The organism is Pseudomonas sp. WC1 (assembly GCF_050586565.1).
GTDB lineage: Bacteria > Pseudomonadota > Gammaproteobacteria > Pseudomonadales > Pseudomonadaceae > Aquipseudomonas.
The window spans coordinates 1-54259 of sequence record NZ_JBOBDQ010000009.1; the positions used below are offsets into that span (position 1 = coordinate 1).

61 protein-coding genes (1 of these 61 cut by a window edge) are annotated in these 54259 nt (G+C 64.2%); 48 read left to right on the forward strand and 13 right to left on the reverse strand.

The window, feature by feature from the left end:
* The first annotated feature begins 76 nt into the window (after positions 1–76).
* Together recO and pdxJ are read left to right on the forward strand one after the other, a co-directional pair.
* The gene (gene recO, locus ACQ4OD_RS05965) at positions 77–760 is read left to right on the forward strand and encodes a DNA repair protein RecO (RefSeq protein ID WP_110697766.1); all 684 of its coding nucleotides are present in this window, start codon (positions 77–79) and stop codon (positions 758–760) included.
* A gap of 62 nt (positions 761–822) precedes the next feature.
* Complete coding sequence (gene pdxJ / locus ACQ4OD_RS05970; protein WP_219730207.1) at positions 823–1545, forward strand: pyridoxine 5'-phosphate synthase; 723 nt, start codon at positions 823–825, stop codon at positions 1543–1545.
* Between the two features lie 74 nt (positions 1546–1619).
* Here pdxJ and ACQ4OD_RS05975 read toward each other — a convergent pair whose 3' ends face one another.
* Entirely contained in the window at positions 1620–3005 is a 1386-nt protein-coding gene (locus tag ACQ4OD_RS05975; protein ID WP_139669533.1) for a heavy metal sensor histidine kinase, read from the reverse strand.
* A complete protein-coding gene (locus tag ACQ4OD_RS05980) occupies positions 3002–3676 on the reverse strand; it encodes a heavy metal response regulator transcription factor (RefSeq protein ID WP_102681616.1) in 675 nt (224 codons plus the stop codon). Before ACQ4OD_RS05980 ends, ACQ4OD_RS05975 begins: the two co-directional genes overlap by 4 nt.
* A gap of 276 nt (positions 3677–3952) precedes the next feature.
* Here ACQ4OD_RS05980 and ACQ4OD_RS05985 point away from each other — a divergent pair, with 276 nt between their 5' ends.
* Entirely contained in the window at positions 3953–4156 is a 204-nt protein-coding gene (locus tag ACQ4OD_RS05985; RefSeq protein WP_430944016.1) for a hypothetical protein, read from the forward strand.
* Positions 4157–4225: 69 nt separating this feature from the next.
* On the opposite strand, the gene cmoB is transcribed toward ACQ4OD_RS05985, so the two are convergent.
* From cmoB to ACQ4OD_RS06020, 7 genes are all read right to left on the reverse strand, one after another.
* Positions 4226–5182, reverse strand: coding sequence for a tRNA 5-methoxyuridine(34)/uridine 5-oxyacetic acid(34) synthase CmoB (gene cmoB / locus ACQ4OD_RS05990; RefSeq protein WP_102681618.1), 957 nt, complete (start codon positions 5180–5182; stop codon positions 4226–4228).
* Entirely contained in the window at positions 5179–5922 is a 744-nt protein-coding gene (cmoA, locus tag ACQ4OD_RS05995; protein WP_139669535.1) for a carboxy-S-adenosyl-L-methionine synthase CmoA, read from the reverse strand. The genes cmoB and cmoA overlap by 4 nt, the downstream gene beginning before the upstream one ends.
* An 89-nt stretch (positions 5923–6011) precedes the next feature.
* Positions 6012–6404: a protease inhibitor I42 family protein gene (locus ACQ4OD_RS06000; RefSeq protein ID WP_046856831.1), complete on the reverse strand. Its 393-nt coding sequence runs from the start codon at positions 6402–6404 to the stop codon at positions 6012–6014.
* Between the two features lie 168 nt (positions 6405–6572).
* Positions 6573–8993 carry an endopeptidase La gene (gene lon / locus ACQ4OD_RS06005; protein ID WP_198754674.1) on the reverse strand — a complete coding sequence of 807 codons (2421 nt, stop codon included), beginning with the start codon at positions 8991–8993 and terminating at the stop codon, positions 6573–6575.
* A gap of 154 nt (positions 8994–9147) precedes the next feature.
* The gene (locus ACQ4OD_RS06010) at positions 9148–11559 is read right to left on the reverse strand and encodes a glucose/quinate/shikimate family membrane-bound PQQ-dependent dehydrogenase (protein WP_198754673.1); all 2412 of its coding nucleotides are present in this window, start codon (positions 11557–11559) and stop codon (positions 9148–9150) included.
* A 31-nt stretch (positions 11560–11590) separates the two neighbouring features.
* On the reverse strand, positions 11591–12937 hold the full coding sequence (locus ACQ4OD_RS06015) for a carbohydrate porin (protein ID WP_198754672.1): 1347 nt from the start codon (positions 12935–12937) through the stop codon (positions 11591–11593).
* Between the two features lie 248 nt (positions 12938–13185).
* Positions 13186–15234 (reverse strand): TonB-dependent receptor, encoded by a 2049-nt coding sequence (locus ACQ4OD_RS06020; RefSeq protein ID WP_430944017.1) that lies wholly within the window; start codon positions 15232–15234, stop codon positions 13186–13188.
* 193 nt (positions 15235–15427) lie between these two features.
* Between ACQ4OD_RS06020 and ACQ4OD_RS06025 the strand changes: the two genes are divergently transcribed.
* Positions 15428–15649, forward strand: a complete 222-nt coding sequence (locus ACQ4OD_RS06025; RefSeq protein ID WP_102681624.1) for a VF530 family DNA-binding protein — start codon at positions 15428–15430, stop codon at positions 15647–15649.
* Positions 15649–16275 (forward strand): Pr6Pr family membrane protein, encoded by a 627-nt coding sequence (locus ACQ4OD_RS06030; protein ID WP_430944018.1) that lies wholly within the window; start codon positions 15649–15651, stop codon positions 16273–16275. The genes ACQ4OD_RS06025 and ACQ4OD_RS06030 overlap by 1 nt, the downstream gene beginning before the upstream one ends.
* A 430-nt stretch (positions 16276–16705) precedes the next feature.
* On the opposite strand, the gene fdxA is transcribed toward ACQ4OD_RS06030, so the two are convergent.
* The 3 genes from fdxA to ACQ4OD_RS06045 form a co-directional block, all read right to left on the reverse strand.
* The gene (gene fdxA, locus ACQ4OD_RS06035; RefSeq protein ID WP_023629582.1) at positions 16706–17029 is read right to left on the reverse strand and encodes a ferredoxin FdxA; all 324 of its coding nucleotides are present in this window, start codon (positions 17027–17029) and stop codon (positions 16706–16708) included.
* A gap of 139 nt (positions 17030–17168) precedes the next feature.
* Entirely contained in the window at positions 17169–19742 is a 2574-nt protein-coding gene (gene mutS / locus ACQ4OD_RS06040) for a DNA mismatch repair protein MutS (protein ID WP_139669544.1), read from the reverse strand.
* A 121-nt stretch (positions 19743–19863) separates the two neighbouring features.
* A complete protein-coding gene (locus tag ACQ4OD_RS06045) occupies positions 19864–20067 on the reverse strand; it encodes a hypothetical protein (protein WP_198754688.1) in 204 nt (67 codons plus the stop codon).
* 112 nt (positions 20068–20179) lie between these two features.
* Here ACQ4OD_RS06045 and ACQ4OD_RS06050 point away from each other — a divergent pair, with 112 nt between their 5' ends.
* The 43 genes from ACQ4OD_RS06050 to recX all read left to right on the forward strand — a co-directional run bounded on the left by ACQ4OD_RS06050 (position 20180) and on the right by recX (position 53715).
* Entirely contained in the window at positions 20180–20926 is a 747-nt protein-coding gene (locus ACQ4OD_RS06050; RefSeq protein WP_046856822.1) for a LexA family transcriptional regulator, read from the forward strand.
* Positions 20927–21394: 468 nt separating this feature from the next.
* Positions 21395–22048, forward strand: coding sequence for a hypothetical protein (locus ACQ4OD_RS06055; protein WP_430944019.1), 654 nt, complete (start codon positions 21395–21397; stop codon positions 22046–22048).
* Positions 22049–22384 (forward strand): hypothetical protein, encoded by a 336-nt coding sequence (locus ACQ4OD_RS06060; protein ID WP_198754669.1) that lies wholly within the window; start codon positions 22049–22051, stop codon positions 22382–22384.
* A gap of 29 nt (positions 22385–22413) precedes the next feature.
* A complete protein-coding gene (locus tag ACQ4OD_RS06065; protein ID WP_139669554.1) occupies positions 22414–22767 on the forward strand; it encodes a phage holin family protein in 354 nt (117 codons plus the stop codon).
* Positions 22768–22781: 14 nt separating this feature from the next.
* Positions 22782–22964, forward strand: coding sequence for a hypothetical protein (locus ACQ4OD_RS06070; RefSeq protein ID WP_139669556.1), 183 nt, complete (start codon positions 22782–22784; stop codon positions 22962–22964).
* Between the two features lie 84 nt (positions 22965–23048).
* Positions 23049–23540: a phage tail tube protein gene (locus ACQ4OD_RS06075; protein ID WP_139669557.1), complete on the forward strand. Its 492-nt coding sequence runs from the start codon at positions 23049–23051 to the stop codon at positions 23538–23540.
* Positions 23541–23554: 14 nt separating this feature from the next.
* The gene (locus tag ACQ4OD_RS06080; protein ID WP_139669559.1) at positions 23555–23905 is read left to right on the forward strand and encodes a phage tail assembly chaperone family protein, TAC; all 351 of its coding nucleotides are present in this window, start codon (positions 23555–23557) and stop codon (positions 23903–23905) included.
* Between the two features lie 29 nt (positions 23906–23934).
* Positions 23935–24189, forward strand: coding sequence for a hypothetical protein (locus ACQ4OD_RS06085; protein ID WP_139669561.1), 255 nt, complete (start codon positions 23935–23937; stop codon positions 24187–24189).
* Between the two features lie 65 nt (positions 24190–24254).
* Entirely contained in the window at positions 24255–25511 is a 1257-nt protein-coding gene (locus tag ACQ4OD_RS06090; protein ID WP_139669563.1) for a phage tail tape measure protein, read from the forward strand.
* Positions 25512–25526: 15 nt separating this feature from the next.
* Positions 25527–25859 (forward strand): phage tail protein, encoded by a 333-nt coding sequence (locus tag ACQ4OD_RS06095; RefSeq protein ID WP_139669565.1) that lies wholly within the window; start codon positions 25527–25529, stop codon positions 25857–25859.
* An 18-nt stretch (positions 25860–25877) separates the two neighbouring features.
* A complete protein-coding gene (locus ACQ4OD_RS06100) occupies positions 25878–26627 on the forward strand; it encodes a phage minor tail protein L (protein ID WP_139669567.1) in 750 nt (249 codons plus the stop codon).
* A gap of 3 nt (positions 26628–26630) precedes the next feature.
* A complete protein-coding gene (locus ACQ4OD_RS06105; protein ID WP_139669569.1) occupies positions 26631–27395 on the forward strand; it encodes a C40 family peptidase in 765 nt (254 codons plus the stop codon).
* Between the two features lie 63 nt (positions 27396–27458).
* Positions 27459–28073 (forward strand): tail assembly protein, encoded by a 615-nt coding sequence (locus ACQ4OD_RS06110; protein ID WP_139669571.1) that lies wholly within the window; start codon positions 27459–27461, stop codon positions 28071–28073.
* Between the two features lie 22 nt (positions 28074–28095).
* Positions 28096–29106 (forward strand): hypothetical protein, encoded by a 1011-nt coding sequence (locus ACQ4OD_RS06115; RefSeq protein ID WP_430944020.1) that lies wholly within the window; start codon positions 28096–28098, stop codon positions 29104–29106.
* Positions 29106–29438 carry a hypothetical protein gene (locus ACQ4OD_RS06120; RefSeq protein ID WP_198754666.1) on the forward strand — a complete coding sequence of 111 codons (333 nt, stop codon included), beginning with the start codon at positions 29106–29108 and terminating at the stop codon, positions 29436–29438. The genes ACQ4OD_RS06115 and ACQ4OD_RS06120 overlap by 1 nt, the downstream gene beginning before the upstream one ends.
* On the forward strand, positions 29428–29640 hold the full coding sequence (locus tag ACQ4OD_RS06125; protein WP_232968013.1) for a hypothetical protein: 213 nt from the start codon (positions 29428–29430) through the stop codon (positions 29638–29640). The genes ACQ4OD_RS06120 and ACQ4OD_RS06125 overlap by 11 nt, the downstream gene beginning before the upstream one ends.
* A 67-nt stretch (positions 29641–29707) precedes the next feature.
* Entirely contained in the window at positions 29708–33685 is a 3978-nt protein-coding gene (locus ACQ4OD_RS06130) for a phage tail protein (protein WP_198754665.1), read from the forward strand.
* Positions 33685–34068, forward strand: coding sequence for a hypothetical protein (locus tag ACQ4OD_RS06135; RefSeq protein ID WP_139669580.1), 384 nt, complete (start codon positions 33685–33687; stop codon positions 34066–34068). Before ACQ4OD_RS06130 ends, ACQ4OD_RS06135 begins: the two co-directional genes overlap by 1 nt.
* Positions 34052–34252 (forward strand): hypothetical protein, encoded by a 201-nt coding sequence (locus ACQ4OD_RS06140; protein WP_139669582.1) that lies wholly within the window; start codon positions 34052–34054, stop codon positions 34250–34252. Before ACQ4OD_RS06135 ends, ACQ4OD_RS06140 begins: the two co-directional genes overlap by 17 nt.
* Positions 34249–35238, forward strand: coding sequence for a hypothetical protein (locus tag ACQ4OD_RS06145; protein WP_139669584.1), 990 nt, complete (start codon positions 34249–34251; stop codon positions 35236–35238). The genes ACQ4OD_RS06140 and ACQ4OD_RS06145 overlap by 4 nt, the downstream gene beginning before the upstream one ends.
* Before the next feature lie 7 nt (positions 35239–35245).
* Positions 35246–35590 carry a hypothetical protein gene (locus ACQ4OD_RS06150; RefSeq protein ID WP_139669586.1) on the forward strand — a complete coding sequence of 115 codons (345 nt, stop codon included), beginning with the start codon at positions 35246–35248 and terminating at the stop codon, positions 35588–35590.
* Positions 35591–35760: 170 nt separating this feature from the next.
* Positions 35761–36258, forward strand: a complete 498-nt coding sequence (locus tag ACQ4OD_RS06155; protein WP_139669588.1) for a hypothetical protein — start codon at positions 35761–35763, stop codon at positions 36256–36258.
* Entirely contained in the window at positions 36255–36815 is a 561-nt protein-coding gene (locus tag ACQ4OD_RS06160) for a phage baseplate assembly protein V (RefSeq protein WP_139669590.1), read from the forward strand. Before ACQ4OD_RS06155 ends, ACQ4OD_RS06160 begins: the two co-directional genes overlap by 4 nt.
* Before the next feature lie 19 nt (positions 36816–36834).
* The gene (locus ACQ4OD_RS06165; RefSeq protein ID WP_139669591.1) at positions 36835–37479 is read left to right on the forward strand and encodes a hypothetical protein; all 645 of its coding nucleotides are present in this window, start codon (positions 36835–36837) and stop codon (positions 37477–37479) included.
* A 177-nt stretch (positions 37480–37656) separates the two neighbouring features.
* Complete coding sequence (locus tag ACQ4OD_RS06170) at positions 37657–37983, forward strand: GPW/gp25 family protein (protein WP_198754663.1); 327 nt, start codon at positions 37657–37659, stop codon at positions 37981–37983.
* Positions 37980–38861: a baseplate assembly protein gene (locus ACQ4OD_RS06175; RefSeq protein ID WP_430944021.1), complete on the forward strand. Its 882-nt coding sequence runs from the start codon at positions 37980–37982 to the stop codon at positions 38859–38861. The genes ACQ4OD_RS06170 and ACQ4OD_RS06175 overlap by 4 nt, the downstream gene beginning before the upstream one ends.
* A 1-nt stretch (position 38862) precedes the next feature.
* Complete coding sequence (locus tag ACQ4OD_RS06180) at positions 38863–39474, forward strand: phage tail protein I (protein WP_430944022.1); 612 nt, start codon at positions 38863–38865, stop codon at positions 39472–39474.
* On the forward strand, positions 39467–42139 hold the full coding sequence (locus tag ACQ4OD_RS06185) for a phage tail protein (protein ID WP_430944023.1): 2673 nt from the start codon (positions 39467–39469) through the stop codon (positions 42137–42139). Before ACQ4OD_RS06180 ends, ACQ4OD_RS06185 begins: the two co-directional genes overlap by 8 nt.
* 12 nt (positions 42140–42151) lie before the next feature.
* Positions 42152–42598 carry a phage tail assembly chaperone gene (locus ACQ4OD_RS06190; protein WP_214501114.1) on the forward strand — a complete coding sequence of 149 codons (447 nt, stop codon included), beginning with the start codon at positions 42152–42154 and terminating at the stop codon, positions 42596–42598.
* A complete protein-coding gene (locus tag ACQ4OD_RS06195) occupies positions 42585–43451 on the forward strand; it encodes a phage tail protein (RefSeq protein WP_214501115.1) in 867 nt (288 codons plus the stop codon). Before ACQ4OD_RS06190 ends, ACQ4OD_RS06195 begins: the two co-directional genes overlap by 14 nt.
* 141 nt (positions 43452–43592) lie before the next feature.
* Positions 43593–44759, forward strand: coding sequence for a phage tail sheath subtilisin-like domain-containing protein (locus ACQ4OD_RS06200; protein WP_430944024.1), 1167 nt, complete (start codon positions 43593–43595; stop codon positions 44757–44759).
* A gap of 13 nt (positions 44760–44772) precedes the next feature.
* Positions 44773–45282: a phage major tail tube protein gene (locus ACQ4OD_RS06205; RefSeq protein ID WP_023628885.1), complete on the forward strand. Its 510-nt coding sequence runs from the start codon at positions 44773–44775 to the stop codon at positions 45280–45282.
* A gap of 12 nt (positions 45283–45294) precedes the next feature.
* On the forward strand, positions 45295–45597 hold the full coding sequence (locus tag ACQ4OD_RS06210; protein WP_046856793.1) for a phage tail assembly protein: 303 nt from the start codon (positions 45295–45297) through the stop codon (positions 45595–45597).
* A gap of 125 nt (positions 45598–45722) precedes the next feature.
* Complete coding sequence (locus tag ACQ4OD_RS06215; protein WP_430944025.1) at positions 45723–48017, forward strand: hypothetical protein; 2295 nt, start codon at positions 45723–45725, stop codon at positions 48015–48017.
* Between the two features lie 9 nt (positions 48018–48026).
* Positions 48027–48872 carry a phage tail protein gene (locus ACQ4OD_RS06220; RefSeq protein WP_198754657.1) on the forward strand — a complete coding sequence of 282 codons (846 nt, stop codon included), beginning with the start codon at positions 48027–48029 and terminating at the stop codon, positions 48870–48872.
* A complete protein-coding gene (locus ACQ4OD_RS06225; RefSeq protein ID WP_102681658.1) occupies positions 48847–49053 on the forward strand; it encodes a tail protein X in 207 nt (68 codons plus the stop codon). The genes ACQ4OD_RS06220 and ACQ4OD_RS06225 overlap by 26 nt, the downstream gene beginning before the upstream one ends.
* 90 nt (positions 49054–49143) lie before the next feature.
* Positions 49144–50178, forward strand: coding sequence for a phage late control D family protein (locus tag ACQ4OD_RS06230; RefSeq protein WP_430944026.1), 1035 nt, complete (start codon positions 49144–49146; stop codon positions 50176–50178).
* 92 nt (positions 50179–50270) lie between these two features.
* Positions 50271–50480: a Com family DNA-binding transcriptional regulator gene (locus tag ACQ4OD_RS06235; RefSeq protein WP_198754655.1), complete on the forward strand. Its 210-nt coding sequence runs from the start codon at positions 50271–50273 to the stop codon at positions 50478–50480.
* Positions 50467–51018 (forward strand): glycoside hydrolase family 19 protein, encoded by a 552-nt coding sequence (locus ACQ4OD_RS06240; protein ID WP_139669611.1) that lies wholly within the window; start codon positions 50467–50469, stop codon positions 51016–51018. The genes ACQ4OD_RS06235 and ACQ4OD_RS06240 overlap by 14 nt, the downstream gene beginning before the upstream one ends.
* A 32-nt stretch (positions 51019–51050) precedes the next feature.
* A complete protein-coding gene (locus tag ACQ4OD_RS06245; RefSeq protein WP_139669634.1) occupies positions 51051–51512 on the forward strand; it encodes a lysis system i-spanin subunit Rz in 462 nt (153 codons plus the stop codon).
* Between the two features lie 59 nt (positions 51513–51571).
* On the forward strand, positions 51572–52054 hold the full coding sequence (locus ACQ4OD_RS06250; RefSeq protein ID WP_139669613.1) for a CinA family protein: 483 nt from the start codon (positions 51572–51574) through the stop codon (positions 52052–52054).
* Between the two features lie 104 nt (positions 52055–52158).
* Positions 52159–53235 (forward strand): recombinase RecA, encoded by a 1077-nt coding sequence (gene recA, locus ACQ4OD_RS06255; protein WP_028690616.1) that lies wholly within the window; start codon positions 52159–52161, stop codon positions 53233–53235.
* 9 nt (positions 53236–53244) lie between these two features.
* Positions 53245–53715, forward strand: a complete 471-nt coding sequence (recX, locus tag ACQ4OD_RS06260) for a recombination regulator RecX (protein ID WP_430944027.1) — start codon at positions 53245–53247, stop codon at positions 53713–53715.
* Between the two features lie 69 nt (positions 53716–53784).
* On the opposite strand, the gene ACQ4OD_RS06265 is transcribed toward recX, so the two are convergent.
* Positions 53785–54259, reverse strand: the 3' end of a protein-coding gene (locus ACQ4OD_RS06265; protein WP_094010100.1) for an LOG family protein. It continues 644 nt past the right edge of the window; 475 of the gene's 1119 nt are visible here — the last part of the coding sequence; its start codon lies beyond the right edge, outside the window; its stop codon occupies positions 53785–53787.

The following is a 54259-nucleotide window of genomic DNA, read 5'->3' on the forward strand; positions in this document are numbered from 1 at the left end:
GGAGGGGGAAAAAGGGGGAAAGTCCGGGCCCCTCAACGCCGCTCCCACAGTCATGTCCGATATCGAGTGGTCTGTGATGGAACAACCCACCCCCCAGCCGGCCTACGTGCTGCACAGCCGCGCCTACAAGGAAACCAGTGCGCTGGTGGACTTTCTTACCCCGCAAGGCAAGGTACGCGCCGTGCTGCGCCGGGCGCGGGGCAAGGGCGGTAGCCTGGTGCGGCCGTTCGTGCCGCTGGAGGTGGAGCTGCGCGGGCGCGGCGAGTTGAAGAACGTCGGCCGTCTGGATGCCGTCGGTATTGCCGCCTGGTTGCACGGCGACGCGCTGTTCAGCGGGTTGTACCTCAACGAACTGCTGATGCGCCTGCTGCCCGCCGAGGCGCCGCATCCGGCGCTGTTCGAGCACTACACCCTGACCTTGCAGGCCCTGGCCGCCGGGCGTGCGCTGGAGCCGCTGTTGCGCTCCTTCGAATGGCGTCTGCTGGATGAGCTGGGTTATGCCTTCACCCTGGACCATGACGTCAACGACAGCCCTGTGGTCGCCGAAGGCCTTTATCGCCTGCAGGTGGATGCGGGCCTTGAGCGGGTCGAACTGTTCCAGCCCGGTTTGTTCAAGGGCGGCGAACTGCTGGCCCTGGCCCAGGCCGACTGGGAGGCGCCTGGCGCCTTGCTTGCCGCCAAGCGCTTGATGCGCCAGGCACTGGCGGTCCACCTGGGGCCCAAGCCATTGGTCAGCCGGGAACTGTTTCGCAAGCGCTGAGCACGACGTATGCTGTGGCCCTCAACTTTCAGGAGTGCCCCTTCGTGACTCACAGCAACCGCATGCTTCTCGGCGTCAACATCGACCACGTGGCGACCCTGCGCCAGGCCCGGGGCACCCGCTATCCAGACCCGGTCAAGGCCGCCCTGGACGCCGAGGAAGCGGGTGCCGACGGCATCACCGTGCACCTGCGCGAAGACCGCCGGCACATTCAGGAGCGCGACGTGCTGCTGCTCAAGGACGTGCTGCAGACCCGCATGAACTTCGAGATGGGCGTCACCGAAGAGATGATGGCCTTCGCCGAGAAGATCCGCCCGGCGCATATCTGCCTGGTGCCGGAAACCCGCCAGGAACTGACCACCGAAGGCGGCCTCGATGTCGCCGGCCAAGAGGCGCGGATCAAGGCGGCTATCGAACGCCTGTCGCGCACCGGTGCCGAGGTGTCGCTGTTCATCGATGCCGACGAGCGGCAGATCCAGGCCTCGCGCCGTGTCGGCGCGCCGGCCATCGAGTTGCACACCGGCCGTTACGCTGATGCCGAGACACCGACCGAAGTGGCAGAGGAACTCAAGCGCATCGTCGATGGCGTGGCGTTTGGTGTTGGCCAGGGCCTGATCGTCAATGCCGGTCATGGCCTGCATTACCACAACGTCGAGGCGGTGGCCGCGATCAAGGGCATAAACGAGCTGAACATCGGCCATGCGCTGGTGGCCCATGCGCTGTTCGTCGGCTTCAAGGCCGCGGTGGCCGAGATGAAAGCGCTGATCGTCGCTGCTTCGCGCTGAGTCAATCGCGAGGTAAGCACCTCCCACAGGCTTTGCTGGAGCTCCTGTGGGAGCGAGCTTGCCCCGCGATAGCTTTACTCGGCCTTGAATACCAAGGTGAACCGCGTCGGCCCTTCGACCTGGCTCGTGACCTCGACCCGCCCCCCATGCAATTGCATGATCGACTTGACGATCGCCAACCCCAGCCCGGTTCCGCCCTCCAGCCGTGAACGCCCGGCTCCTGCCCGGTAAAAGCGTTCGAACAGGTGCGGCAGGTGCGTCTCGTCTATCCCCGTGCCCTGGTTCTGCACCCACACGGCAATCTCGTTGCCCAGCCGCTCGATACCTACGGCGACCGGCTTGCCCTCTGGTGCATGGCGAATCGCATTGCTCAACAGGTTCGACAGCGCCCGCTGGAACATCAACCGGTCCGCCAGGGCCGTGCCCCAGCCTTGCAGGTGCAGGGAGATACCCTTGAGCTCGGCACTGAAGGCGAACAGTTCACTCACCCGGGCCACTTCGTCCGCCAACGTCAGTGGCGCCAGGGCAACCTGGGTCTGCGGCTGGCTGACCTGGGCGAGGAACAGCATGTCGTTGATGATGCGGTTGAGGCGGGTCAGCTCCTCGACGCTGTCTTCGAGGGCTTCGCGGTACTTGTCGCCGTCACGCTCGCGGGCCAGGGTCACCTGGGCCTTGCCCATCAGGTTGCCGATGGGCGTGCGCAGCTCGTGGGCCAGGTCGTCGGAGAACTGCGATAGCTGGCGCACGCCTTGGTCGAGCCGGTCGAGCATGATGTTGATGGCGCGCGCGAGGTCGGCCAGCTCGCTGGGCAGGCCCTCATCGGGCAGCCGGTGAGTAAGGTCCTGGGCCGAAACCTGGCCGGCGATCCGGCGGAAGTGCCGCAACGGACGCAAGCCGCGCTGCACCAGTTTCCAGGCGGCGATGCCGATCAGCACCAGCAGCAGCGGCAGGGCCAGCAGGGTCGAGTGCAGGTAGGCTTGCAGCAGGCTGTTGTCATCGCTGCGGTTGAGTGACATCAACACTTTTACCGGGGTGTCGTCGCGCAGGCGCATCAAGCGGCTGGCGGTGAGGATCTGATTGTCGCCGTCGTCGCGCCAGGCATGGAAGGTCAGCCGGTCGTCCGCTTCGAGGTTCAGCAAGTGCTGGGACTGCATGGCCGGGCCAAGGCTGAGCAGCGCTGGATGGCGGCCATTGACGGCCAGCACGCTGAGGCTGAGGTTGTCATGGCCCATGACCAGGTCGAGCAGGGGGTGGGCCCGGGCGCTGAGGTCGTCGCTGCGCAGGTCCACCCGCAGGTTGTGCTCGACCTGCTGCATCTTGCGCGTCAGGTCCTTGCGTGCCCGGCTATCCAGTTCATGGTCGAGGGCGAATACCGCCAGGCACGCCAGCAGCAGCACCAGCGCCGCGCCCAGCAGGGTGACGCCCAGGCCCAGGCGCAACGACAGGCTGGGGCGCTTCACGCCCGCGCCTCGAGCACGTAGCCGACGCCGCGCAGGGTATGGATCAGCTTGTCGTCGAAGGGGTCGTCGATCTTCGCCCGCAGGCGGCGGATCGATACCTCCACCACGTTGGTGTCGCAGTCGAAGTTCATGTCCCACACCAGCGAGATGATCTGGGTACGTGACAGCACTTCGCCGCTCTGGCGCATCAACAGGTGCAGCAAGGCGAACTCCTTCGCCGTCAGATCGATACGCTGGCCGTTACGCCAGGCGCGGTGTCGGCCGGGGTCGAGCTCGAGGTCGGCGACCTTCAATGTGCTCGGCTGCAGGCGCTGGTCGTTGCGCCGGAGCAGGCTGCGGATACGCGCCAGCAGTTCGGGGAATTCGAACGGCTTTAGCAGGTAGTCGTCCGCGCCCAGGTCCAGCCCCTTGACCCGATCGGCGAGCCGGCCGTGGGCGGTGAGCATCATGATCCGCGTGGACGACTCGGCGCGCAGGCGCTGTAGTACGCCCCAGCCATCGAGCCCGGGCAGGTTGACGTCGAGGATCACCAGGTCGTAGGGCTGCTGGCGGGCCAGGTGCAGGCCGTCGGTGCCGGTGTAGGCGCAGTCGACCACATAGCCGTTTTCGCGCAGGCCTTGCTGCAGGTAGTCAGCGGTACGGGGTTCGTCCTCGATGATCAGTAGGCGCATGGTCGGGCTCTGTGTGGAAAGGGGGCGATTCTCGACCCTGTAGTGACATCAGGGTCAAGCGGCGAGGATGTTACTGGATGCGAATGGCGATAAGAGGAGGATTGCTGATTTGTAATCTGCAGGTCATATGGGCGACAGGCTTGTCGTCATCGCGGGGCAAGCCCACTGCCACGCGTTTCTGTGGGGATTTCAGGACTGTAATGTCCGCCTCACCTTGCTGTTAGCTGCGCCTTGCCATGATGGCCCTGTCGATACGGTTATCACGAGGCAAGCACGATGAACCTGACCAAGTACTTGCTGCTGGCGATCCTCGCCCTGGGCAGCACCAACGTTTTCGCCGAGGGTGGCGCGGAGCGTTCCAAGCAATTCTGGCAAGCCTTCCGCGAGGACCAGGCGCGTCTGCATGGCGACAAGCAGCAGGCCGTGGCCGAGCGTGAGCGCAAGGCCGAAGATAAGGCCCGCGAGCTGGCCAAGGATTGAGCACCACACGCCTGCGCCACGACAGCTCCTCGGCGCAGGTGAGCCTGGGCGCCCGAATGGGCGCCTTTTTTATTTACGCGCCAGCAATGTGGCGCGGCGTGGCGCCGGCAGGCCTTCAATGGTCTTGCCGTGGTCATTGGGGGCGAGGAAATCGCCAAGCGACTGGTAGCGCATCCACTCGGTGCTGCGTTGTTCCTCGACGCTGGTGACGCTGACATCGACGCAGCGCACATCGCTGAAGCCGGCGCGGCGCAGCCAGCGCTCCAGGGCTGGCACCGACGGCAGGAACCATACGTTGCGCATCTGCGCGTAGCGGTCCTCGGGCACCAGCACCTGGTTTTCGTCGCCCTCGATCACCAGGGTTTCCAGTACCAGCTCGCCACCCTTGACCAGGCAATCCTTGAGCGCCAGCAAATGCTCGATGGGCGAGCGGCGGTGGTAGAACACGCCCATGGAGAATACGGTGTCGAAACCTTCGAGGTTGGCCGGCAGTTCTTCGAGGGCGAACGGCAGGTGCCACGCCGGCAGGTCCGGCAGGTACTGCTGCACGGCCTGGAACTGGCAGAAGAACAACCAGTTGGGGTCGACGCCGATGACCATGTCGGCGCCGGCACCGAGCATGCGCCACTGGTAGTAGCCGTTACCGCAACCCACGTCGAGCACGCGTTTGCCCTTGAGATCCAGGTGCGGGCCGACCCGCGACCATTTCCAGTCCGAGCGCCATTCGGTATCGACATGCACGCCGAACAGGTCGAACGGGCCCTTGCGCCAGGGCGACAGGCCCATCAGCGCCTGGCGCATCTGCGCCCGGGTGGCGTCGTCGCAGGCGCAGTCCAGGCGCAGGCCGTCGACCAGGTCGATTTCGCTCGGGGTCAGCTGCGGCAGTGCGTCGAGGGCGCCGCGCCAGCGATCGAGGTCGCCGTGGCCCTTTTCCAGCTTGCTTTCGAGTTGTGCCTGCAGGCCTTGGGACCAGGTGGCAAGGGGCGTGCCGGCCAGGCGGCGGACGAGGGGGGACAGATCGATCATGGCAGGGCTATCAGCGAGGCGAAGTTGAGGCATTGGAACCAGGGCACGACCTTGGAGAAGCCGGCAGCGCGCAGGCGCGCTTCATGGGTTTCCAGGGTGTCGGGTTTCATCACGTTTTCGATGGCGCTGCGTTTCTGGGCGATTTCCAGTTCGCTGTAGCCATTGGCACGCTTGAAGTCCAGGTGCAGTTCGTTGAGCAGTTCCTGCTCCTGGGCGTCGGTGAAGCGCAGTTTCTCCGAGAGAATCAACGCGCCACCCGGCAAAAGTGCCTGGCGGATGCGGCCAAGCAGGTCCAGGCGCTGTTCGGGGGCGACGAACTGCAGGGTGAAGTTCATTGCCACGACCGAGGCCGGCTCGAAGGGCAGGGCCAGAATATCGGCCTCCAGTACCTGCGCCGGCAGCAACTCCTGGAACATCGAGTCCTGGGCTGTGAGGTACTGTCGGCAGCGCTCGACCATGGCCGCCGAGTTGTCCACCGCGATCACCCGGCAGCCGTCCGTGCGCACATGGCGACGCAGCGCCTGGGTCACCGCGCCCAGCGAGGCGCCGAGGTCGTACAGCGCGGAGTTGGGTTGGGCGAAGCGCGCGGCAAGCACGCCGAGGTTCTCGACGATGGTCGGGTAACCGGGCACCGAGCGCTTGATCATGTCCGGGAACACCTGCACCACGTCTTCGTTGAAGACGAAGTCGGGCACCTGCTCCAGGGGTTGGGCGAATAGGCGGTCGGGTTGTTTGCTCACGGTGGGTCCAGGCGGCTGGCAATCTACAGGGGCGGCATTCTAGCCAAACCACGGCAAGCTTGCATGACTGGCTGACCGGCGCCGTGCGCTCAGTTGACCCGGATGGCGCAATCGAAGGTCTGTACGGGACGTACTTCCGGGGCCCAGGGCTGCTGGTAGACCAGGATCAGGTGGCCCTCACCAGCGGCCTTGGCCTGGAAGCGCCAGCTGGAGAGGCCGCCGCTGCCGACGATGCCGGCTTGCTCCGGAGAGCTGTACACCTCAGGGCCGAGGCTGCGCAGGATCTCCGAAGCCGGGTTCTGCACCAGCCAGCGGTAGCCGGTGGTGGGGTTGCTGGGCAAGGTGAGGGTCAGGGTCTGGCCGACCTGCAGGCGCTTGGGGCATTCGCTTTCGCCGTCCAGTTCGACGGTGCGTTGCGGTTGCTGGGCGCAGGCGGTGAGCAGGGCCAGGGCGGCGGGGACGAGCAGGCGAGGGAGGGACATGTTGGCTCCTGAAGCTGGAATGGCCTGAGGATAACCGAAGCTGTCGGAAGTTTGTGTGGTCTGCGCGGGCTCTATCGCCGGCAAGCCGGCTCCCACAAGTAGGATACATGCCGCACTGTGTGGGAGCCGGCTTGCCGGCGATAGGGCCGCAACGTGGCCCCGTCCTCTTTAGAACAATACTTTCGCCACGTCGGCGAAGCGCTTGGCGAAATGTACGCTCAGCCCGTCCTTCAGATACTCGGGCAGTTCTTCGAAATCGCCACGGTTGGCCTCCGGCAGAATCAGTTCGAAGATCTTCTGTCGCCGCGCGGCGATCACTTTCTCGCGGACCCCGCCGATCGGCAGCACCTGGCCGGTCAGGGTCAGCTCGCCGGTCATGGCCACGCCTTTCTTCGGCGGCTGGTCGCGAGCCAGCGACAGCAAGGCACTGGCCATGGTCACGCCGGCGCTGGGGCCATCCTTGGGGGTTGCGCCCTCGGGCACGTGCAGGTGAATGAACGCCTCGTTGAAGTAGCCGGGCGTGCCACCGAACTGCTTGAGGTTCGAGCTGATGAAGCTGTATGCGATCTCCGCCGATTCCTTCATCACGTCACCCAACTGCCCGGTGAGCTTGAGACCGCGGTTGAGGCTGTGGATGTGGGTGGCCTCGATCGGCAGGGTGGCGCCGCCCATGCTGGTCCAGGCAAGGCCGGTGATAACGCCCTTGCCGGCCAGCACCTGCTCGCTGCGGAACACCGGCATGCCCAGGGCGGGCTCGAGGTCCTTGGCGGCAATCTTGAGCTTGGCGTCCGGGTCTTCCAGCAGTTTGACCACCGACTTGCGCACCAGCTTGCCCAGCTGTTTCTCCAGCTGGCGCACACCGGCTTCGCGGGCATAGCCCTCGATCACCGCGCGCAGCGCGGCGTCGTTGATGCTCAGGCTGGTCTTGGCCACGCCGGCCTTGTCCAGCTGCTTGGGCCATAGGTGGCGCTTGGCGATGGCCAGCTTCTCTTCGGTGATGTAGCCGGAAAGGCGGATCACTTCCATGCGGTCGAGCAAGGGGCCGGGGATCGAGTCCAGGGTGTTGGCGGTGCAGACGAACAGCACCTTGGACAGGTCCAGGCGCAGGTCCAGGTAGTGGTCGAGGAAGTCGACATTCTGTTCCGGGTCGAGGGTTTCCAGCAGCGCCGAGGCCGGGTCGCCCTGGTAGCTCTGGCCCATCTTGTCGATCTCGTCGAGCATGATCACCGGGTTCATCACCTCGACCTCCTTCAGCGCCTGCACCAGCTTGCCCGGCTGGGCGCCGATGTAGGTGCGGCGGTGGCCCTTGATCTCGGCCTCGTCACGCATGCCGCCGACGCTGAAACGGTAGAACGGCCGGCCCAGGGATTCGGCGATGGACTTGCCGATGCTGGTCTTGCCTACCCCGGGCGGACCCACCAGCAGGACGATGGAGCCGCTGATCTCACCCTTCCAGGCGCCGACGGCAAGGAACTCGAGAATGCGTTCCTTGATGTCGTCGAGCCCGGCGTGGTGGCGGTCGAGTACCTTGCGCGCGTGCTTGAGGTCGAGCTTGTCCTTGCCGTACACACCCCAGGGCAGCGCGGTGGCCCACTCCAGGTAGTTACGGGTGACGGCATACTCCGGCGAGCCGGTTTCGAGGATCGCCAGCTTGCCCATCTCCTCGTCGATGCGTTTTTTCGCTTGCTCAGGCAGGGTCTTGCCCGCCAGGCGCTGCTGGAACTGCTCCACATCGGCGCTGCGGTCGTCCTTGGTCAGGCCCAGCTCCTGCTGGATGACCTTGAGCTGTTCCTTGAGGAAGAATTCGCGTTGGTGCTCGCCGATCTGGCGGTTCACCTCGGCGGATATCTCGTTCTGCAGGCGGGCGACCTCGACCTCCTTGCGTAGCATCGGCAGGACCTTTTCCATGCGCTTGAGCATGGGCACGCAATCGAGCACTTCCTGCAGCTGGTTGCCGGTGGCCGAGGTGAGGGCGGCGGCGAAGTCGGTCAGTGGCGACGGATCGTTGGGGCTGAAGCGGTTGAGGTAGTTCTTCAGCTCTTCGCTGTACAGCGGGTTGAGCGGCAACAATTCCTTGATCGCGTTGATCAGGGCCATGCCGTAGGCCTTCACTTCGTCGGTGGGCTCCGTCGGCTGGCGTGGGTAGTCGACCTCCACCAGGTAGGGCGGGCGGTGGTGCTTGAGCCAGGTGCGGATGCGCACGCGGGTCAGGCCCTGGGCGACGAACTGCAGCTTGCCGCCTTCGCGGCTGGCGTGGTGGACCTTCACCAGGGTGCCGTACTCGGGCAGGGCCTTGGTGTCGAAGTGGCGGTGGTCTTCCGGCGGGGTGTCCATGAAGAACAGCGCCAGGGAGTGGTGCGGGGTCTTGGCGACCAGATCGAGGGTTTCGGCCCAGGGTTCTTCATTGACGATCACCGGCAGCACTTGCGCGGGGAAGAACGGGCGGTTGTGGATCGGGATCACGTAGACCTTGTCCGGCAGTTGCTGGCCGGGCAGGGCGAGATGGTGACCGGGGGCGGTCGCGGGATCGAGATGTTCGACTTCGCTGTGTTCGTCGGGGTGTTCCGGGAAATCCTGCTGGTCGCTCATGGGGCACCTGCGTGAATGGCTATGGTGCTTAGATGGGGCGGTGGTTGGCAGGTTTCAATGGTAGACGAAGGGGGGAGAACTGCGGAGGGAAACAATAGCGGGGCAAGCCCGCTCCCTCGATGGGAGCGGGCTTGCCCCGCGACAGGCGTGATGCTTACTCAGCCAATTTGTAAGCGATGATGTAGTCGCCCATTTTCGTGCCGAGCGAGCCATGGCCGCCTGCAGTCACCAGCACGTACTGCTTGCCATCCTTGCCGGTGTAGCTCATCGGCGTGGCCTGGCCGCCTGCCGGCAGGCGAGCCTTCCACAGCTCCTGGCCGTTCTTCACGTCGTAGGCGCGCAGGTACTGGTCCAGGGTGCCGCTGAGGAAGCCGACACCGCCGGCAGTGACGATCGAGCCCCCCATGCTTGGCACGCCCACCGGCATGCCGATCGGCACCGGGGTGCTGTCACGGGTGGTGCCGTTCTTGTGCTTCCACACCACTTTATTGGTGAACAGGTCGATGGCTGCCACGTAGCCCCAGGCCGGCGCCTGGCACGGAATACCCAGCGGCGACATGAACGGGTGCATGGTCACGGCGTACGGCGCACCGGTGTTCGGCTGCACACCGCTGGTCTCGCTCTCGCGCTTGCTGCCTTCGGCGACCTGCTCGCGTGGGACCATCTTCGACACGAAAGCCATGTAGTTCGGCGAGGTGAAGAGGATCTGGCGCACCGGGTCGACCGAGACGCTGCCCCAGTTGAACACGCCGACGTTGCCCGGGTACACCAGGCTGCCCTGCTCGGAGGGCGGGGTGTACTGGCCTTCGTAGCGCAGGCTGCGGAACTGGATGCGGCAGAGCATCTGGTCGAACGGCGTGGCGCCCCACATGGCCTGTTCGGTCAGGTCAGGGCCGAGCAGGTTGAGGTCGGAACGGGCCTGGGTCGGTGCTGTGTGGTCGCCCTTGACCGCGCCTTGTGGTACCGGGATCTCGCGGATCGGCACGATCGGCGTACCGTCGCGGCGGTCGAGCACGTACAGGCTGCCTTGCTTGGTCGGCACGATGACCGCCGGTTTGACGCCGTCGTCGGTCTTCAGGTGCACCAGGGTGGGCTGGCTGCCGACGTCCATGTCCCACAGGTCGTGGTGAGTGAACTGATAGTTCCAGCGCGCCTTGCCGGTGGCCAGGTCCAGGGCGACGATGCCGGCGCTGTACTTTTCGGCGCCGGGGGTGCGGTCGGCACCCCACTGGTCAGGGGTCTGGTTGCCCAGCGGCAGGTAGATCATGCCGAGGTCTTCGTCGACGCTGGCGATCGACCACATGTTGGCCGAGTTGCGGCTGTAGAACTTGCCGTCGGCCAGGGGCTTGGTGTCGTCCGGGTTGTTGCTGTCCCAGTTCCACACCAGATGGCCGTCGTGCACGTCGTAGGCGCGGATCACGCCGGACGGTTCGTTGGTCGATTCGTTGTCGGTCACGTGGCCGCCAATGATCACCAGGCTGCGGGTGATCGCGGCCGGCGAGGTGGAGTAGTAACCACCGGCGGTGAACGGGCCGATGCCACGGGTCAGATCGATCACGCCCTGGTTGGCGAAGCCTTCGCAGACCTTGCCGGTGTCGGCGTTGATGGCGATCAGGCGGGCGTCGGCGGTGGGCAGGTAGAGGCGGCGCGGGCAGGCCTGGGCCACGGCCTGGCCTGCGTCAGTGATCTTCGGCGCGGGGCTGCCATCGCGGCTGACGTAGCTGTTCTCGTCATAGTACGAGACGCCGCGGCAGGTCATGTGGGCGAAGCCCTTGAACGTGCCGGTGGGGCTCTTGACCTGCGGGTCGTAGCGCCAGATCTCGGCGCCGGTGTCCGGGTCCAGCGCCAGCAGGCGGCTGTGGGCGGTGCAGGCGTAGAGCATGCCGTTGACCTTCAACGGCGTGTTCTGGTTGGTCAGCTCCACCGGGTCGTTCTCGGTCGGCAGGTCGCCGGTGCGAATGCGCCAGGCTTCCTCCAGGCGGTAGGCGTTCTGCGGGGTGATCTGGCGCAGCGGCGAGTAGCGGTCGCCATGCTCGGTGCGGCCGTAAGCCTGCCATTCACCGTCGGGCATGGCCGGGGCGGCGCTGCCCATTTCGCTGTTGTCGCGGGTGAACTCGCCACGGATCTCGCCCGGGTGAGTGAACTGGCTGGCCAGGGCGGTGGCGCCGGAGGCGACCACGGCGACGCTGAGCAGGGCAGTGTTGACCTTCGATGCAGGGCCCACCAGTGGGCGGCGCGCCCACGGCAGCAGCAGGACCACCCCGATGGCGAACCAGATGGCCAGGCGAGGCACCAACTGCCACCAGTCAAGGCCCACTTCCAGCAGCGCCCAGGCGGTGCTGCCCAGCAGTACCAGGCCATACAGGCCCAGGGCAATGCGACGCTTGGCCAGCAGCAGGATGCCGGACAGGGCGAAGCCGATACCGGCAATCAGGTAGTAAAGCGAGCCGCCCAGCTGGCTCAGCTTGATGCCGCCGGCCAACAGGGCCAGGCCCATCATCAGCAGCAGCACGCCCATCAGGCGCGGTAGCCAGCGGGTTCCATTCTTGGCACCGTCAGTGCTCATCGTCTGTTCTCCGTAGTGTGAAAGGGTCGGGTTAGAAACTGCTCTGGATCTTCAGGCCGCCGATCAACGCGTCGTCGACCCGCGACACTCCGCCCGGATGGCGGATGTACTGCAGGTTCGGGCGTACGGTGAGCCAGTCGGCCAGGTGGATGCCGTAATAGAGTTCGGCGCTGTACTCGGTGTCCTGCACGGGCAGGAAGCCGGGGTTGTCGTAGTTGTCCAGGCTGTTTGCCTGGTTGATGAGGCGGGCGTTCTTGCGGTAGCCGGGGTTGACGTGCACGCGGGCCAGGGCGAAACCGATGTCGTCCTTGGCGCGGGCATCGAACGGCCCTTTGTAAACCACACCTGCCTGCACATAGTTGTCGATGGCATTGGTCTTCTTGTCGTGCACCGTGGCGTTGGCGAACAGGCTCAGGCCGCGCGACTGGTCGGAGGCCAGCGCGGTCACCTGCTGCTGGGCGCCGAGCCACAGACCGTGCTTGCTCGAGCTGCTGCGATAGGCGGCGCCGCTGATGGCGGCCGGCGTACCGTTGCTGTCCTTGAGTACATCCTGTGCCTTGGCATTACTGTAGTAGTAGCCGGCGCGATATTCCCCTTTCAGGCCATTGACCCGCGGGCTCCAGACCAGTTCGATCGGCATCACCGCGCCCTGGGTGCCGCTGCCGCTGAGCTTGAAGCCGTTGCCGCTCTCGAGGTTAGAGGGGTTCTGCTCGAACACGCCGACCTGGGCGTAGAGCGCCTCGTTCAGGTTGTAACGCACGCGCAGTGCCCACTGGCTGACCGGCCAGTTGTACCAGATGCCGCCGACCCAGTTGCCCACCTGCGAGCCGCAGAACGCCAGGTTCTGGAAATCGCAGGGGAAGCTGTTGAAGTCCTCGCCTTCGCCGAAGCGGCCGAATTTCACGTCCAGCGCGCCATCGAAGTATTTCTGCTTGATCCACATCTGCGTCAGTCGCCAGGTCTGGCCACGGCCCCAGACTTCCTGGGCCGAGGTGAAGCCGCCGACGCGCGGGTCATTGATGCGGTCGTTGCTGATGTTGTTGCCGTGGCGTTCGGTGACGGTCAGCTGCACCTCGGTGTCGTGCCAGCCGAGGATCTTCTGCAGGTCCATGTTCACGCCGAAGGTGAACTGGTCGCTGTAGCGTACGGCGCGGTCGTGGCTGTAGCCACCGTGCAGGTTGCTGCCCATCTCGCCGGTGTAGCCAAGGGTGAAGTCGTAGCCCCTCTCCAGCAGTTCGCTGCGGGTACCGCCCCAGTCGCCGAGCATCCACTTCGAGTCCTTGGCGAACATTTCGCTGGCACTGGTGGTAGGGGACAGGGCACCGAGCAGGGTGGCGAGGGCGAGGCCGGAGTAACGGGTATTGGGCAGCTGGAGCATGAGATAGCGCTATCTTTTGATTGTTGAGGAAACGGCAAGCGCAACGAGGCCTGAAAGCGTCGAAGGGAAATGGCTGCGATTGAGGAACGATGAAGCGATTCAGCTTGCGGCGGGGAGGATATAGGGGAAGTTGTAAGAAAAAAAGACAAAATGTCGCAGGGGATTGTTGCTGATGGCGTAACAGTCACCTGGCCCATCGCGGGGCAAGCCCGCCCCCAGGGTGGGAGTGGGCTTGCCCCGCGATGCCGTCAGAACGAGGTGCGCAATCCAACCTGCACACTACGCCCCGGCGCCGGCGCGATATCGCGCAGGATCGAGCTGGCATAGCGCACGGTCTGGTCGGTGAGGTTCTCGCCGCGCACGAACGCCAGCCATTCACTCTGGCCGATCTCGAAGCGATACCCCAGGCTTGCGCCAAGGGTGGTGTAGCCGTCGGTGCCGGTTTCGTTGGCCGGTTTGCGCCGTTGCGACGCGGCATGCTGCACATCGACCCGCGCTTGCCAGCGATCCAGTTCCCAGACCAGGCCGCTGTTCAGGCGCAGCGGTGCGATACGCGGCAGCGGCTCGCCGCTGTCGAGGTTCTTGGCCCGGGTGTAGTCGCCGGACAGTTCCAGGGCGAAGCTGCCGTAGCGATTTTCCAGCAACGTCCAGCGGTCCTGGGCCTCGATACCGTAGAAGCGTGCGCGCACACCCTGGTAGGCATACTCGGGGATATCACCGTGATCGTGATCATGGTCGTGGTCATGATCGTCGCCATGGTCGTGATCATGGCCTTCACGCAGGTTGCCGGTGCCGATCAGGCCGATGTAGTTGCGAAAATGGCTGTAGAACACACCGACGCTGCCCTTGTGGGGGCCGTTGTCGAAGCGCAGGGCCAGGTCGCCGGAGATGGCCTTTTCCTTGTTCAGGTTCGGGTCACCGATCTCGTAGGCGCCGGTCGCCACGTGGGCGCCGTTGGCATACAGCTCGTAGAAGGTCGGCGCGCGCTCGGTATAGCCGAGGTTGGCGGCCAGCGACCAGATCGGGTCGAGCTGGTACACCGCGCCCGATGACAGGCTGAAGGCGTTGAAGCTGCTGGCGCTGTCGGCTCCGGCAAAGGTTTCGTTGCCCTTGGCATCCGGATCGACCCGGGTGTGTTCCATGCGCGCGCCCAGGCTCAGGTTCAGGCGCTCGGTGGCCTGCCATTGCTCGAGCAGGAACAGCGCCAGGCTGTCGGTATCGGTGTGCGGGACAAAGGCTTCCTCGCCCAGTGCGGAGAACTCGTTGCGGCTGACCTGAGCACCGATCACGCCCTCGACCGGCCCCAGCGGCTGGTGGCGTGCCTCGATGCGTGCCTCATAGCCCTTGTTCTTGAAGGTGGTGTGCACTTCACCGCTTTCGATTTCACGGTGCTGGTAGTCGGTGTAGCCGGCATCGACCTTCACCGAGCTCAATGGTCCGTCGAGATCGCGCAGTTCCGAGGCGAAGCCGTAGTGGTCCTGCTGCATATCCAGGCGCACGCCGGGCTCGGCTACCGAGCCGTAGTTGCTGTCATAGCGGCTGTAGGACAGACCGGTATAGCCGTGGTCCCAATGATAGGAACCACCGATCGCGCCGCCGTCCTGGCGTCCGTCGCTGTTCTTCAGGCGGTGCTTGCTGCCGGGCTCGTCGGCGTCGCGCACCTTCGAGCTGCGGGCATAGCCGGGGATGCGCAGGTCGTTGAACTGGCGGCTGTTGGCATCCAGGTGCAGGGCGAAGACGCCGTTGCCGGCCTCCAGTTTGCCGGCACTGCTGCGCGTGGTGTCGGCGCCGCCGTAGCGCAGTTCGCCCGCGCCATGGATGCCTTCAATGGGCGAGTCGGGGATGCGGTTGTCGAAGGTGTTGACCACGCCACCGATGGCGTTGCCGCCGTAGAGCAGGGCGGCCGGGCCGCGGACGATCTCGACCCGCTCGACGGTCACCGGGTCCAGCGGCACGGCGTGGTCGTAGGACAGCGACGAGGCGTCCAGGGCACCGACGCCGTTGCGCAGGATACGAATGCGGTCACCGTCCAGGCCGCGGATTACCGGGCGGCTGGCGCCAGGGCCGAACCAGGTGGAGGCGACACCAGGCTGTTTGTTGAGGGTCTCGCCGAGGCTGCCCTGTTGCTGCTGCAGCAGGTTGTCGCCTTCAAGGACGGTGCTCGGGGCAGCCAGTTGGGCGTTGCCCAATGGGTTGGCGGTAATCACCTGGGGTTGCAGTTCCACGGCCTGGCTGGAAGTCGAGGCCAGCCAGAGCGCTATGGCAAGCGGGGAGAGGTGCAGCGGCATGTGACGCATGGGGATGTGGCGTTCCTTGGCAGATTCTTTGTGTTGTTACAATATAACATCACTATTTCAGCACAAGGCTTCCCGTGCTTGCCAGTGGTTTTTGCATCGTCTTCAGCCGGCCTGTGGCGGGACAAGCAACCTCGATTCCACCCGCTCGCTACACTCGTGTAAGGTGCGCACCTTCCCGAACCTGGAGCACTGCATGAGCACGGCCAACCATAACGCGCTGCACGGCAAGACCCTCGAACAGATCCTCACCGAGCTGGTGGCGCACTATCAGTGGCAGGGTCTGGCCGAACGTGTCGACATCCGCTGCTTCAAGAGCGATCCGACGATCAAGTCGAGCCTGACCTTCCTGCGCAAGACCCCGTGGGCACGGGAGAAGGTCGAGCAGCTGTACGTGAAGCTGCAGCGCAAAGGCTGATGCCGCGCCGGCCTTGGCTTGCCCTGGCGGCTGTGCTCGGCTGGGCGGGGCTGGCGATCCAGCTGTACCTTGTACTGCTGGCACGTTGGCAGGAGCAGGCCAGCCTGGTCGGCGGGATGGTCAACCTGTTCTGCTATTTCACCGTGCTGAGCAACACGCTGGTGGCCACGGTGCTCAGCCATGCCGCATTCGGCCGCGACTCGCCGGCCAGGCGCTGCTTCCTTTCACCTGTGGTCAGCTCGTGCGTTGCAGCCAGTATCGTGCTGGTGGCGCTGGCCTACAGCCTGCTACTGCGCCACTTGTGGCAACCCCAGGGCTGGCAATGGCTGACGGACGAACTGCTGCACGACGTGATGCCGCTGCTGTTCACCCTGTACTGGTGGTTCGAGGTGCCCAAGGGGCGGCTGCGGCTCTGGCATCTGGCAGCCTGGGCACTGTACCCGATGCTGTATTTTGCCTTCGTGCTGCTGCGCGGGCATGAGATCGGGGTGTATCCCTACCCGTTCGTCGACGTTGCGCGGCTGGGCTATGGGCAGGTACTGATGAATGCAACAGGGGTGCTGGCTGGGTTCTGGGCGATCGGGCTGGTGCTGCTGGGGCTGGACCATTGGCGAGGACGACATTGAGGCAGCAGCACCCTCGGCAAAACTGTTTATTTCGCCACCCTCGTAGTATCGCGTGTAAGCATTCGCTTACTCGTTATGTAAGTGATTGCTGTAGGGATCAGTAAATCAATGTCGTTTCCAGTGGCGTAATTTTTCCAAGTAATTGAAATATATATTTTTTATAAATATCAGAAGATGTTACGCCTGAATCATCCTGAGATATTCGTTGCTTGTCCCAAGGCGGGGAATCGCTAGTATTCGAACTGTGTCTACGGACTGACACAGGCTCTCACGGATGATGGCCAAGGACATCGCGGGATGCGATTCATCAGGACGATGATTGGGACATACAGGGACTACGGAAAAAATGTGGGCGGGTCAAACCGCCCCTTTTTTTGTCTGCTGAAAATGAAAAAAGGCCCTCGCGGGCCTTTTTCGTACCTGGGCGCTGTCAGCGCTCCAGATCGGCAATCTTGCCAGGCTTGCCATCCCACTCTTCGGCATCCGCCAGGGCGTCTTTCTTCTCGGTGATGTTCGGCCAGATTTCGGCCAGCTCGGCGTTCAGCTCGATGAAGTTCTCCATGCCGGACGGCACTTCGTCTTCCGAGAAAATCGCCTGGGCCGGGCACTCAGGCTCGCACAGCGCACAGTCGATACATTCGTCCGGGTGAATCACCAGGAAGTTCGGGCCTTCGTAGAAGCAGTCCACCGGACAGACTTCCACGCAGTCGGTGTACTTGCATTTGATGCAGTTGTCGGTGACGACGAAGGTCATTTCTAATTCTCTCCTCAGGCGACGGCAGCTTGCCCTTCCTTCCAGGGCAGCGCGGTTCACGGTGCTGGCTGCAGACCAGGCTAATAACCTGCAGCCTTCGCAAACCGCGCCGGATTCTACCAGCTTGCGCGGTGGGCCGTTATAACAGGTTTTTCAGTTGATATAGCATTTCGATAGCTTGGCGCGGCGTCATGTCGTCCAGCTCCAGCCTGCCCAGCTTCTCGATGGCCGGGTGTGGCAGGCTGGCGAACAGGTCGCTCTGGTGCGGCACGTGAGGCGTATTGTCGCGCGGCGTTGCAACCGACGCTTCATGGGGCAGGCTGGTGGTCTCCAACCGGCCCAGGTGCTCGCGGGCACGCTGGATCACCGCCGCCGGCACGCCCGCCAGTTGCGCCACGGCCAGGCCGTAGCTTTGGCTCGCGGGGCCCGGCAGCACATGGTGCAGGAACACGATGCGTTCATTGTGTTCGGTGGCGTTCAGGTGCACGTTGGCCACCAGCGGCTCGCTGTCCGGCAGCACGGTCAGTTCGAAGTAGTGGGTGGCGAACAATGTGTAGGCGCGCAGCTGGGCCAGGCGCTCGGCGGCGGCCCAGGCCAGCGACAGGCCATCGAAGGTGCTGGTGCCGCGACCGACTTCGTCCATCAGCACCAGGCTGCGGTCGGTGGCGTTGTGCAGGATGTTGGCGGTTTCGCTCATCTCGACCATGAAGGTCGAGCGCCCGCCGGCCAGGTCGTCGCTGGAGCCGATACGGGTAAAGATACGGTCCACCGGCGACAGCTCGCAGGCGGCTGCCGGAACGAAGCTGCCGATATGCGCCAGCAGCACGATCAGCGCGGTCTGGCGCATGTAGGTGGACTTACCGCCCATGTTCGGGCCGGTGATGATCAGCATGCGCGTGCTGTCGTCCAGGCCCAGGTCGTTGGCCACGAATGGCGTGGTCAGCACCTGCTCGACCACGGGGTGGCGGCCCTGCTCGATGCGCAGGCACGGCTCATCGACGAAGCTTGGGCAGTTCAGGTCCAGGTTCAGGGCGCGTTCGCCCAGGTTGCTCAGCACATCCAGCTCGGCCAGCGCCGCGGCGCTGTCCTGCAGTGGCGCCAGGTGCCCGATCAGGGTTTCGAGCAAGGCATCGTAGAGCATCTTCTCGCGGGCCAGGGCACGGCTCTTGGCCGACAGCGCCTTGTCCTCGAACGTTTTCAGCTCAGGGGTGATGAAACGTTCGGCGCCCTTGAGCGTCTGCCGGCGGATATAGTCGGCGGGTGCCTGTTCGGCCTGCTTGGTCGGCAGCTCGATGAAATAGCCATGCACGCGGTTGTAGCCGACCTTGAGGTTGGCCAGGCCCGTGCGGGCCTTCTCGCGGGCTTCCAGGTCGATGAGGAACTGGCCGGCGTTCTCGCTGATCGACAGCAATTCGTCCAGTTCGCTGTCGTAGCCGGTCTTGAGCACGCCACCGTCGCGGATCACCGCCGGCGGGTTGTCGATGATCGCCCGCTCCAGCAGGCCGGCCAGCTCCGGGTAGGTGCCGGTGATCGCGGCCAGGCGCGCCAGGTGCGGTGCCTCCAGTTCGGCCATGGCGTTCTGCAGCTCGGGCAGGGCGCCGAGGGCGTCGCGCAGGCGCGCCAGGTCACGCGGGCGGGCGTTGCGCAGGCCGATACGCGCGAGGATCCGCTCGATGTCGCCGATTTCCTTGAGCTGCGGCTGCAGCTTTTCGAAGCGGTAGCCGTCGAGCAGGCAGCGGATCGAGTCCTGGCGCGCCTTGAGCACCTTCAGATCGCGCAGCGGACGGTTCAGCCAGCGGGTCAGCAGGCGGCTGGCCATGGCGGTCTGGCAGCGGTCGATCACCGATTGCAGGGTGTTGTCGCGTCCACCGGCCAGGTTGATGTCCAGCTCCAGGTTGCGGCGGCTGGCGGCATCGAGGATGACGGTGTCGTCAAGGCGCTCATGGCGCAGGCTGCGCAGGTGGGGCAGGGCGGTGCGCTGGGTTTCCTTGGCATAGCTCAGCAGGCAGCCGGCGGCGCCGATGGCCAGGGTCAGCTTGTCGCAGCCAAAGCCCTTGAGGTCCTGGGTGGCGAACTGCTGGCAAAGGCTCTTGCGTGCCGAATCACGGTCGAAGTCCCACGGGGCGCGGCGCCGTGCGCCACGGCGCTTCTCCGCTGGCAGGCCCTGCGGCCAATCATCCGGGATCAGCAGCTCCACCGGGTTGATGCGCTCGAGCTCGGCCAGCAGGTTCTCCCAGCCCTTGATCTCCTGCACGGTGAAATTGCCGCTGGTGATGTCCAGCACCGCCAGGCCGAACAGCCGCTCGTCGCCGAGCAAGGCGGCAATCAGGTTGTCGCGACGCTCGTCGAGCAACGCCTCGTCGCTGATCGTGCCTGGGGTGATGATGCGCACCACCTGGCGCTCCACCGGGCCCTTGCTGGTAGCCGGGTCGCCGATCTGCTCGCAGATCACCACCGACTCGCCGAGCTTGACCAGCTTGGCCAGGTAGCCTTCGAGCGAGTGGAACGGAATCCCGCACATGGGAATCGACTGGCCCGCCGACTGCCCGCGGGCGGTCAGGGTGATATCCAGCAGTTTCGCGGCTTTTTTCGCATCTTCGTAGAAGATCTCGTAGAAGTCGCCCATGCGGTAGAACATCAGCTGGTCCGGGTGCTGGTTTTTCAGCTTCCAGTACTGCTGCATCATCGGGGTGTGTGCGGAGAGATCAGACATTCAGGGCCTTACAGCGGGTGGTCTGGTGGCAAATTTCGAAACCGTCAATGGTACAGGCTTTTTCCGCTGGGCGCAGGTTGGATGGGTGGGGCAAATCTGCGCGGGCTGTCAGGCGTTGGCCTCAGCCCGGGTGGCCAAAGAACTGGTTGAGGAGGATCAGTTCCATGATCACCACCAGTACGCAGAACATCACGAAGCCTCGGCTAAAGACCCGTCGTGGCCTTTCAAAGGACGGCCAGTCCTGTATGTTCAGGGCTCCCATCAACGCAATGATCAACCCGACAAACAGGTAGGTGGGCCAGCGGCGTCGCGGCGAAAGGTCCATGCCGTTTTCCGATCCATGGTGAGAAATCGCGACGATAGCGATGGCCCGGGGGAGGGGCAACCTTTGTTTTCTGCTTGCCTGGCCATTGCATTTGCGCTGCCACGGATGCATTATGCGTATTATGCAAAAACGCAACGTAGCCTCCGTACTCAGAGAACTGCTCGCCCGCCACGGCCTGTCCCCCACAGAGCTGCATCGGCGCACGGGTGTACCTCAATCCACCCTGTCGCGGATTCTCAGCGAGAAGATCGTCGATCCTTCGGACAAGCACGTCTCGAAGATCGCCGAGTACTTCGGCGTGAGCACCGACCAGTTGCGCGGCCGCGTCGAACTGGGCGAATCGCGTGACGCGGCCCCTCTCACTCAAGGCCATGCGGCCCTGAGCGACATCAGCTTGTGGGACGATGAAACACCCGTCGAGGACGACGAGGTGTCCGTGCCTTTTCTTCGTGAGGTCGAGTTGGCAGCAGGATCAGGAAGATTCGTCATCGAGGAAAGCGAGAATGCTCGCTTGCGCTTCGGCAAACGCAGCCTGCGCCACAATGGCGTGCAGTTCGACCATGCCAAGTGCGTGACGGTGCGTGGCAACAGCATGTTGCCGGTGCTGCGCGACGGCGCCACGGTCGGGGTCAACACCGGCAAATGCACCATCGGTGACATCATCGACGGCGACCTCTATGCCATCAACCACAACGGGCAGCTGCGGGTGAAACAGGTGTACCGCCTGCCTACCGGCATTCGCCTGCGCAGCTTCAACCGCGACGAACACCCTGACGAAGACTACAGCTTCCAGCAGATGCAGGAAGAGCAGATCAGCCTCCTCGGCCACGTCTTCTGGTGGGGCATGTACGCTCGTTGATACCGATCCTCGATAAAAACCCGCCTCGGCGGGTTTTTTTTCGTCCTCAGAAAAACCCTACACGCCGCATCCGATAAGGCCTTCATGCATTTCGGCAAATGCCAGTGCATAAATATTTCTAAAAATGCATTGACTGCATATGCATGCATGCATAATCTGTGTCTCAAGCCGGTCAGCAACCGGTTGTTACACAGGCAGCGATGAACAGGCCTCGACTGTTCAGAGGGTTGGCAACTGGCCCGGGTGTGCAGCGTAAAGCACCACGATCAGTTATCCGGCGGGCAGGCGGCCGCGGTCGGAGTCACTAATTTGAAGCGGAGCCGTGCGGCGTCACCAGTCGTGGCCGGCGGTTCGACAACGCATTACTGAAAAGCCTGCGAAGCGGGCTTTTTGGAATGCCGAGGCAAATGCGAAGGCCTGTGGTCATCGTCGGCATCATTCATGCGAATTCATCGCAACGGAGGTGAAATGGCTTTCGAAACCATCAGTCTGGGCACCTTGCCCAGCGGGCTGGGCGGCGATACGGCACGTTCGGCCTTCGAGAAAATCAATCGCAACCTGGCCCAGATCAAGGATCGAGCGCTGCAAGCAAACTATTCAGCGCTGGCCGGCCAGCTGTACAGGGAGGTCGGCGTTGCGTCGTCGTCGGCCAACGTTACATCCCTGACCATCCGCACCCAGGTCCCGGCGGTCAGCGGCATCGCCCCGGTGGTCAGATTGCAGGGGTGCCTGGACACCTACACCGCGCCGGTCACCCTCGACCTCAGCTGGTACTTCTACAACGGTGTGGTCAATTCGGCGTTCGGCCTGCTCGACAGTGCATCGCCAGCGATCGCCACGCTGGCATCGGCCACTGCCCTGCAAGTGGTGCTGTATGCCGAAGGCGGGATGGCGAACCTGTACATCAAGTTCCCCAAGGCGGTCTATTACCCCCGCCTGGCAGTCAGTTGCCTGCATACCGGGGCGTTGCCCATGGCCGCAGGTACGGAAACCGGTTGGGAAGTGGACTTCGACGCCCCGGCGCCGGCGGCTTCCCTGGTCCAGGCGGCGTTCAAGCTGACCACCACCCTCAATACAGCCAACTGCAAGGTCGGCAACGACGGCACGATCAAGGTGGCCTGAATGCGCGCAATCATCACGCTGCTCAATGACGGCAGCACTTACGACATCACGCCCCCAGGTGTCGCCCTCGCATCGGCGCTGGTCAGCGAAGGGGTTTTCCGGATTACCGGCAGTCAGGGGCTGGTGCCATTCCCGCCAGTGAGCGTGGGCTGGGGCTATTCACTGAGCCAGATGGATAGCAAGGCCGATGTGGTGATCGAGTACGACGAATCCGGCGAGCTCCTGGTGAGCGTGACCCGTGATGATCGGCCGTACCGGTTGGTCAGCACGCTGATGCTGCATGTCTTGGTCGCCGACCTTCCCGACATGCCGGTCATTCAATCAATGGAGGGCTGAACATGGCCATATTTCAAGGAGACAGGACTTTGACAAGTGAACAACAGGCATTGCTCGACATGCCGCTCTGGCTGGTGATCGTCCTGGCGTTGCTGGGTGGCCTATCTGGCGAGATGTGGCGGGCCGACAAGGCCGGGGCACGGGGCTGGGCGTTGCTGCGCCGGCTGGCATTGCGCTCCGGCGCGTGCATGGTCTGCGGTGTTTCCACGGTGATGCTGCTGTATGCCAGCGGCATGTCCATTTGGAGCGCCAGTGCCTTCGGCTGCCTCACCGCCATGGCTGGCGCCGATGTCGCCATCGGCCTTTATGAACGCTGGGCGGCCCGCCGCCTGGGCATCGAGCAACCGGATGCCGGCACCGACGCCGATGAGCGCGGGCGCTGAGCAAGGAGCCTTGCATGAACGAAACACAGCTGGAAGCTCTACTGGCCGCACTGGCAAACCAAGCTTCGGTGCAGACCGTGCTGGGGCAGTCGATTGAGCGCCTGGCGTTGAGCAACGAGCAATTGGTGGCCTACCTGAAGAGCCGTGAACCGGACCCGGACGCACCACCCTACCTCGATGGTTCCAACCCAGCCTGACCCCCTTCCTGCACCTTCATCTGCAGCACCGACCGTCCGGGATTCCCCGCGACGGCTTTCATCATGTTCAAGGAGAACACCCCTATGTCGATTCTTACCCAAGGCACCCAGATCTACGCGCTGGTTCCACCGGTCTCCGGCACTGGCCCGCTCAGCGTGCTGGAAGTCGAGCATGTGACCTCGTTCGAACCGGGCGGCGCCCCGGCTGAGCAGATCGAGGACACCTCCCTCGATGCCGCCGAGCGCACCTACAAGAAGGGCCTGCGTACCCCAGGCACCGCCACCCTTGGCCTCAACGCCGACCCGGCCAACGCCAGCCACGTGCGCCTGCACCAGCTGTCCGAAGCCAGCGGCAACACCACTGTGAAATGGGTGGTGGGTTGGTCCGATGGCAAGGACATCGCGCCCACCCTCAACAGCAAAGGTGATGGCTTCGAGTTGCCGGCCACCCGTACCTGGTTCGCCTTCGAAGGCTACGTCGCCGACTTCCCGTTCAACTTCGCCCTCAACTCGGTGGTCACCACCTCGGTGAGCATCCAGCGTACCGGCGGTTCCACCTGGGCGAAAAAGGCCTGAGCGCGGAGGACTGAATGAACATCCATCAACTCAAGGCGTTGGGCGGCATCGTCGATAGCCAGCGCGTGCGCAAGGAAGTGGCCTGGAGCCGCCCGGACCCATTGACCGGCGAGATGCTTGCCCAGACGCTGGTGGTGCACGTGCGCCGCCATTCGTTCGGGGTGATCGAGCGCCTGTTTGATGAGCAGGGTTCATCCCATAGCCGAAATGCCCATTACCTGGCTGCGTCAATCGGTCTTGGCGAGGACGGCGAGGAGTCGCTGAGCGTCGAGGACGCTTTCAACCTCGAGCCGTCGCTGGGGTTCCTGCTGCTCAATGCCATCAATGAAGTCAACGGCACGGGTAACACCCCGGCAAAGAGCTGACGGCCGCCGATGAGTTCTGGCACGAACTGGTGCTCAACGGCATCGGCGGCCGCACGATCAGCGAGGCCAAGGAGCGGGTGAGCTATGCAGAGGCCAGGGACTGGGCGCTGTACATCCAGCGCCATGGGTCACTGCACGGCGGTCGCCGACTGGAAGCCTGCATCGCCATGCTGGCGCTGCAGGCCAACCATCACGCCGGGGGTACCGCCGAGTTGATCGATTTCATGCCGCACGAGCGACGCCAGGGGGTGTCGCTCGAGTGTGCGATGCAGCAGTGGTGCTGATGACCGGCACCACCTTCTTCACGAAACCCGCCACGGCGGGTTTTTCATGATCAGGGAGTAGGCCCATGGCAACCAACCTTGCCAGTTTCAGCCCGACCATCGATCTGTCCAGCCTCGAGCGAGCACTGGCCAGGGCTTCGGCCCTCAGTGACCGCACCCTGCGCCAGATGCAGAAGAATGTCGAGGCGTTCAACAACCAGTACCTGAAGAACGCAGCGGGAGTCGCCGACGCGAGCCTGGACGTTTCGACAAAAGCCCTCGACCGCTTCAAGGCAGCCTACAAGCCGCCAGACTGGAGCCAGGCGCAGCAGCCCGACCCGGTCAGGCCATACAGCGATGAATTGCGTTCGATGCACAACGCCGCTGCTTTGCAGGTGGCGCAACTCGGCATGGGTCAGCGCAAGGGCGCGCTGGCGGCCAAGCTCAATGGCTACGAAGAGGCGTACTACACCGCCAAGCGCAAGCTCGAGGAAGACAACCCGGCGGATCAAGGCAGCGACGAGTATCTGCAGAAAGTGGAAGCGTTGCGCACACGTCATGCCGACCTGACCAACCAGGTGCTCAACGACTACCAGATGATGGAGCAGGCCCGTGGCGACTGGACGGTCGGCGCGACGGCCGCGTGGGACGAGTACCTGGATGCTTCCAGCAATGTCGCCGGGCAGTCGCAGGCGGTGTTCGCAAGTGTGTTCGAGCGCATGGGCACCGCGGTGCAGACCTTTGCCACCACCGGCAAGTTGTCGTTCTCCGATTTTGCCAGGTCGGTGCTGGCCGACATGGCTGCGCTGGCCGCCAAGACGGCCGCGTCCAAGGCACTGAGCAGCCTGTTCGGGTTCGGTATGAATCTGGTCGGTGCCTGGCTGGGCAACGGCGCCGCGCCAGCGGCGAGCAGCATGTCCGTCGGCGGCACCACCACCGTCTTCAACCCGCAACTGAACACTGCCGGCCTGTCCTACGGGGCTTCCACCTTTGCCAAGGGCGGCGCCTTCACCAACGGCATCGCCACCACTCCGACCCTGGCGCCCATGGCGTTGTTCGGCGAGGCCGGCCCGGAGGCGATCATGCCCCTGAGCCGTGGTGCCGATGGTGCCTTGGGGGTGCGCGCGGTGGGTGACGGCGCAGGTACCCGCCACAGCAGCGAAGTGGTGATCCAGCAGACCATCAACGTCGCCGCCGGCGAGGGTAGCGCGGTGGCCGGCCAGGCTAATGCACAGCGCCTGGCCAGCGCCTATGCTGGCGCCGCTCGCCAAGGCGCCAGCGAACAGATTTCCCGCGAGCTGATGCCCGGTGGGCAGATCTGGGCCGCGATTCACGGCCGCTGATCAAGGAGAACTTACATGGAAACCTTCAACTGGAGCCCCAGGACCGAACCGATGGGCCAGGTCGAATACCGTGTGCGCACGGTGCAGTTCGGCGATGGCTATCAACAGGCGGTGAGCGACGGCATCAACAACCGCAGCCAATCCTGGCCACTGGTGTTTACCGGCGACGAAGCGAAGATCCGCGCCATCGCCGCCTTCCTCGACCGCCATTCTGGCAGCCGGGCTTTCCGCTGGACCGCGCCTCTTGGCGAGCCTGCGCTGTTCCGTTGCAAGGGCTATCAGCCAACCGCCAAGGGCGGTGGCCTGTACAGCCTGAGCGCCACCTTCGAGCAGGCGTTCCACCCATGATCCAGGAGGGCTTCAGCCATGGCGTTGATCACTGATATCCAGACCCTCGAACCCGGCGCGGAGATTGTCCTGTTCGAGATCGACGGCAGCGAGTTCGATGCCGACACGTTGCGCTTTCACGGGCATGCCATCGCCCATGAGCCTGGCGAGTTGGCAACGGTGGGCGACACCACCCAGCTGCCGGCCCGTTCTATCTGGTGGCAAGGCCTGGAGTACAAGGCCTGGCCCGTGCAGATCGACGGCATTGGCGCCAACAGCAATGGTCGGGCGACCCGACCAAAATTCACCGCAGGCAATGTCGATGGGCGTATCACCGCGCTGTGCCTGGCCTTCGAGGATTTGCTCAAGTTCAAACTGACCCTGCGCCAAACCCTTGGCCAGTACCTGGACGCCCGCAACTTCGCCGCAGGTAACCCGCAGGCAGATCCGACCCAGGAAGCACTTGAAGTCTGGTTCATCGACCAGAAAATCGAGGAGGACGATGAGCGGGTGCAGTGGGAGCTTTCGTCGCCCGGCGAGATCGACAGCCACGGCTTGCCCGGCAGGCAGATGACCGCCTATTGCCACTGGGCGATGACCAATGGCTACCGTGGGCCGAACTGCGGTTATACCGGCAATCGTCTGTTCGATGATGAGGACCGACCGGTGGACGACCCTGCCAAGGATCGCTGCAAGGGCGGACTTGCCTCATGCAAGCTGCGCTTCGGCGCGGCCGCCGAGCTGCCCCATGGCGGTTTCCCTGCGGTCTCGCTGATCGCCCGGAACTGAGCCATGAACGGCTACTTGCTTGAAGCATTCCGCCAGCATGCCGCAGACGACTACCCGAGGGAGGCCTGCGGCCTGGTGGTGGAGCGGGCTGGACGGCAATGCTACCAGCGCTGCCGCAACACCGCCGCCGAGCCCGGTGAAGAGTTCCGCATCGATCCGCGCGACTATGCGGCGGCGGAAGACCTGGGCGAGATCGTCGCGGTGGTGCATTCGCATCCCGATGCCAGCAGCCGCCCCTCCAACCGGGACCTGGCCATGTGCGAAGCCACTGGCTTGCCGTGGCACATCCTGTCCTGGCCCGAGGGTGATCTGCGTACCTTGCAGCCCCAGGGCGAAACACCTTTGCTCGGGCGCCCGTTCGTCCACGGGCTATGGGACTGCTGGCAGGTCTGCGCCGACTGGTACCGGCGCGAGTGGGGGTTGACCTTCCCCGCCTACGACCGCGAGGACGGCTGGTGGGAGGATGCCAATGGTCCGAGCCTGTACGAGCAGGCCTATGCGGCCGCCGGCTTCGTCAGGGTCCAGGCACCGCAGCGTGGTGACCTGATCGTCATGGCCATCGGTCGCACCGCACACCCTAATCACGCGGGCATCTACCTGGGCGGCGATACGCGTTTGCCGGATGAGCGCTGGCCAGCATGTGGCATGGGCCCGTTCCTGCTACACCACCTTTATGGCCGCCCCTCGGAGATCATCGTCTTCGGTGGCCCTTGGCTCGACCGTACCCGCCTGGTCCTGCGTCATCGCGATGCCGCCGCGGCGGACTGAGACGGCGCGACAGGTCCATTTTTCGCGGCCTCGAGGCGGCCGCTTCTTGCACAAGGAGTTGCGATGTCAGCTGCAGCCATCATCCCTTCACCGCTGACCACCATTCGGCTCAGCGGCCAATTGCGTCGGTTCGGCAAGACCTTCGAACTGGCGGTGCGCACCCCGCGCGAGGCAATCAAGGCGCTGTGCGTCCAGTTGCCGGGGTTTGAGCGTTTTCTTGCCAATGCCGGTTCGCGCGGCCTGGAGTTCGCCGTCTACAGCGACAAGCGCAATGTCGGTGAGGCCGAACTGGATTTCCAGGCGCGCGACGAGATCCGAATTGTGCCCGTTGTTGTCGGCAGCAAGCGTGCCGGGAGTCTGCAGACCATCATTGGTGTTGTCCTGATCGCCGTGGCGGCAATCGCCACCAACGGCGCTTCGCTGCCATTCTCTGCCGGTGGTTGGGGCACGATGGCCACCGTGGGGTTTTCCATGGCCATGGGCGGCGTAATGCAACTGCTCAGCCCACAGCCCAAAGGGTTGAGCATGAGCGCGGGGCCGGAAAACACCCCTGGCTATGCCTTTGGCAGCGCTCGCAACACCACGGCCTCCGGCAATCCGGTGGCCTTGTGCGTGGGTAAGCGACGCTGGGGCGGAGCAATCATCAGTGCGGCGATTTATGCCGAGGACCGCCAGTGAACCTTCCGCATCAGGAGGCAACATGCCCATGCAGCAAGTGAACCTGGGCACCCCACCCAGCGCCGTCGATGGCGATAGTGCACGCACGGCCTTCACCCGCATCAACGATAACTTCAAGACGCTGGACGGTATGGGCGTCAGTGGCCCGGTCGATGGCAACAGGGCCATCCAGGACTGCAACCTGGCATTGTCGCCGGGGCTGTGGCTGGCGACTTCCGGCACTTCCAGCAACCGGCCGCCAGGGCTGACCTATGTGCTCTTGCGCGTCAGCACGACCGACTACGGCGCCATCGTCCAGGAGGCGGTGGATGTCATCCATGGCGACCAGGCGGTGCGTACTTTCAACCCCAACAACAACACCTGGGGGCACTGGATCAGTGCCTCGGGCCAGGGCGGCAGGACGCTGCCAGGCGGGGGCAACATCGGTGGCCTCGGAATCGACACGCACAAGCCACATTCTGGCTTGTACGGGTATTACCAGGGGCCGGGGGAACCAGGCGGTGCGTTGAGCGTGCTCGAAACGCTATGGCATGCCGACCCGCAATGGAGCACCCAGTTGGCGATGGGGGTGTCGACCAACGAGTTGTTCTACCGCTCGATCAGCAAGAACGCTACGACCGCACCTGCTTTCGCTCGGGTCTACACCAGCCATAACAGTCTCGGGGCGGTGTCCGGCATTGCTGCCGGTGGCCTCATAGAGTCCGGCGTCAACGCCAATGGCAGCTACACCAAGTTCGCCGATGGCAGCTTATTGTGTGCGGGCGACTTCGTCTTCCCTGCCGCACCGCTGAACGCCGAAGCTGCTGTCAACGTGGTGTTCGCTGCAGCCTTCGCCCAGGTGCCCAGGGTAGTCGCCAATCCGGTGATATCGGCCTCTGGCAGCGGCTCGCAAGCCGATGCCGGGCTCATCAACATGAACGGCACCTATATGTCGGTCACCGCCAGCTCCATGGCGTTTCGCTCCTGGACCTATCGCCACGCGACCACGGCGGGCGTGATCTTCCATTACACGGCCACTGGGAGGTGGCGCTGATGATCATCAACCTGGTTCCGATTCGCCACGATCAGCCGTTGACACTTGCGGTCAAGGGTGACGCGTTGACACTCAATGGTCAGACCTTCGATTTCACCCCGCTGGCGGAAGGGGCTTCGTTGCCAAGCACCGCCATTGCCTCGTCGTGGTTCCATGGCGATGTAAGGCGCATCGAGGGGCGCCTGCACCTGACCCTGATGTTGCCCCACGGGGCGCGCGCACCGCTCGCCACGCGCTTCCCCCAGCCAATACAGGTTGAAGCGGATGGCCTGCTGGCCTTGCCACGCTATGAGTTGCCGGAATGCGAGGAGCCCAGCAGCGATGAACATTGATTTCACTCAAGCGCTGAGTGCCGAGGTGCGTCAGGCTCACCAGCGCCAGGCCGCGAACGACAGCCGGCGTGCCGAGCTGGCCCGCTGGCTGCGCGATACCGATTGGTATGTCATCCGCGAGTTGGAAACCGGCAAGGCCATGCCCGAGGACATTGCCCGCCAGCGCGCCGATGCGCGTGACCAGATCGACGCCCTGGCGTGATCGCTGGCCATCCAGCCCTGTCTAGCCAACCGCCTTGGAGGCGGTTTTTTTACGCCTGGAGGAACTCATGGGCGCAATCAGCAAACCTGTGATCACCGGCCGCAAAGGTGGTCAGAAACAGCCCAAGGCGCCTGTCGAGGCGCCGGACAGCCTGCGCTCTGTCGCAGTCGCCAAGATGCTTATCGCCGTGGGTGAAGGTGAATTCGCGGGCACCCCGGGCGCCCAGGACATCTTCCTGGACGGCACCCCGCTTATGGACGCCAACGGCAACTACAACTTCCCCGGGGTGAAATGGGAATGGCGGCCGGGTTCGCTCGAGCAGGCGCACATCCCCGGTATTCCTTCGGTGGACAACGAGATCACCCAAGGTATCGAGTTGCGCAATGACAAGCCCTGGGTACGCGCGCTTGACGATATCCGCCTGTCGGCGGTACGCCTGCGTTTTGCCTGGCCGGCGCTGCAGGCCATGGACAGCGCGGGTAACGTCAACGGTTACCGCATCGAGTACGCGGTGGACGTGGCCACCGACGGCGGGGCCTATGTCGAGGTGCTCAAGGATGCCGTGCATGGCAAGAGCTCCAGCACCTATGAGCGTACCCGCCGTATCGACCTGCCCAAGGCCGAGCGTGGCTGGAGCCTGCGGGTGCGGCGCCTGACGGTGAACCAGAATACCAACAAGGTCGCCGACACCATGCAGATCGCCGGCCTGACCGAGGTGATCGATGCCAAGTTGCGCTATCCCAATACCGCGCTGCTGTACATCGAGTTTTCCGCCGAGCAGTTTCGCAATATTCCGGCGGTGACGGTCGAGTGCAAGGGACGCAAATGGCCAGTGCCAAGCAACTACGACCCAGAGAGCCGTCGCTACCTGGGCATCTGGGACGGTACCTTCAAGCAGGCTTGGACCGATAACCCGGCCTGGGTCACCTATGGCATCACCACCAACGACCGCTTTGGTCTCGGCCGGCGCATCAAACCGTGGATGGTCGACAAGTGGGAGCTGTACCGCATCGCCCAGTATTGCGACCAACTGGTGCCCGACGGTCGCGGTGGCGAAGAGCCGCGCTTCACCTGCAACCTCAACCTGCAGGGCAAGGCCGAGGCCTGGTCGCTGCTGCGCGACATCGCCGGGATCTACCGTGGCATGACGTATTGGGCCCAGGGCCAGTTGTACAGCTTGGCCGATATGCCGCGGGCCACCGACTTCGATTTTGCCTACACCCGGGCCAATGTCGTCGACGGCAAGTTTTCCTATTCCAGCAGCTCGGAGCGCAGCCGCTACAGCCGTGCGCTGGTCAGCTACGACAACCCGCTGAACAACTACGACACCGATGTCACCGTGGTGGCCGACGACAAGCTGCTGCGCCGGTATGGCGACAACCCACTTGAACTCAGTGCCATTGGCTGTACCCGCGAGTCCGAAGCGCAGCGGCGCGGAAAATGGGCGCTGCTGACCAACTCGCGTGACCGCGGCATCAGCTTCCGGGTCGGTATGGACGGGCGTATCCCTTTGCCTGGCTACGTCATCCCGGTGGCCGACGAACTGCTGGCCGGTCGCCCAGTGGGCGGGCGCCTCGCCGCCGGCTTTGCCCGGCAGGTCACCCTGGATCGCGACACTCAGGCCAAGCCTGGGGACCGGTTGATTCTCAACCTGCCGGACGGCACCTGCGAAGGACGCACCATCGAGTCGGTTGTCGGGCGGCGGATAACCCTCACCACCGCGTATTCCCGCAAGCCGCGGGCCGAGCTGGTCTGGGCACTGGATGCACCAGAGCTGGCGATCCCGCTGTACCGCGTCACCAGTGTTTCGTGCCCAGAACCTGGGATCTACGAAATCGGTGCGGTGCAGTACGAACCGAGCAAGTTCGACCATATCGATACCGGCGCGCGCCTGGAGGAACGGCCGATCAGTGTCACGCCGATCAACCTGGTGCCGGCGCCGACCAGCGTTACCCTGAGCAGCCATCATGTGGTCAGCCAGGGCCTGGCGGTCAGCACCATGACCATCACCTGGCCGGCAGTGGCGGGGGCGGTGGCCTACGAGGTGCAGTGGCGCAAGGATGACGGCAACTGGATCAGCCTGCCGCGTACGGGCACCACCAGTGTCGATGTGGTTGGCATTTATGCCGGCGCCTATTTGGCGCGCGTGCGCGCGATCAGCGTTGGCGAGATCACGTCGATCTGGCGCAACTCGGAACTGACCGGACTCAAGGGCAAGGAAGGCCTGCCACCGGCGGTGGCGTTCCTGCGCGCCACGTCCGAGATCTTCGCCATTCGCTTGCAGTGGGGTTACCCGCAAGGCGCCGAGGATACGGCCTATACGCAAATCGAAATGGCCTCGCAAAGCAGCGGGCAGAACCCGGTGGCGCTGGGCCTGTTCGCCTATCCGACTTCGACGTACCTGCATTCGGGCATGGCGGCGGCAGTGGAGCGCTACTTCCGCGCCCGGCTGGTGGATCGCACCGGCAACGTCGGCCCATGGTCCGAGTGGGTCCATGGCCAGTCGAGCGACGATGCCGCAGCAGTTCTCGAGTACCTGGACGGCAAGATCGGCGAAACCCATCTTGGCCAGCAACTGCTGAGTGAGATCGGCAAGATTGATGGCGATGGTCCGGGTTCTGTGAATGAGCGCCTCAAGGCTGCGGACGCCGCCTTGCAGCGCCAGATCAGTTCGCTGTCGACGCAGGTGGCCGACCTGGCCGGCGCGCCGGACTGGAAGGCCGATGTGGCCTACCTCGCCGGGTCGCTGGTGAAGGAGGCGGGCAAACTGTACCGGGCCAAGGCCGATGTTCCCGTCGCCACGCCGGTGAGCAACGCCGGCTACTGGGAATACATGGGTGTGTACTCGTCACTGGGTGACCTGGTGGCTGCCCTGGCCACGCGCATTGACAAGGTGCAGACAAGCGTCGAGGACATCGAGGGTGAACTGACGGCCGTGGCCACCCGCGTGCTTGGCGTGGAGGCTGCGGTGCAGCCGCACATGGCGGGCGATTCGGCGGGCTGGCGTGCAGGTGAGACCGGCTCCTACGCCGGCGCGTGGTCGGTTTACGCCGCCTTTAGTGAGGGCGACCGAGCCATTGCCCGGCAGGTCACCGAAGTCAAAGCCCAGGTCGACGGCAGCCTGTCGCGCGTGGTGCGCACCGTCGATACGCTGTCTGACAACATTTCGGCGCTGGCGCGCGACAACCAGACACTGACGGCACGGGTCGGTGAGACCAAGGCCTTGGTCGAGGACACCTCCGAAGCGCAGGTGAAGCTTGATGGTGATGTCCGGGCGACCCGCAACATCAAGGTCGGCGTCGACGTCAATGGTCGCTACTACAGCGCCGGCATGGGTATCGGCGTGGAAAATACCCCGGGCGGCATGCAGTCCCAGGTGCTGTTCCTCGCTGATCGTTTCGCAGTGATGCACCAGGTCGGTGGCACGCCCAAGTCGGTGTTCGCAGTCAACAACGGCCAGGTGTTCATGGACAACTCGGTGATCGGCGCCGCCAGTATCGGCAGCGCCAAGATTGCCGATGCCGCGATCACCCAGGCGAAGATCGCCGACCTGTCCGTCAGCAACGCCAAGATTGCCGACCTGTCGGTCAATACCGCGAAGATCACCGACCTGTCGGTCAACACCCTGAAGATCGCAGGTCGTTCGGTCACCTTGCCTTATTCGGCCTACACGGCTGCACAGATCAACAGCCCAGCCAACCATGGCGCGCCCACCTGGGTCGAGGTCCAGGCCCTGGGGTTCAGCAGCAATGGTTGGGAGAAACTCTGCACCTTCTCTGCCCAGGTCGGGATGATGTCGACGGGCTGGTGTTTCTGGCGGGTGCTGCTCAATGGTGCGGTCTGGTTGCAGGGGCGTTGCAGCTCGGCGGGGCGCGATCCGGCCATGACCCCCAACTCAAGTTTCAATACCAGTGCCTTGCTTACCGGCTATGCCGGCTACAACGAGCTGCGCCTGCAGTTCTCCGCGCCTAACGGCAGCGGGATCACGGGGTTGTCCATGAGTTGCGACAACCGCTCCATCACGGTTCTCGAGGTCCAACGCTGATGTTGCTTTCCACCATCAAGATCGTCGACTACGACAAGACGACCGGCCAGATCCTGCGAGCGATCACCTGGCCGGACCCCATGGAGGCGGCCAGGTACTACCCGGGGTGCCTCTACCTGCCCGAGCACACCGATACCGATGACATACGCCGCTATGTCAAGGATCGCACGGTGATCGACCGCCCCGAGATGCCGGTCACCTTCGATGGCCGGTTTCTGTCTGGCGTGCCCGCAGGTGCCACGATCGCCATCGACGGAGTCGAGTATCGCGCCGACGGTTCGCCGGCCATCGAGGTCGAGTTTGAATCCCCGGCGCGTTACCAGATCGTTGTCTCCCACTGGCCCTACCTGGACGCGAGGTTCGAACATGAAGATTTCGCATAAGGCCGACCACAGGACGCTGCGCGCCGCTGAGTACCCCTCGCTGGCCGACCAGCTCGATGCGTTGTGGCATGCCATGCACCGCGGCCAGCTTCCGGCGGCCGAGCCCTTTTACTCGGACGTAAAGCGGGTGAAGGACAAGTACCCCAAATCACCGCGTCATCAGCATTCGACGGAGCAACCATGACACTCGATCCAGTCAGACTGGGCACACCGCCGAGCGGCACCGATGGCGATGATGCCCGCACCGCATTCACCCGTATCAACGCCAACTTCGCCGAATTGGACAACACTGGCTTCACCGGCCATTTCCCGGCGACACGCGAGGTATCCGACTGCAACCACGCCTCTGGGCCGGGTTGGTGGTCGGCCCTAGGCGGCACGGCGGCGAACCTGCCGCCGGGGATCACCTATCCCTGTATCTACACCGCGGTGAGCGCCAGCGGGTTCGTCACTCAGCTGGCCATCGAGGCGGTGAGCGGGAAGTCCGCAACGCGGGCATACAACGTGAACAACGCCCAATGGACTGCCTGGGTCGTCCATGCGAACGCGGCGAACCTTGGCACGGCAGCGGCGGCCAGCCTCACCGCTTCGGCGTTGGACGCCACGCCGGGGCGAGTACTCAAGGTAGGCGACCATGGCATCGGTGCCGACGCGCTCAGCGTAGCCGACCTCAACGCGCTGGTGGGCAAGGGCGGGGTGTACCGGTTCAACAATGACGCCATCAACCGTCCACCGGGAATCACCTATGGCGCGGTGCTGCACCTGGGGCGGGCTGGCGCCAGCGAAGCCATCCAGGTGGCCTACTCGGTGACCGGCTACGAAGCGGCGGTTCGTTACCTTGTGGGCGGCGTGTGGCGGGTGTGGGTCAACAGCACGCCTGCCTGGCTGGGCCAGACCTGGCAGAACATGACCGGGGCTCGTGCAGCGGGGGTCGCCTACACCAACGACACCGGTCGGCCAATCCAAGTGTCGGCGTTGTTCGGCCCGGCGAATGCGGCCAACGTCACTGCGGTCCTGACCATCAATGGGCTTGGGCTCTACGGGCAGTACGCAGGCGGTGCAGGGGTGTACGTCAATACCGCCACTGCCGTGGTGCCCCCGGGCGCCAGTTACTCGGTCAGCGCCGCCAATGGGGCTGCCAACCTAGTCCATTTCTTCGAGTTGAGGTAACGCCAGCATGTTGTTCTACAAAGACCCCGACAGCGGCCAGATCCATGCGTACAACGAGGAAACCGTGGACCAGTACCTGCAACCCGGGCTGGTCGCGATCAGTGACAGCGAGTATCAGGAGTTCATCGACCAGCAGGCGCTGACCGTCAGCAAGGGCGAGGAGGGGTTGTGGGTCGCCGCGCAACTACGAGAGGCAGCGGAACAGATCCTGATGCTCGACGATGACGACCCGGCCGCGATGCCCGGCACTACGGTTGCCGACTGGCGGGGTTATCGGGTCGCCCTGCGGGCCTGGAAGGACGGGGCCGAGGGTTTCCCTGGCCGCCAATACCGTCCGCGGCGCCCGCAATAGTGCCGATGAGCTCGACGACCGACCGCCACCCGGCGGTATTTTTTTGCCCGCGCAAACGCTATGGCCTGGCCCCGCGCCAGCGCCACCCACGATCCGACCGTGCTGCCGTTTCGACGCCGGTCGACCTTGGCCGCATCCATCTTGGGCCCGCAACGAGACAAGGAGCGAGCATGAGCGAGCTGTCGATTCTGCAAGCAACCATGACGGCGACCCTTCGCGAGGCGATGCCTGGCCTGGCAACGGTCGCCGCGCATACGCAGGGCGCTGGCCAACCGGCGCTGCCGGCCTTGCGCCATGGCATTGTCAGCATGATCGCCGACACCGCGCCGCGCGATGGCCGCTCGGTGTTGGTAGTTACCTTCGAGGCCGACATCGCAGCCAGCCCTGGCAGCGCGGATAGCCGCCTGCAGGGCAGCGAGTTGGCCGCGCAACTGATGGACCTGCTGCGTCAGCAGGTATGGGGGCTGGACTTCGTCGAAGCCGCCCGTGACGTGCGGGCGCAGTATCAGGACGGCAGCTGGGCCGTGCAATGGCAGCAGCCGGTGCTGTTGGGCGAACCGAGCTGGCCCTGGCCCGACCAGCCCGCTGGCAGCTTGGTGCTAGGCGTGTACCCCGACACCGGTCCCGGCAACGAGCACAAGTACCTGGCCCCGGAGGATCTGGCATGAGCTACGCCAGTGCCATGCACGATCGCATGCTGGCCAGCCTGGTGATTCCGTGCCGGGTGGTCGCGGTCGACCTGGTCGCAGCCCGAGTGCGGGTGTCCGATGGCGGCGGCTGGACCAGTGCCTGGGTGCGCTGGCATGCCCAGGCTGCCGGCAAGGCCCGTCACTGGCGGGTACCGAGCCTGGACGAGCAGGGTGTGCTGATCAGCCCCAGCGGCGAACCGGCCCAGGGCACCTTCGTCCCGGGGTTATACGGCAATGCCGGGACGGCGCCGGACAACCGCGACCATGTCGAGGTCTGGCGCTTCGACGACGGCGGCTCGCTGGCCTACGACTGGCTGGCCAAACGCTATGACATCCAGCTGCCGAGCGGCCAGGTCACGGTCCAGGTCGGCGCCAGCACCCTGGTGGTCAGCGACAACCTCATCACCCTCGAAGCCGCGTCGATCACCCTCTCCGGCAACGTCTCCATCAACGGCCCGCTGACGGTCAGCGGCGATATCAATGGCGGTAGCCGGATCATCGATACGGCCGGCAACACCGCCAATCACAAGCACTGAACAAGGATCTGATCAGACCATGAAAAAATTCAAACCCACTCTAGTCGCGCTCACCCTGCTGTGTAGCGTCATGGCCCCCGGTGCCTGGGCGGCAACTGCCCAGTCGTGGAACCTGGCCCGGGACATGTACATCGCGACGCAGAATGCCGCACCCGATTCGCCCTGGTCGTTCATGCAGAACAAGACCGCCGTCAATGCCGCGGCCAACTACACCCCGATGCCGACCTTCGTTGCAGATTCCTGCAGCGGCGCCAACGTCACCTGCTGGCGGGACGATGCAACGGGTGCCTACGTGAGTGTTATCAAGAAGAGTTTCACGTTCACAGGCTCTGGTGGCAGTTTCGTCTTCAAGCAAGGCGAGGTGGCGACCCATCCGGGAGCCGAAAGCCAGAGCATCGTGCGCTGGGCCAGCCCGATCGCCGGCAAGATCAACGTGCTTGGCCGTGTGAACGACCTGCACAACGCATGTGGCGATGGCATCACATGGTCACTCAACCTCGGGGATAGCGTGTTGCAGTCGGGCAATCTGGCCAACGGCGGCAGTGCTGTCATCAAGGCAAGCGAAATCGAGGTGTCCACCACCTCGATGCTCTACCTGGTGATCGACAGGAAGGTCAGCAATGCATGTGACGCCACCAGCCTGGATCTGCTGATTACCAACTGACCCCCGCGGGCGGACATGCGGTCAATGCGCCGCCCGCGCACCAGACTCTGCTATCCGGTAGCTGTTGCGCGAAGGCCGTGTGGTTTCTGGGCAGCCCAAGGCCGCAACTGGCCTTCTCATCAAGGAGAACACTATGCCTACCTTTCCACGGGCCATGCCCGTGACCGACGGTGCGTCATGATCGGCATGGATCGCCGCACCGGCCAACCCCTGTCGGGCGTGGCCCACCTGCGTCAATCCATCGAAGACATCCTCACCACACCATTAGGTAGCCGTCGCATGCGCCCTGACTACGGCAGCCAGCTGCGCCGCTACATCGACCTGCCGGTCAACGAGGGCTGGAAGAGCGCGGTGCAGGCCGAGGTAGCCCGCGCCCTGGGGCGCTGGGAACCGCGCCTGAAGCTCGACCGGGTCAAGGTGGTGGCCATGCTCGACGGCCAGGTCAGCCTGGCCCTGAGCGGCCGTTATCTGGGCGATGACGCCCTGGTGGAGGTGACCGTATGAGCCAGGTCGACCTGTCGAAACTACCCGCGCCGCAACTGCTCGAAGACCTTGATTTCGAGGTGCTCTACCAGGAAGACCTGACCAGCTTCCGCACCCAGATGGGTGAAGGCTGGACCGCCAACCTGGAAAGCGACCCGGTGACCAAGCTGCTCGAGGTGGGCGCCTACCGCAAGCTGCTCAACCGGGCGCGTATCAACGACGCGGCCAAGGCGCTGCTGCTGGCCTACGCCCAAGGCAGCGACCTTGACCAACTGGCGGCCAACGTCAACCTGCAGCGCCTGGTGATCCAGGTCGCGAACCCGAGCGCGATCCCACCGACCGAGGCCTTGCTCGAATCCGACGACGCCCTGCGCGAACGGGTGCAGCTGGTCTACGAAGGCCTGACCACCGCCGGCCCGCGCAACAGCTACATCCTCCATGCCCGCAACGCTTCGGGGCGGGTCGCCGACGCGACCGCCGAAAGCCCGTCGCCGGCGGTGGTGGATGTCACTGTGCTGAGCCTGGACAGCGACGGCGTGGCCAGCCCAGAGCTGCTGGCGCAGGTCAACGCCTACCTCAACGACGACGATATCCGCCCGGTCGCCGACCGGGTCAATGTGCGCAGCGCCGAGGTGTTGCCATACCGCGTCGAGGCGGTGCTGCACATGGCCGATAACGGCCCGGAGTTCGAAGCGATCCTCAGCGAGTGCCGACGCCGTCTCCAGGCTTGGGTCAACCCGCGCCGACGCCTGGGCGTCGAGGTCGCCCGTTCGGGGATCGACGCGCAACTGCATATCGACGGCGTGAGCCGCGTCGAGCTGGTCGGTTGGAGCGATATCCGCCCGAGCAAGGCCCAGGCCGCCTGGTGCACGGACATCGAACTGCGGCGGGGTGGCTGACATGCAGAGTCTTCTGCCGCTCAACCGCACGCCACTGGAGCGGGCCATCGAGGTGGCCGCCGACGAAGACCTCAAGGCCGCCTTGCGCACCCTCTACAACCCCGACACCTGCCCGGCGCACCTGCTCTACCAGCTGGCCTGGGCCTGGTCGGTGGACCGCTGGGACGACAGCTGGAGCGAGGCGATCAAGCGCTCGGTGATCCGCTCGGCGTTCTTCGTCCACGCCCACAAGGGCACCCTCGGCGCCCTGCGGCGGGTGGTCGAACCGTTCGGCTACCTGATCGAGGTGCAGGAATGGTGGCAGGCCCAGCCGGCCGGAGTACCGGGGACCTTTGTGCTGAAGGTCGGGGTGGCGGACAGCGGAATCGACGAACAGACCTACCAAGAGCTGACCCGACTGATCGAGGACGCCAAGCCGGTCAGCCGGCACCTGGTCGGGCTCGACATCAGCCTCGAAAGCCACATCCCCGCCTATCAGGCCGTCGCGCTCTACGACGGTGAACTGCTGGAGGTACTTCCCTGGCAGGCATCGGACATCGACATACACCTGGGCGCTTACAACCTGGTGAACGACCACACCTCGGACATACTGGACATCTACCTCAATGGCTAACTCAACCACCCAATTCGGTGGGTTCCTGACCAACGTGGGCATCGCCCAGCAGGCCAACACCGCCGTGCTGGGGCTGCCCTGGAACATCACCCACATGTTGATCGGTGATGCTGGCGGCGAGCCTTCGCAGACCCCCGACCCAACGCCCAAACCAACCCAAACCGCGCTGGTGCGCCAGGTCTATCGGGCACAACTCAATGCCCTGTATCAATCGCCCGCCGACCCTGGAGTGCTGGTGGCCGAACTGGTTCTGCCACCGGAAACCGGCGGCTGGTGGATCCGCGAGCTGGCGCTTGAAGACGCCAACGGCAACTTCATTGCCGTGGCCAAGCCGGCCCCCAGCTACAAACCACTGTTGGCGCAAGGCTCCGGACGTACCCAGACCATTCGCATGCATGTGGTGTTCGGCAACCTCGCCAATGTGACGCTCAAGATCGACCCGAGTATCGTTCTGGCCACTCGCGATTACGTCGACAAAGCCCGCGAAGCGGCAGAGTTGTATGCGCGCAACCAGCTCAAGGCGCACCTGGAGGCGGCCGACCCGCACCCGCAGTACCTGCGCCGTGCAGACGCGGCCAAGGACGTGGGGCCACTGGCCTGGCTCGGTGTCGCCACCGGTACCGCCGATGCCCTGACGCTGAAGCTTAAGAGCGGCGAGTCGGCCCTAGCGGCCTACGCCGCTGGTCAGCGCTTTCAGTTCCAGGCCAGTGCCACCAACACCGGCGCCGTGACGGCACGTATCAACGGGCTGACCGCCGTGGCAGTGAAGAAGTCCGGCAATACTGGCCTGGTCGACCTGGTGGGCGGCGATATCCGTGCCGGCGCCCTGTATGACCTGAACTACGACGGCAGCTACTTCCAGCTTGGCGGTGGCGTCGGTGCCAACAAGGCGTTCGAGCGTTTCTCGTTCGAGGCGTCGGTTGGCCAGACCGTCTTCAGCCTGGCGCACACCATCGGCAGCACCATCGTGCTGCGCAATGGTCGCGAGGTTACCGACTACCTGTCCGACGGCCAGAAGATCACCTTCAAGACACCCAGCAGCCTGGGCGAGGCCGTGGAAATCCTGGCCTTTAGCTCGTTCCAGGCCGCGAACAGCTACACCAAGGCCGAGACTCAGGCGCTGTTGAACACGGCGTCGGCGTTACCGGTGGGCGCCATGCTGCCGTTCCCGAGGGGCTCGGTGCCAGCCGGTTTCCTCGAAGTCGATGGCAGCACCCAGAGTGCGTCGGTTTATCCGGACTTGGCGGCGTACCTGGGCGGGGCTTTCAATAAAGGCAACGAGCCGGAAGGGTTCTTCCGTTTACCGGATACCCGCGGTGAGTTCCTGCGTGGCTGGGATCATGGACGGGGGGTCGATCCGGGCAGGGCAGTTGGTAGCTGGGCCGGTGATTCTCTGCTCGATCACCAGCATGCGGTGATCTCGGCTGACGCCGGCACTGGAAAGATGCCATTTGAGGCAAACGTCGCTGGGAGTGCAACAGGTAACCTGGGCGCAACCGCGAGGACAATAGGTAGTTCCGTACTTAATGCGACACTCGTATCTAGTGTGTTCGCTCCAGCTGCGGCCAAGGGTGGCACTGAAACCCGTCCCCGTAGCCTTGCTGTGATGTGGTGCCTCAAAGCGTGGAATGCGCCAGTGAACCAAGGACAGATCGACGTCGCGGCCCTCGTCGCCGAACTGACGGCGTTGCGCTCTTCGACACCAGTCGGTGCGATCCTGCCCTTCCCAAAGGCCGAGGTACCAGCCGGTTACCTCGAGCTCGATGGCAGCCTTCAAAGCATGGCGACCTACCCGGACCTGGCGGCCTACCTAGGCACCACGTACAACAAAGGCGCAGAGCCAGCAGGCTTCTTCCGATTGCCAGATACGCGAGGCGAGTTCCTGCGTGGCTGGGATCATGGGCGAGACGTGGACCCAGGTCGGGATCTGGGCAAATGGCAAAAGGGCTCTCTGGCAATTGCGGACATGCCCGCCAGTGGCCAAGGTGCTGCCGCCCTGGCGCCATCTGCTGGCCAGACGGCTAATGATTACGGTTACGACGGGGTTGCCGACGCTACCTGGAATGGTTTGACAGTGGTCAACACGGGCTCCTTGACGCCAGTTACACCGGGTAGCGGTACATGGATGCTAGGCATGAGCCGCCCGCGCAACCTGGCGGTCATGTGGTGCATCAAGGCTTGGAATGCGCCGGTTAACCAGGGAAATATCAATGTTGCAGCTTTAGCGCCACTGGCTGGCCAGGCAACCGAAAGCAACTTGGGAACCATCAAGCTTGCCACCCAGGCAGAGGTCAATGCAGGTGTCGTAGAAAGTGTCGCGGTTACGCCAAAGAAACTGCGTTGGGGCTTTTCCATGTCGTTTGGCACGAACGGATACATCATTTTCCCCAGCTGGCTTGGTGGATTGATCATTCAGTACGGCTCAAGCGCAAACACTACGGAATCTGTCGATATCAGTTTTCCGGTTGCCTTCCCCAATCGCTGCGTCTGGGTTGCAGCCACTGACTACACACCCGCCAATGGTACTACCCGTACCTACTGGCAATTCCGGGATTTGAGAAGCACAGGCCTCAATGCCCTCAACCAGGGGTCTTTCACCAAAGGCTCGACCGGTTGGGGCAACCCTACGCTGTCGGCCTGTCCCTACTTTGCTATCGGCTACTGACAGGGAGCATGCATGAAGCGTTTTTATAGCCAGTCGACGGGGTCTACCTATCTTAGCGGTGTCCACTTGCAGATGCCCGACGATGCAGTGCCGATTACCGAGGCCTTGTATGAGGCCGTCATTGCCAATCCTGATCTGGACAAGATCCGTAGCCATGATGACCTCGGCTTGCCGATCCTGATCGAAAGGACTGCTCCCAACAGAGAAGAACTAGCCCGCATCGAGCGCGGCTGGCGCGATTCGCAAATGGTCAGTAGCCAGTGGTTTGTCGCCCGATACAACGAGGAGCAAAGCCTGGGATTGGTCACGACTCAAACGGAGAAGCAGTTCGAGGCGTTGCTTCGCTATCGACAGTCTTTGCGCGACTGGCCTGGTTCTGACTTGTTCCCGGATTCTGCGCATCGCCCGCAAGCTCCAGCATTCTTGGACTCGACAGGAGGTCAGTATGAGCCGCAGTGACGTTTTGGCCTCGATCGAAAGCAATATGCTTTCGGTCCAGGGCATCAACAACTCGGTCATCCGTGGCAACAAAGTGCTGGACGTCCATGAGGCAGGTTTCCTGCTTGTAGATGCCTCGGCAGGCCAGACCATGATCACCCTGCCCAAGGCCAACCGCATCATGGATGTGCGGGTACAGCGCGTCGACAATAGCGCCAATGTATTGCTGGTCTACGCCGCCAGCGGCGAGAAAATCAAGTTCCATACCCACCTTCGCCCTGAAGGCTATCCCTTCTGCATGGTGCTGGGTGGCGGTGATTTCTGGCATTTGCGCAGTGATGGTGCTGGTAGCTGGTTGCTACTTGACCGGTTCGATAACACGCCGCTGGGACGTATCGCGTTTGAAACCACGACAGCGCCCAACCCAGGAGGCTGGGGGCGGCCCGACGCTCGGCTGCTGGGGCGTGGTGACTGGCCCTGGTTATGGGACCACGCTCAGCAATCGGGAATGCTTGTGGATGAAGCGCAGCGTGCTGGCATGGAGGGTGCCTGGACTCGTGGTGACGGCAGTTCAACGTTCCGTATTCCGGATTTTCGCGGCGAGTTTCTTCGTATGCTCGATGAGGGGCGGGGGGTCGATCCTGGCCGTACTGCCGCCAGTTGGCGCATGGGGACAAAAATCACTGGTGACAATGCCAGTGCTCCTGCCGTTCAGGGCATCGGTAATCTGGCTGAGGTCGGGGTCGACAAAGGTGATGGTTTCACCGGCGCAATCTATTACGTCGGCGCCACTCAGACGGAAACGAATGCAATCTACTGGGGTACTGTCAGACCCCGCAGCACTGCCTACCCTGGACGTTTGAAGCTGATCTGAAGGGGGTGTGCAGGTATTCGGCAAGGCTGAATGTCTTCGCTTTCTTCACTTCGTTTTACTCCGGTCCTGAATGCTTTCAGGACCGGCCCCCATCCTGGCCCCGCACTCGCGGGGCTTTCTTTTTTTCTGGAGTAAACCTACATGAGTGGATTCTTCCACGGCGTCACCGTGACCAACGTCGACACCGGCGCCCGCAGCATCGCACTGCCGTCGTCCTCGATCATCGGCCTGGTCGACACCTTCACCGAAGGCCCGGGCATCACCGCCAAGGCCAATGACCTGATTCTGATCACCAGCGAGCGCGAAGCGGTCGCGGCGTTCGGCCAGGACGCGGCGATCACCAAGGCCTGCCGCGCCATCTACAGCCGTGCCAAGGCGGTTATCGTCGCCTGCGGTGTGGCCAAGCTCGAAGACGCCGCCGAGCAGACCTCGGCGATCATCGGCAACGTGCTGGCCGACGGCAAGCGCACCGGCCTGCAAGCGCTGCTCGACGGCAAGAGCCGTTTCAACGCCCAGCCGCGCCTGCTGGTCACCCCCAAGCACAGCTCCACCCAAGCCGTCGGTACCGCCCTGGTAGCCCTGGCCGACAAACTGCGCGCCATCGCCATCATCGACGGCCCCAACAGCACCGACGAAGCGGCCATCGCCTACGCCAAGAACTTCGGCGCCAAGCGCGCCTTCCTGGTCGACCCGGGCGTGCGCTACTGGGACAACGCCGCCGAGGCCACCGTAGACGCGCCGGGTTCGGCCTGGGTTGCCGGCCTGTTCTCCTACACCGACCGCGAGTACGGCTTCTGGGCCTCGCCGTCGAACAAGGAGTTCGTCGGCATCACCGGCACCACCCGCGCCGTGGAGTTCCTCGATGGTGACGACACCTGCCGCGCCAACCTGCTGAACAACGCCAACATCGCCACCATCATCCGCGACGACGGCTTCCGCCTGTGGGGCAACCGCACCCTGTCGAGCGACCCGAAATGGGCCTTCGTCACCCGCGTGCGGACCATGGACATCGTCATGGACGCGATCCTCTACGGCCACAAGTGGGCCGTCGACCGCTCCATCACCGCCACCTACGTCAAGGACGTCACCGAGGGCCTGCAGGCCTTCATGCGCGACCTGAAGAACCAGGGCGCGATCATCAACTTCGAGGTCTTCGCCGATCCGGAGCTGAACACCGCCAGCCAGCTGGAGCAGGGCAAGGTGTACTGGAACATCCGCTTCACCGATGTGCCGCCTGCCGAAAACCCCAATTTCCGCGTCGAAGTCACCAACCAGTGGCTGACCGAAGTCCTCGATTCCGCCGCTTAAGGAGCGCATCCACATGGCAATGATTCCCGAAACACTGGCCAACCTGAACCTGTTCGTCGATGGCGTCAGCTTCCAGGGCGACGTGCCCAGCCTGACCCTGCCCAAGCTCACCCTGAAGATGGAAGAGCACCGCCCCGGCGGCATGGACATGCCGGTCGAGATGGACCAGGGCATGGAAAAACAGGAAGCCGCCTTCACCACCACCGGCGTGCGTCGCGAGTCGCTGAAGTTCTTCGGCCTGGCCGACGGCACCGCCTTCAACGGCACCTTCCGCGGTGCCTTCAAGGGCCTCAAGGGCAAGATCAACCCGGTCATCGTCACCCTGCGCGGTTCGCTGAAAGAGATCGACATGGGCGACTGGAAGTCTGGCGACAAGGCCGAGATCAAGCACAGCGTCGCCGTCACCTACTACAAGCTCGAAGTCGATGGCCGCCTGGTCTACGAAATCGACGCCCTGGGCATGAAGCGGGTGATCGACGGTGTCGACCAACTGGCCGCCCAGCGCGCCGCCCTGGGTCTTTAAGGAGAACGTTCGATGGCTCAAGCGAAGAAACTGCCGCAATGGCTGACCGTCAACGCCGAGCGTGTGACCGTGCGCCTGTCGCGCCCCAGCGAAGCCAATGGCGTGCAGGTCGACAGCCTGTCGCTGCGTGCACCGACGGTGCGTGATATCCGCAACGCCCAAGCTGGCGGCGCAGTTGACGACGAGCAGCGCGAACTGAACCTGTTCGCCTCGCTCGCCGAAGTCGGCGTCAAGGACCTCGAAGGCCTTGCCCTGAAGGACTACAGCCGCCTGCAGACCGGCTATTTTCGCCTGGTGCAGGACGACGAGGTTTGACCCTGCCCGGCAGAAGGCGGCCGCCAGGCGGCTGGCCAAGGAGCTGAACTTTTCCGCCAGCGAAATCATGACCATGTCGTACAGCGACATGGTCTGGTGGCTGGCGGAGTGACAAGGAGGAACCTATGGCGAACACACAGGTGTTCACCCTCGGCGTCACCAGCAACCAGACGTTGGGCAGGTCCGCCGAGCGCTTGCGTATTCAGGTCGAGCACCTGCGCAGGCAAGCGGATGGTACCCGGCTCGGACGGTTGATCGGCGAGGTCATCCGCCTGGGGCTCGAACTGGACAAGGTGGACCAGGCCGAAAGGCGGCTGGATAACGACCAGGCAGGAGCCCATGAGGCGCAGATCGAGCGATTGCGCCATGAGGGGAATGAGGTCGAGCGCTTGCGCAGGCTGTATCTGTCACTTGGACGCAAACCGTTGGAACTGCGTTCGGTGGTGGTGGCCTCGAGTGCGGCCGTCGCCAAGGAATCAGCAGTTCCGACGTTGGCGCAGCGCAAGGCGGCCTTGCTGGAGGGGACGAGCACCGCGCCACGGCCGGCCCGGGGTGATCCGCCCGAGGCGCGCAGTGCGGAGCAGGGGCGTGTGCCTCTGGAGTCGGCGAATGCGGGTTTGACGGTGCTCAAGGCTGGAGCGGTAGGTGCCGGTACTGTCGGTGTCGCCGCTGGCGCTGCCTGGGGAGCACGTTCGTACTATCAAAGCCGAACGCCGGAAAGACGCAGCGAGATCACCAAGGGCCTGAAGGAGAACGGTGGCAAGGCGGCGGCCAAGGGCGTCACCAAGCTTGGCTTGGCCATGCTCAAGGATAAGGGCGAGGACAAGGCCGAGGCCGCAGGTGCAGCCCTTGGAGGCGTACTCGGCAATCTGGGAGCGGAGCTCCTGGGCGGCCTGACCAGGAACAAGCAGATCCAGAAGTACGGCGGTGAGATCGGCGAAATGATCGGCGAAGGCGTCGGTGGGTTGATCGGCAAGACGGTTTTCGGCTGGTTTTCCGATACGCCCGCCGCCAACGATGCCTCAGGCACGGACAAGGCTGCGGCTGATGCTTCAGCGCAACGTTCTGTCGATGCGCCCGAGGGTACCGCCACGCCGCGAGGAGAGGCCCGAAGCGCCGCACTCGAGAGCGCTGCTGCAGCTCAAGAGCTCCCCTCCGAGGGCCCCGCCAATGGTGCTCGGGAGATCATGAAGGGCGGATTGATCGCGGCAGGTGCGCTGGGTGGTACCGCGTTTGCCGCCTGGGGCGCGCGGACCTACCAAGGGCAATCTCCCGAACGACGCACCGAGATCACTAGCGGTCTGCGGGAGAACGGTGGCAAGGCGGCGGCCAAGGGCGCCACCAAGCTTGGCCTGGCCATGCTCAAGGACAAGAGCGAGGACCAGGCCGAGGCGGTGGGTGCTGCTTTCGGGAGTGTGCTGGGGAGCCTTGGGGCGGAACTGCTCGGAGGCGTGACCAAGAACAAGCAGATCCAGAAGTACGGCGGTGAGATCGGCGAGATGATCGGCGAAGGTCTCGGCGGCCTGGCTGGCAAGACGCTCCATGGCTTGTTCTCCGACAAGCCAGCCGCCAACGATGCTCCTGCCGATAAGACCAAGATTCCTGCTGCTGTCACTCGCATGCCTAAAGCCAGTGACGATGTCGAGGAACCGGAGGAAGAGGAGGAGGAAGAAGAGGTCGACGAAGGTGAGGACGAGGCAGCCTTCTTCGAGGCCCAGGAAGCTGTCCCGGACAGTCCTCCAGCCACTGCATCGCCAGCCAGCGCGGTCGGGCTCGCCGGTACTGCGTTCGCCGGCCTGACGGGCAGGGCAGGGGCCGGCAATGCCAGCGCCTCGGTGGCAAGGCGAGTGTTCAGGCGCATCCCAGGTGCCGCCTTGCTCGATACCGGCCTGCAACTTGCCGACACCTACAACAGCGATGCCTCGCCCGAGCAGAAACTCGAGGGTTATGGCACCGCCGCTGGCGGCCTGGGAGGCGGTTTGGCCGGTGCTGCGGCAGGTGCTGCCATCGGCTCGGTGGTACCGGTGATTGGCACCGCGATCGGTGGCCTGATCGGTGGCGTGCTGGGCAGCATGGGAGGTGAAAGCATTGGCGGCTGGTTGGGCAAGGCGCTGGGTTCGGGCAAGGAAGAGCCTGCCGCCAAGCCGAGCCTGGGGGAGGCCGTACGGGCAATGGATAGCCCTGCAGCACAGCCGCCGCTACCCGCGCCGCCGGTAGCGACGGCAACGCCTGCGGTACCACCCGCGCCAATCAACCAGCAGTTCACCTTCACCGCCAACATGCCGGTCACCTTCAGCAACAGCCTCGATGACCCTTCCGTGCTGCAACAGTTGGAGGCCATCGCCCGTCGTCAGCTGGAAGAGCTGATGCGCCAGGCCCGATCGGCGCAGTTGGCCGACACCCCACATATCGCACTTTAAGGAGGATCCATGACCTATCTGGAGCAGCTGCAAGCCACGCTGCACGCCCTGGTCAAGGCGGGAGAGGCAGGGCGTCGGCGTGCCGACGCCATGCTCGATCCGATGAACGACGCGATCGGCCATATACAAGGCGCCGTGGGTGAACTGGAAGGTTTGCCGGTGGTTGGTCCGGTCATCGGTGCCAAGCTCCAGCGCACGATGCGTGCGATCAACAATGCCCAGGTCAGGGTCGCCAAGGTGGTAGCCAAGTATGACCAGGCGGTGGCGGTGGTACGTCAGGTGCGTGATCGCATCGACGGCTTCGCCGCCCATGCCGCCAAGGCCGGGGCAGCGATCCGCCGTGTGGTGGGGGAGGTGCGTTCGACCGTCAAGGGCGTGCTGTCGACGCTGGGCTTCGCGCCCGAGGCGACGCCAGCCGCCGAAGCGGTCAAGCCATTCCCCCACCTGTTGGTGATGCAACCACTCAAGGCCGGTTCAGCGCCGTACTACTTCAACCTCGATACCGCTGCCTTCGACCAGTTGCGCCGGCAGACCCGCTTCCGCTGGGCCGGCCAGGAGCGGCTAAGCCGCGACACCGCGCAGCAGGCTGTGAGCCTGGGTGAAGAGACCATCAGCATCCGCGGGGCGATCTTCCCGGGTTTCAAGGGTGGCCTCGGCCAGTTGCAGACGCTGCGCAGCATTGGCCGCCAGTTGCTGCCGCTGTCGTTGACCACTGGCTACGGCGAGGTGCTCGGCACTTGGTGCCTGACCAGCATCGAGGAAGAGCAGAGTGTCCTGCTGGCCGGCGGCATTCCGCGCAAACAAGGGTTTTCACTGGAGTTCGTGAGCTATGGCCAAGACCTGCACAACGTCTGAGGGCGACCTGCTCGACACCCTCTGCCAGCACTATTACGGCCACCTGACCGGCACGGTCGAGGCCGTGCTGGATGCCAACCAAGGGCTGGCGGACGAGGCGCAGCCGTTTCGCGCCGGGGTGAGGATCCTGTTACCGGAACTGCCGATGACGACCAGCGAAACCTTGCAACTGTGGGACTGACGGGATGCACGTTCTGTTGTGGGAGCGGGCTTGCCCCGCGATGGCCCAGCTCGGGCGCTGCCGCGAAACTACAGGTTTGGAGCTTCAACCATGCAACCCCAATTCCGTATCACCGCCGACGGCAACGACATCACCAACCTGATCAACGACCGTCTGCTGCTGCTGCGCACCACCGATAAACCTGGCCTCGAGTCGGACGAATTCGAACTGCGCATCGATGCCCGCGACGGCAACGTGGCGCTGCCAGCCAGGGGCGCGTTGCTGGAGGTGCACCTGGGCTACGCCGGCCAGCCTTTGAGCCGCCTGGGCCGCTACACCGTCGATGAGGTCGAGCTGTCGGGCCCGCCAGACACCCTGGTGATCCGCGGCAAGGCCAGTGACCTGCGCGGCAGCGGCAAGACCATCCGCAGCGGCAGCTGGGAGAACACGACGCTGCAGCGCATCGTCGCCGAGATCGGCGCCCGCAACGGATGGCAGGCGGTGTGCCCGGTGGCCGTGCAGGTGCCGCGGGTAGACCAGTACAGCGAGTCGGACTTCAACTTCGTCACCCGCCTGGCGCGCCAGCACGACTGCACCGCCAAGCTCGCCAATGGGCAACTGCTGGTGCTGCCGCGCCAGGGCGGACATAGTGCCAGCGGCAAGCTTCTGGACGTGGTGGGCATTACACGCAACCAGGTCAGCCAGTGGCAGTTCCGCCTGGCTGACAAGAGCACCCACAAGGCCGTCAGGACCCGCCACCAGGACAGCGCCAGCGGGTGCCTGCAGGCGGTGGAACTGGACAATGGCAATGCTCCGGACGGGCTGCAGCCGGTGTACACCGACCGCCACCTCTACCCCAACCGAGCCGCAGCGGAGCAGGCCGCCCGTGCCCGCCTGGCCAGCTTCAACCGCGACACCGCCAGCGTGCGCCTGGACATGCCCGGGCGCACCGACCTGTTCGCCGAGCGCACCATCGATGTCCAGGGCTTCCTCGCCGGGCTCGATGGTCTCTACCTGGTCGAGTCGGTCGAACAGGTGTTCACCAGCAGTGGCTGGCGCACCACCGTGCAATGCAATGGCGGGCGCCAGGGCAAGGCCAGGGCCAAGGGCTCCGCGCCCAGGCGGGCGGGGACGCTCAAGGCCTGAGGCAGGGTGGAGACGGTTTCCCGGTGCCTGCGGGCAAACGCGCTTCCTATAGTCGCTTCTTGCTACTCAATTCGCTTCAGGATCACCCTCATATGTTCATCGACCTTCGCTGTGGGCAGTGCCGCAAGCTGCTGGCCCGCATCACCCCGGTTTCCGAGCTCCAGATCAAGTGCGGCCGCTGCCGTACCTTGAATCATGTGAAAGCCGCGCGCTTCGAGCCATCGCCCATGAGCGAGCCACCGGCGGCACTGGCCGCCGTTAGATCCGATCGCAATGGAGAATGCGCCGATGCCGCTCACTGAACAGCAACTCAAGCAGATCTACCCGCTCGCCGGCCAACGCGTCGCCGCGTTTCTGCCGGTGCTGAACACGGCCATGGCCAACTGGGAGATCGACCACCCCAAGCGTGTTGCCGCGTTCCTGGCCCAGGTCGGCCATGAGTCGGGTCAATTGCGCTATGTGAAGGAGCTGGGCAACGACAAGTACCTGGCCCGCTACGACACCGGCACCCTGGCCCTGCGCCTGGGCAACACGCCCGAAGCCGACGGTGACGGCCAGCGCTATTGCGGCCGTGGCCTGATCCAGGTGACCGGGCGTAACAACTACCAGGCCTGCAGCCGTGCATTGTTCGGTGACGAGCGCCTGCTGGCGCAACCGCAGATGCTCGAACAGCCGCGTTGGGCGTGCGAATCGGCGGCCTGGTTCTGGCACTCGCGTGGGCTCAACGCCCTGGCCGACCAGGGCGAGTTCAACCGCATCACCCGGCATATCAACGGTGGCTTGAACGGCTTGTCCGAGCGCCTCGAACTGTGGGCGCGGGCGCGGGAGCTGCTGTGCTGAGCCGCCTGCAACTGGCGGTGTGCATTGGGTTGATGGTGTTGTCCGCTGCCGTGGCCTGGCAGGCGCAGGGCTGGCGCCTTGGTCGCCAGCTGGCCGCACAGGAACAAGCGCTGGTGCAGCAGCGCCTGGACCAGGCCGAGGCGCTGCACGGCATGCTGCTGGCCGAGCGCGAGCAGCGCCAGGGCCTCGAACAACGCCTGCACGACAGCGAAACCAAACATTTCCAGGAGTTGACCGATGCCCAGCACACTCAGGCTCGCCTGCGTGACCGCCTTGCTACTACCGATCTGCGCCTGTCGGTCCTGGTCGAGCGCGACACCGCCTGTGCCCCAGTGCCTGCCGCCACCGGCGCCGCCAGGGTGGATCATGGCTCCGTACGCGCCCGACTTGACCCGGCGCATGCTCGACGAATTATCGCCATCACCGACGACGGCGACCGCGGACTGATCGCCTTGCGGGCGTGCCAGGCCTATATCCGTGCCCTGGCCCCCTGAGCGCTTGCCAGAAGGGGCGGGAGTGGTAGGGTAGGGCGCAGTCTTGCCAGGAGCCCATCATGGACCCGATCACTATTCTCTCCACCCGCCTGGGCGAACACCTGCGGCGCTTCAATGCCCAGGTGACCACCGCTGAGTCCTGCACCGGCGGCGGCATCGCCGAGGCCATCACCCGCATCCCCGGCAGTTCGGCCTGGTTCGAGGCCGGCTACGTCACCTACTCGAATGCCCAGAAAACCCGCCAGCTTGGTGTACCCGGGGTGTTGTTCGCCGAGGTGGGCGCGGTCAGCCAGGAGGTGGTCGAGGCCATGGTACGCGGCGCCCAGGCCGCCAGCGGCGCGCGCTTTGCGGTCGCGGTCAGCGGCGTGGCCGGCCCCGACGGCGGTTCAGCCGCCAAGCCGGTGGGCACGGTGTGGCTGGCCTGGGCCGACGGCGACCACGTGAGCAGCGAGCGCCGACACTTCGATGGTGACCGCGAAGCGGTGCGCCGACAGACGGTGATCGCCGCGTTAGACGGCTTGTTACAGCTTGGTGCGGAGTAATTCGCCCGACGGGGGTTTGCGGAAACGAATCCCTGTGGAATAATACTGGCTACTTATACAGTTATTCCGGCCGTCAGGGCCACGTCGAACACGTGAGGATTTCAATGGACGACAACAAGAAGCGCGCCTTGGCTGCGGCCCTGGGTCAGATCGAACGCCAATTCGGCAAAGGCGCGGTCATGCGCATGGGCGACCACGAGCGCCAGGCGATCCCCGCCATCTCCACCGGTTCGCTGGGCCTGGACATCGCCCTGGGCATTGGCGGCCTGCCGAAAGGCCGTATCGTCGAGATCTACGGTCCGGAGTCTTCGGGTAAAACCACGCTGACCCTGTCGGTCATCGCCGAAGCCCAGAAAAACGGCGCCACCTGCGCTTTCGTCGACGCCGAACACGCCCTCGACCCTGAATACGCCGGCAAGCTGGGCGTCAACGTCGACGACCTGCTGGTCTCGCAGCCAGACACCGGCGAGCAGGCCCTGGAAATCACCGACATGCTGGTGCGCTCCAACGCCGTCGACGTGATCATCGTCGACTCCGTGGCCGCGCTGGTTCCCAAGGCCGAGATCGAAGGCGAGATGGGCGACATGCACGTCGGCCTGCAGGCCCGTCTGATGTCCCAGGCGCTGCGCAAGATCACCGGTAACATCAAGAACGCCAACTGCCTGGTCATCTTCATCAACCAGATCCGTATGAAGATCGGCGTGATGTTCGGTAGCCCGGAAACCACCACCGGCGGTAACGCCTTGAAGTTCTACGCCTCCGTGCGCCTGGACATTCGCCGTACCGGCGCGGTCAAGGAAGGTGATGAGGTGGTCGGTAGCGAAACTCGCGTCAAGATCGTCAAGAACAAGGTCTCGCCGCCGTTCCGCCAGGCCGAGTTCCAGATCCTCTACGGCAAGGGCATCTACCGCAACGGCGAAATCATCGACCTGGGTGTTTCCCAAGGCCTGGTTGAAAAATCCGGTGCTTGGTACAGCTACCAGGGCAACAAGATCGGTCAGGGCAAGGCCAACGCCGCCAAGTACCTGCAAGAGAACCCGGCCATTGGTAGCGAGATCGAGAAGCAGATTCGCGACAAGCTGCTGACCGCCGGTGCCGCCGCCGCTGCAGCAGCGGCCGCCAAGGCCGGTGCCGCCGAAGCCGATGCCGATGATCTGGCTGACGCCGACGCCGGTTATTGATCTGCCTCCATGTCCGTCGTACTCGACACCCCCGTCGCCGTTCGGCGGACAGCCATGGACCTGCTCGCACGCCGCGAGCATGGTCGCGTGGAGCTGACCCGCAAGCTGCGTCAACGCGGTGCTACCGATGAGTTGATCGAGCCCGCGCTTGATCGGCTTGCCGAGGAGGGGCTGCTCAGCGAGGTCCGCTACCTTGAAAGCTTCATACGCTATCGTTCCGGCTCAGGCTATGGCCCTGGGCGTATCCGTGAGGAGCTTGGCCAGCGAGGTCTGGACCGAGGCGATATCGACCAGGCACTGCGTGACAGCGAAGTGGACTGGGCGGTGCGGTTGAAAGAGGTGTGGCAGCGCAAGTTCTCTGGGCAACTCCCCCATGACCCGCGCAGCCGCGCACAGCAAACGCGCTTTCTCGCCTACCGTGGGTTTTCCATGGAAATGATCGGTCGGCTGCTCAGCGGGCGCGATCTTGACGATTATTGAAGCGTGACCAGCATTGATGGCCCACATGGCTGACCCCGACTGGGGCCAGCCATGTGGGCCATTTTGCGTTCAGTTCACCCGCAGGGCTTCCCGGGCTCGTTGGGTGGTGTGCATTGGCTGGGGTTTGGCCCAGTTCTCCGACAGGTTGATGAAGTCCACCAGTTCGCGCAGGCGACCCTGGTCACGGCCGTTGAAGGCAAAGGTCAGGCGTGTCAGGTGGCTGAAGTTGCCTTCTTCGTGCTCCGCGCCACTGTCAGGCTGCTGGTGATACCTGCCGCTCAGGCGCAGGTCGGCAAAACCTTCCTCCACGTCATGCAGCGCGGCCTCGCTCAAGGGGTGGTGCATGCGGATGACGAACTGGTTCTTCAGCCATCGGCTGGAGTGGTAGTTGCTGTAGAACTGGTTGATTTCCTCCACCGCCTCGTCGGCACTGTGCACCAGGCGTACCAGCTTGAGGTCGCTGGGCAGGATGTAGCGGTTCTCTTCCAGTTGGCGGCTGATGAAGGCCAGGGCATCCTGCCAGAAACTACCGCCGGGCGAGTCG

Bases quoted from the DNA above. Each gene is read 5' to 3' on its own strand.
- recO (WP_110697766.1), top strand. From the start codon at position 77: ATGGAACAACCCACCCCCCAGCCGGCCTACGTGCTGCACAGCCGCGCC.
- pdxJ (WP_219730207.1), top strand. From the start codon at position 823: ATGCTTCTCGGCGTCAACATCGACCACGTGGCGACCCTGCGCCAGGCC.
- ACQ4OD_RS05980 (WP_102681616.1), bottom strand. From the start codon at position 3,676: ATGCGCCTACTGATCATCGAGGACGAACCCCGTACCGCTGACTACCTG.
- ACQ4OD_RS05985 (WP_430944016.1), top strand. From the start codon at position 3,953: ATGAACCTGACCAAGTACTTGCTGCTGGCGATCCTCGCCCTGGGCAGC.
- cmoB (WP_102681618.1), bottom strand. From the start codon at position 5,182: ATGATCGATCTGTCCCCCCTCGTCCGCCGCCTGGCCGGCACGCCCCTT.
- ACQ4OD_RS06000 (WP_046856831.1), bottom strand. From the start codon at position 6,404: ATGTCCCTCCCTCGCCTGCTCGTCCCCGCCGCCCTGGCCCTGCTCACC.
- lon (WP_198754674.1), bottom strand. From the start codon at position 8,993: ATGAGCGACCAGCAGGATTTCCCGGAACACCCCGACGAACACAGCGAA.
- ACQ4OD_RS06010 (WP_198754673.1), bottom strand. From the start codon at position 11,559: ATGAGCACTGACGGTGCCAAGAATGGAACCCGCTGGCTACCGCGCCTG.
- ACQ4OD_RS06015 (WP_198754672.1), bottom strand. From the start codon at position 12,937: ATGCTCCAGCTGCCCAATACCCGTTACTCCGGCCTCGCCCTCGCCACC.
- ACQ4OD_RS06020 (WP_430944017.1), bottom strand. From the start codon at position 15,234: ATGCGTCACATGCCGCTGCACCTCTCCCCGCTTGCCATAGCGCTCTGG.
- ACQ4OD_RS06025 (WP_102681624.1), top strand. From the start codon at position 15,428: ATGAGCACGGCCAACCATAACGCGCTGCACGGCAAGACCCTCGAACAG.
- ACQ4OD_RS06030 (WP_430944018.1), top strand. From the start codon at position 15,649: ATGCCGCGCCGGCCTTGGCTTGCCCTGGCGGCTGTGCTCGGCTGGGCG.
- fdxA (WP_023629582.1), bottom strand. From the start codon at position 17,029: ATGACCTTCGTCGTCACCGACAACTGCATCAAATGCAAGTACACCGAC.
- mutS (WP_139669544.1), bottom strand. From the start codon at position 19,742: ATGTCTGATCTCTCCGCACACACCCCGATGATGCAGCAGTACTGGAAG.
- ACQ4OD_RS06045 (WP_198754688.1), bottom strand. From the start codon at position 20,067: ATGGACCTTTCGCCGCGACGCCGCTGGCCCACCTACCTGTTTGTCGGG.
- ACQ4OD_RS06050 (WP_046856822.1), top strand. From the start codon at position 20,180: ATGCGTATTATGCAAAAACGCAACGTAGCCTCCGTACTCAGAGAACTG.
- ACQ4OD_RS06055 (WP_430944019.1), top strand. From the start codon at position 21,395: ATGGCTTTCGAAACCATCAGTCTGGGCACCTTGCCCAGCGGGCTGGGC.
- ACQ4OD_RS06060 (WP_198754669.1), top strand. From the start codon at position 22,049: ATGCGCGCAATCATCACGCTGCTCAATGACGGCAGCACTTACGACATC.
- ACQ4OD_RS06070 (WP_139669556.1), top strand. From the start codon at position 22,782: ATGAACGAAACACAGCTGGAAGCTCTACTGGCCGCACTGGCAAACCAA.
- ACQ4OD_RS06075 (WP_139669557.1), top strand. From the start codon at position 23,049: ATGTCGATTCTTACCCAAGGCACCCAGATCTACGCGCTGGTTCCACCG.
- ACQ4OD_RS06080 (WP_139669559.1), top strand. From the start codon at position 23,555: ATGAACATCCATCAACTCAAGGCGTTGGGCGGCATCGTCGATAGCCAG.
- ACQ4OD_RS06090 (WP_139669563.1), top strand. From the start codon at position 24,255: ATGGCAACCAACCTTGCCAGTTTCAGCCCGACCATCGATCTGTCCAGC.
- ACQ4OD_RS06095 (WP_139669565.1), top strand. From the start codon at position 25,527: ATGGAAACCTTCAACTGGAGCCCCAGGACCGAACCGATGGGCCAGGTC.
- ACQ4OD_RS06100 (WP_139669567.1), top strand. From the start codon at position 25,878: ATGGCGTTGATCACTGATATCCAGACCCTCGAACCCGGCGCGGAGATT.
- ACQ4OD_RS06105 (WP_139669569.1), top strand. From the start codon at position 26,631: ATGAACGGCTACTTGCTTGAAGCATTCCGCCAGCATGCCGCAGACGAC.
- ACQ4OD_RS06110 (WP_139669571.1), top strand. From the start codon at position 27,459: ATGTCAGCTGCAGCCATCATCCCTTCACCGCTGACCACCATTCGGCTC.
- ACQ4OD_RS06115 (WP_430944020.1), top strand. From the start codon at position 28,096: ATGCCCATGCAGCAAGTGAACCTGGGCACCCCACCCAGCGCCGTCGAT.
- ACQ4OD_RS06120 (WP_198754666.1), top strand. From the start codon at position 29,106: ATGATCATCAACCTGGTTCCGATTCGCCACGATCAGCCGTTGACACTT.
- ACQ4OD_RS06125 (WP_232968013.1), top strand. From the start codon at position 29,428: ATGAACATTGATTTCACTCAAGCGCTGAGTGCCGAGGTGCGTCAGGCT.
- ACQ4OD_RS06130 (WP_198754665.1), top strand. From the start codon at position 29,708: ATGGGCGCAATCAGCAAACCTGTGATCACCGGCCGCAAAGGTGGTCAG.
- ACQ4OD_RS06135 (WP_139669580.1), top strand. From the start codon at position 33,685: ATGTTGCTTTCCACCATCAAGATCGTCGACTACGACAAGACGACCGGC.
- ACQ4OD_RS06140 (WP_139669582.1), top strand. From the start codon at position 34,052: ATGAAGATTTCGCATAAGGCCGACCACAGGACGCTGCGCGCCGCTGAG.
- ACQ4OD_RS06145 (WP_139669584.1), top strand. From the start codon at position 34,249: ATGACACTCGATCCAGTCAGACTGGGCACACCGCCGAGCGGCACCGAT.
- ACQ4OD_RS06150 (WP_139669586.1), top strand. From the start codon at position 35,246: ATGTTGTTCTACAAAGACCCCGACAGCGGCCAGATCCATGCGTACAAC.
- ACQ4OD_RS06155 (WP_139669588.1), top strand. From the start codon at position 35,761: ATGAGCGAGCTGTCGATTCTGCAAGCAACCATGACGGCGACCCTTCGC.
- ACQ4OD_RS06160 (WP_139669590.1), top strand. From the start codon at position 36,255: ATGAGCTACGCCAGTGCCATGCACGATCGCATGCTGGCCAGCCTGGTG.
- ACQ4OD_RS06165 (WP_139669591.1), top strand. From the start codon at position 36,835: ATGAAAAAATTCAAACCCACTCTAGTCGCGCTCACCCTGCTGTGTAGC.
- ACQ4OD_RS06170 (WP_198754663.1), top strand. From the start codon at position 37,657: ATGATCGGCATGGATCGCCGCACCGGCCAACCCCTGTCGGGCGTGGCC.
- ACQ4OD_RS06175 (WP_430944021.1), top strand. From the start codon at position 37,980: ATGAGCCAGGTCGACCTGTCGAAACTACCCGCGCCGCAACTGCTCGAA.
- ACQ4OD_RS06180 (WP_430944022.1), top strand. From the start codon at position 38,863: ATGCAGAGTCTTCTGCCGCTCAACCGCACGCCACTGGAGCGGGCCATC.
- ACQ4OD_RS06185 (WP_430944023.1), top strand. From the start codon at position 39,467: ATGGCTAACTCAACCACCCAATTCGGTGGGTTCCTGACCAACGTGGGC.
- ACQ4OD_RS06190 (WP_214501114.1), top strand. From the start codon at position 42,152: ATGAAGCGTTTTTATAGCCAGTCGACGGGGTCTACCTATCTTAGCGGT.
- ACQ4OD_RS06195 (WP_214501115.1), top strand. From the start codon at position 42,585: ATGAGCCGCAGTGACGTTTTGGCCTCGATCGAAAGCAATATGCTTTCG.
- ACQ4OD_RS06200 (WP_430944024.1), top strand. From the start codon at position 43,593: ATGAGTGGATTCTTCCACGGCGTCACCGTGACCAACGTCGACACCGGC.
- ACQ4OD_RS06205 (WP_023628885.1), top strand. From the start codon at position 44,773: ATGGCAATGATTCCCGAAACACTGGCCAACCTGAACCTGTTCGTCGAT.
- ACQ4OD_RS06210 (WP_046856793.1), top strand. From the start codon at position 45,295: ATGGCTCAAGCGAAGAAACTGCCGCAATGGCTGACCGTCAACGCCGAG.
- ACQ4OD_RS06215 (WP_430944025.1), top strand. From the start codon at position 45,723: ATGGCGAACACACAGGTGTTCACCCTCGGCGTCACCAGCAACCAGACG.
- ACQ4OD_RS06220 (WP_198754657.1), top strand. From the start codon at position 48,027: ATGACCTATCTGGAGCAGCTGCAAGCCACGCTGCACGCCCTGGTCAAG.
- ACQ4OD_RS06225 (WP_102681658.1), top strand. From the start codon at position 48,847: ATGGCCAAGACCTGCACAACGTCTGAGGGCGACCTGCTCGACACCCTC.
- ACQ4OD_RS06230 (WP_430944026.1), top strand. From the start codon at position 49,144: ATGCAACCCCAATTCCGTATCACCGCCGACGGCAACGACATCACCAAC.
- ACQ4OD_RS06235 (WP_198754655.1), top strand. From the start codon at position 50,271: ATGTTCATCGACCTTCGCTGTGGGCAGTGCCGCAAGCTGCTGGCCCGC.
- ACQ4OD_RS06240 (WP_139669611.1), top strand. From the start codon at position 50,467: ATGCCGCTCACTGAACAGCAACTCAAGCAGATCTACCCGCTCGCCGGC.
- ACQ4OD_RS06245 (WP_139669634.1), top strand. From the start codon at position 51,051: ATGGTGTTGTCCGCTGCCGTGGCCTGGCAGGCGCAGGGCTGGCGCCTT.
- ACQ4OD_RS06250 (WP_139669613.1), top strand. From the start codon at position 51,572: ATGGACCCGATCACTATTCTCTCCACCCGCCTGGGCGAACACCTGCGG.
- recA (WP_028690616.1), top strand. From the start codon at position 52,159: ATGGACGACAACAAGAAGCGCGCCTTGGCTGCGGCCCTGGGTCAGATC.
- recX (WP_430944027.1), top strand. From the start codon at position 53,245: ATGTCCGTCGTACTCGACACCCCCGTCGCCGTTCGGCGGACAGCCATG.